The organism is Streptomonospora nanhaiensis (assembly GCF_013410565.1).
In the GTDB taxonomy this organism is placed as follows: domain Bacteria; phylum Actinomycetota; class Actinomycetes; order Streptosporangiales; family Streptosporangiaceae; genus Streptomonospora; species Streptomonospora nanhaiensis.
This window is the reverse complement of sequence record NZ_JACCFO010000001.1, coordinates 2,284,134-2,341,804: the sequence shown is the minus strand read 5'-3', so window position 1 is coordinate 2,341,804 and position 57,671 is coordinate 2,284,134. Positions and strand designations below refer to the sequence as shown.

Below are 57,671 nucleotides of genomic sequence, written 5' to 3'. Positions count from 1 at the left end.
CGTCCAGGTCGACGAACCCGCCCTGCCCGCGGTGCTGACCGGGGCCGTGCCCAGCGCCAGCGGGTACCGGCGGCTGCCCGCGCCCGACCGCGTCACCGTCGAGGCGCGGCTGCGCGACCTCTTCGCCGCGGTGGCCGACGCCGCCGCCGTCCCCATGGCCCACTGCTGCGCCGCCGGGGTGCCGGTGGACCTGCTGCGCCGCTCGGGCGCCCGCGCGGTGAGCCTGGACGCCACCCTGCTCGACCCCGCCCAGGACGAGCACATCGGCGCCGCCGTCGAGGACGGCGTGGGTCTTTTTACGGGTGTCGTGCCGAGTGCCGGAGGCGTTCTGTCGGACCCAGCCGATAACGTCGATCCTGTACGTGAGCTGTGGAATCGGATCGGCTTCGCCCCCGAGCTCCTCACCCGCGCGGTGGTCGTCACGCCCACCTGCGGACTGGGGCGGGCCGCCCCCGACCACGCGCGCGCCGCACTCCGCGCCTGCCGCGAGGGGGCGCGGGTGCTGCGCGAGGAACCACGGCGCCAGCGTTAGCGACTTTGGAAAGGACGCCCAGGGTGAGCGCTGAACAGCCCGCAGCCGCCGACGAGGTCCCCGCCGAGGTGCGCGAGCGCCACACGTTCCTGTGCCAGGAGCTGGACGACCACAGCTACCGGTACTACATGGGCAACCCGATCATCTCCGACGCCGAGTACGACACCCTCATGCGCGAGCTGGTCGGCATCGAGGAGCGCCACCCCGTCCTGGTCACCCAGGACTCCCCGTCCCAGAAGGTCGGCGCGCCCATCAGCGTCGACTTCGCGGCCGTGGAGCACCTGGAGCGCCTGCAGAGCCTCGACAACGCCTTCGCCCCCGAGGAGCTGGACGCCTGGGTGCACCGGGTGGAGTCCGAGGCCCCCGTCGACGCCTACCTGTGCGAGCTGAAGATCGACGGCCTGGCCGTCGACCTCGTCTACGAGAAGGGCCGCCTGGTCCGCGCGGCCACGCGCGGCGACGGCCGCGTCGGCGAGGACATCACGCTCAACGTCCGCACCATCGACACCGTCCCCGTGCGCCTGGACGAGTCCGTCCGCCCCGCGCCCGAACTCCTGGAGGTCCGCGGCGAGGTCTTCCTGCCCGGCGAGGCGTTCGAGGCCCTCAACGCCCGCCTGGCCGACGACGGCAAGCCGCCCTTCGCCAACCCCCGCAACGCCGCCGCCGGCTCGCTGCGGCAGAAGGACCCCCGCGTCACCGCCACCCGGCCGCTGAGCATGCTGGTGCACGGCGTGGGCGCGCACCGGGGCGTGGAGTTCACCCACCAGTCCCACGTCTACGACCTCCTGCGCGACTGGGGCCTGCCGGTCAGCGACCGCTACCGCGTGGTCCCCGACGTCGACAAGGTCCGCGAGTACATCCGGCACTACGCCGAGCACCGCCACGACCCCGCCTACGAGATCGACGGCGTGGTCGTCAAGGTCGACGACGTCGCGCTCCAGCGCAGACTCGGCTCCACCAGCCGCGCCCCGCGCTGGGCCATCGCCTACAAGTACCCGCCCGAGGAGGTCACCACCAAGCTGGTCGACATCCGCGTCAACGTCGGCCGCACCGGCCGGGTGACCCCCTACGGCGTCATGGAGCCGGTGCGCGTGGCCGGCTCCGAGGTCGAGTTCGCCACCCTGCACAACGCCCAGGAGGTCGCGCGCAAGGGCGTCCTCATCGGCGACACCGTCGTGCTGCGCAAGGCCGGCGACGTCATCCCCGAGATCGTCGGCCCGGTGGTGGAGCGCCGCGACGGCTCCGAGCGCGCGTTCGTCATGCCCGAGACCTGCCCCGAGTGCGGCACCGCGCTCGGCCGGCAGAAGGAGGCCGACGTCGACCTCCGCTGCCCCAACCACCGCGACTGCCCCGGCCAGCGCCGCGAGCGGCTGTTCTACATCGCCAGCCGCAAGGCCCTCGACATCGAGGAGCTGGGCTATGTCGCCGCCACCGCGCTGACCCAGCCGCTGCACCCGGCCACCCCGCCGCTGCGCGACGAGGGCGACCTCTTCGACCTCACCATGGACCAGCTGCTGCCGATCAAGTCGCTGGTCCTCGACCCCGACACCTCCGAGCCCAAGCGCGACCCCAAGACCGGCGAACCCAAGGTCGTCACCTTCTTCGCCAACCAGAACGGCGAACCCAAGAAGACCGCCGAGAACCTGCTGCAGGAGCTGGAGCAGGCCAAGCAGCGCCCGCTGTGGCGGGTGCTGGTGGCGCTGTCCATCCGCCACGTCGGCCCGCGCGCCGCCGAGGACCTCGCCCGCCACTTCCGCTCCATCGAGGCCATCGGCGCCGCCACCGAGGAGGAGTTGGCCGCGGTCAACGGCGTGGGGCCCACCATCGCCGCCTCCATCAAGGAGTGGTTCTCCGTCGACTGGCACCGCGAGATCGTCCGCAAGTGGCGGGCGGCCGGGGTGCGCATGGAGGAGGCGGGCGCCGGCGGCCCGCGCCCGCTCGACGGCGTCACCGTGGTGGTCACCGGATCGCTGTCGTCGTTCAGCCGCGACGAGGCCACCGAGGCCGTCGCCGAGCGCGGCGGGCGGGTCACCGGCTCGGTCTCGAAGAAGACCGGTTTCGTGGTCGTGGGCGACAACCCCGGGTCCAAGTACGACAAGGCCGTGCAGGCCGGAGTGCCGATTCTGGACGAGGACGGGTTCCGCGTGCTGCTGGAGCAAGGGCCGGAAGCGGCCACCGAGCGGCGGCTCGCCGCGGAATAGGGGTGCTCAGAGGCGGTTCCGCGGGGCGCCGCCGACCGTGCCACCGAATGTTGTTCGCGCAGGCAGTAGCGTCTACGATGCGCGATCACTAGGCTACCTGTCGCAGTATTTCAGGTCGAATCGGGCGATCGACCCAGGTGATGCACGCTTCACCGAAAGTCCCCGTTCGGCGACACCTGGTGATGAAGCGTCGTAAGCTGAAACGGTAGTCGGTCGGTCGTCCGTGCCTGCGCGGACCCATCCACGCCGGTCTTGGGGGTGACCGCAACAGTGAACGTCAACGACCGCCCTGCCGCAGGCGCCGGCCCCTTCACGGCGGTCACCCGAACCGGGCGGGGCACCCTGAAACCCCCAGAGGACGTCTATGTTGGATCCCACTAACACCCGGGACCTCGGGCCCCGGGTCGGGACGCCGCTGTGGCTCTACCTCGCCGGCATCACCGTGGCCGGGGGCGCGCTCCTCGGCGTCACGCTCTTCGTCTACGGCCTGGACCGGCTGCAGGTCCTCGGCGCCTCGCCGCTGATCTGGCTCATGCTGTGCATGGTCGTCATCGGCGAACTCCGGCCGATCGCCTCGCCCCGCACGGCCGCCGACAACGGCGCGCCCACCTCGCTGCCGTTCTCCTTCGCGCTGCTGCTGTCTTTCGGCCTGCCCGTGGCCGGCCTGGTGCAGGCCGTGGCCACCGCCATCGCGGGCGTGGCCCGCGGCCACGCCCCCCACCGCGTGCTGTTCAACATCGCCCAGTACGCCCTCAGCTTCGGGGCGGCCGACGCCGTGCTGCGCCTGGTCGCCCCCGGCAGCGCGGTCCACCCCTGGGTGGCCAAGGGCCCCGACCTCGCCGCGGTCGCCGCCGCCGGGGCCGTCTACTACGTGTGCAACCTCGTGCTGGTGGAGTCCGCGGTCGCCATGCACGAGCGCGCCCCCCTGGGCGCGGTGCTGCGCAAGGACCTCGGCCAGCGGCTGTTCGTCCACGGGGTGCTGCTCAGCCTGGCCCCGCTGGTGTCGGTGGCCATGGTCCACGAGGTCTGGCTGGTGCCGCTGTTCTTCTTCCCCCTTGCCGCGCTCTACACCAGCGCCACCCTGTCGATGAAGCGCGAGCACCAGGCCAACCACGACGAGCTGACCGGCCTGGCCAACCGCAAGCTGCTCATCCTGCGCACCCAGGAGGCGCTCAGCGAGGCCCAGCTGCGCAAGCACCGCGTGGGCCTGCTCCTGCTCGACCTCGACCGGTTCAAGGAGGTCAACGACACCCTGGGCCACCCCACCGGCGACCGCCTCCTGCAGACCGTGGCCCGCCGCCTCACCCACAGCGTGCGCCCCGGCGACCTCGTGGCCCGCCTGGGCGGCGACGAGTTCGCCGTGCTGCTGCCCCAGGTCCGCGACCCCGCCTCGGCCCGCGAGGTCGCCACCCGGCTGCGGGTGTCCCTGGCCGAGCCCATGCGCCTGGACGGCATGGACTTCGACCTGGAGGCCAGCGTGGGCATCGCCCTCTACCCCAACCACGCCCCCGACTTCGAACTCCTCATGCAGCGCGCCGACGTCGCCATGTACGTCGCCAAGGAGCACCGCACCGGCGTGGAGCTGTACGAGCAGCACAAGGACCGCAACTCCACCGCCCGGCTCAGCCTGTTCGGCGAGCTGCGCCGCGCCCTGGTCGAGGACGAGCTGGAGATGTTCTACCAGCCCAAGGTCCGCCTGGCCGACCACCGCACCGTGGGCCTTGAGGCGCTGGTGCGCTGGCGCCACCCCCAGCGCGGCGTGCTGCCCCCCGAGGACTTCGTGCCGCTGGTGGAGCAGTCCTACCTGATGCGCAGCTTCACCCACGAGGTGCTGGAGCGCACCCTGCCGCAGGTCGCGCGCTGGTGGGCCCAGGGCATCGAGCTGCCCGTGGCCGTGAACCTCTCGGCCCGCGAACTCCTCGACCCCACCTTGCCCGACATCGTGGCCGCCGCGCTGCGCCGCCACGGGGTGGCGCCCCAGGCCATCCGCCTGGACATCAGCGAGCGGGTCATGGTGGCCGAGGCCGACGCGGTCACCCCCACCATCCTGGCCCTGGCCGACCTCGGGATCGCCCTGGCCCTGGACGACTTCGGCACCGGCTACTTCACCCTGGCCCGGCTGGGCGGCCTGCCCGTCGAGGAGATCAAGATCGACGAGTCGTTCGTGCGGCGCAGCCTCGCCGACCCCGACGGCCACCTGATCGTGCGCTCGGCCGTCGACCTCGTGGGCACCCTGGGCATGCGCGCCGTGGCCGAGGGCGTGGAGTCCGAGCGGGTGGCCGAGGACATGCGCGCCATGGGCTGCTACGCCGCGCAGGGCCGCCACTTCGCCTCGCCCCTGGAGGCCCACCAGGTCGCCCCCTGGCTCGCCGAGCACGGCGGCCCCTACAGCGCCCTGGGCGGGGCCTCCGGCGAGCCCACCGAGCACAGCCGCACGCTCTAGGGCCCGCCCGGCCGCGCGCCCCAGCCGCCGTCCGCGCGGCAATAGGATTGAGCTGTCCGAATCCGCCGAGCCGCCGCACGCGCGGCACCGCCGCACGCGGCGGGCGCCTCGGCGGGGCGGGCACGTCCGATTCCGCCGAAGAAACGGTTGCCATTCATGTCCGCCATCACCCGCGATGAGGTCGCGCACCTCGCCCGGTTGTCGCGGCTGGCGCTGCACGAGGACGAGCTGGACCAGCTCGCCGCCCAGCTCGACGAGATCATCTCGGCTGTGGCCAAGGTGCAGGAGGTCGCCAAGGGCGACATCCCGCCCACCTCGCACGCCCTTCCGCTGACCAACGTCTACCGCCCCGACGAGACGCACCAGGGGCTCACCCCCGACCAGGCGCTGGCGGGCGCGCCCGCGGTGGAGGACCAGCGCTTCCGCGTGCCGCAGATCCTGGGGGAGGAAGAGTGACCGCCAGCGAGCTCGTGCGGATGAGCGCGGCCGAACTCGGCGCGGCCGTCCGCTCCGGCCAGACCTCCGCCGAAGAGGCCGCCGGCGCCTACCTCGACCGGATCGCCGAGGTCGACGGCCAGGTCAACGCCTTCCTGCACGTCGACCGCGAGACCACCCTGGAGCAGGCCCGCGCGGTCGACGCCCGGCTGGCCGCCGGCGAGGACCCCGGTCCGCTCGCGGGCGTGCCCGTGGCGCACAAGGACGTCTTCACCACCGCCGACATGCCCACCACCGCGGCTTCCAGGATCCTGGAGGGCTGGCGCCCGCCCTACGACGCCACCGTCACCGCGCGGCTGCGCGGGGCCGGGATGGTGGTGCTGGGCAAGACCAACATGGACGAGTTCGCCATGGGCTCCTCCACGGAGAACTCCGCCTACGGCGTCACCCGCAACCCGTGGGACCTCGGCCGCATCCCCGGCGGGTCCTCCGGCGGCTCCTCGGCGGCCGTCGCCGCCTTCGAGGCCCCGCTGGCCACCGGCACCGACACCGGCGGGTCCATCCGCCAGCCGGCGGCGGTGTGCGGCCTGGTGGGCGCCAAGCCGACCTACGGCGGGTCCTCCCGCTACGGCGTGATCGCCTTCGCGTCCTCACTGGACACCCCCGGCCCGATGGCCCGCACCGTGCTCGACGCCGCGCTGATGCACGAGGCGTTCTCCGGCCACGACCCCCGCGACTCCACCTCGGTCGACGCGCCCGTGCCGCCGGTGGTCGAGGCGGCCCGGCGCGCCGACGTCGAGGGCCTGCGCGTCGGCGTCGTCAAGGAGCTGGGCGGCGAGGGCTACCAGCCCGGCGTGCTGCGCCGGTTCACCGAGGCGGTGGAGCTGCTGGAGTCGCTGGGCGCCAAGGTCGTCGAGGTCTCCTGCCCCAGCTTCGACGCCGCGCTGGCCGCCTACTACCTCATCGCGCCCAGCGAGTGCTCCTCCAACCTCGCCCGCTTCGACGCGATGCGCTACGGCCTGCGCGTGGGCGACGACGGCACCCGCAGCGCCGAGGAGGTCATGTCGCTGACCCGCGCCGAGGGCTTCGGCCCCGAGGTCAAGCGGCGGATCATCCTGGGCACCTACGCGCTGTCCAGCGGCTACTACGACGCCTACTACGGCTCGGCCCAGCAGGTGCGCACGCTGATCAAGCGCGACTTCGACGCCGCCTTCGAGAACGTCGACGTGCTCGTCTCGCCGACCACGCCCACAACGGCGTTCCCGCTGGGCGAGCGCACCGGCGACCCGATGGCGATGTACCTGGCCGACCTGTGCACCATCCCGGCCAACCTGGCGGGCACCCCCGCGCTGTCGGTGCCCTGCGGCCTGGCCGACGAGGACAACCTGCCGGTGGGCCTGCAGATCATGGCGCCGGCGCTGGCCGACGACCGCACCTACCGCGTGGCGGCGGCCGTCGAGGCGGCGCTGACCGACCGCCGCGGCGGCCCGCTGCTGGCGGGCAGCGCCTTCGCGGTCTAGCGGCCGGCCCGCCGACCGCGCCGCGCGCACGAGGAACGGGCGCCCGGCCCCTCCAACCGGGGGGCCGGGCGCCCGTTGCCGTGTGCGCGCCCTTCAACGGGGGCCCGCGAAAGCAGAGGGCCCGCCGCCGCGTGGTGCGGCGGCGGGCCCTCACCCGCTGTCCGGTCCCGAAGGCTCGGGACTACTCAGCCGAGGAGACCTACTCGGCGGAGTCGGCGGCGGAGCTGCGGCGCTTGCGGCTCAGGTACATGGCCGCACCACCGGTGCCCAGAGCGGCGACGGCCGCGGCGACCAGACCGCCGATGGCGGCACCGGTCACGGGCAGACCGCCCTCGTCCTCGTCCTCCGGCGGAGCCTGGTCGTCAGGGGTCTCGCTGGGGGAGGGGCTGGGGGTCTCGCTGGGCGAGGGGCTCGGGCTGTCGCTCGGGCTCGGGCTGGGGGTCTCGCTGGGCGAGGGGCTCGGGCTGGGCTGGGTGCCCTCGGTCCAGTTGACGGTGACACCGCTCTCGACGCTGACCTCGCCCTTCTCGGCGGTGATCAGGGTCTGGGTCGGGGTGTCGCCGGTGCCGCGGAACAGGCGGCCGGCGTGCACCGTGGTGGAGACCGACGCGGTGACCGTGGCGGAGCCGGGCTCGGTGCCCTCGGGTACCGCGACACCGAACTTGCCGCCGTTGGCGACGCTCTCGACCGGCTCGCCGGTCTCCAGGTCGACCAGTTCGACGCCCTCGGGGCCCTCAAGGGTCAGCGGGACGGCGTCGGCGGTGGTCTCGACGGTGAACTCGCCGATGGTCTCGCCGGCGGTGCCCTCGGCGGAGGCCGGGGCGATGTTCAGCGAGATGTTCGGCTCGGAGGTCGAGGGCTCGTCCTTGGCGTTCTCGACCAGGTAGTCGTAGAGCGCCTTGACGTTGGCGTCGTTGTCGTCCTTCAGGTCGATGCCGTTGCTGAAGTGCCAGATGGCGGCCTGGGTACCGGCCAGGGCCTGCTGCTTCTGCAGCCCGGCCACGCCGCTCTGCTCGGCGAGCGTCGCGACGTCGACCTGGGGGTAGGAGTTCTGCAGGATCCAGTGGACCTTGGCCGGCTCGGCGAACTCGCCCTGGCCGGGGTAGGTCTCCCAGTCGTCCTCCTGGTACTCCGCCTTGCGGATGTTGGTCTCGAAGTCGATGCAGTAGGTCTTGAGGACCGTGCCGTCTTCGAGCACCAGGTCGAACAGGGTCGTGCTGACGCTGCCGTCGGTGGTGTTGACCTTGAGGCCCTGCTCGCCGCCGCCCTTGTAGTGCCCGATCGCACCCTCCGCGTAGGCGGGCATGGTCGAGACGCCGAAAGCCAGGGCCGCGGCAGCGGCGGTGGCCGCGACCTTGGTGATCACACCGGTGCGGCGCGGGGCAGAGTGGGGGTGAATCGTTATGGTCAAATCGAGTCCCGGTGCAATTAGGGGAAACCGGACATTGCTGTTTTCCCAGTTCACGGGATGAAACAGCCATCGGCCGACCAGGGGGCCGTGCGTCCAGGGACGCGGTTTCTGGTGCGGTGTTCGGCCGAAAGTGAATCTGACGCCTTGGGGGCGTGGTGCACGGATCGCCGATGACGGTAGCGGGGGGCCGCGTCGGCGAGTGCTCAACGACCGCACCGCCAGATACTAGCGACCCAATTCCGGGCTTCCAACCTGCTTCGCCAAATTCACACGAATCTGTTCTGTACTGTCCGTTATCCGGAACGGAGTGAACGCTGTCCGTTACGGCGCGCAGTGTGTCGACGCCAGGGGCGCGGAGAACGGCGGTACGGCCGATGACAGGCCCAAATTCACGCCGCACCGGTTTCAGTGGCGGGCCGAAGGGGAATTCGGGGCCTCCCGCGCCGCCCGGCCCGGGCGGACACCGGGTGGCACACCGCCCCTCCACGGCGGCGCGGATCACAGGTCGCGGCGGCGCCGCCCCAGGTAGAGCGCTGTCGCGCCCACCGCCACCAAAGCCAGCCCCACGATCACGATCGTCCCCAGCCACGTCCCGGTGTGGGCCAGCCGCTCCCGCGGCCGGCGGTCCTCGGCGACCACCATCGGCGTCTCGGAGTCCGACGGTGAGGGCGCGGCCTGCGCGGGCGCCGTGGAGGGGGGTGCCGAGGACGGGGCCGGGTCCGCCTCGGGCGCGGGGGAGGCCGGCGCGTCCGGCGCCTCGGGCTCCGGGGGCGCCCAGTCGACCTTCACCGACGCCGTCGCCCCCGCCATCGCGCTGCCGGCCGCAACCAGCGGCTGCGTGCTCACTCCGTAGCGGCCCACGAACAGCCGGCCCGGCGCCACCACGGCGTCGGACACCCCCGCGTACACCGTGGCCACGCCCGCGCCCGCCGTCTCCGGCAGCCGCAGGAAGAATCGGTCGCCGTCGCCCAGCCGCGCCACCTCGGTGCCGTCGGCGTCGGTCAGCCGCCCCTCGGGGGCGCCGCGCACCCACACCGACACCGGGCCCAGCGCCGAGGTGTGCACGGTCAGCGGTCCGATGGGCTCGGCGGGGTCGGCGCTCTCCACCCGCGCGGGGGTGACCCGCAGGCCGGGCTCGGGGGCGGGCCGCGCGGTCTCCTCGGCGCCGGCCACCAGGTGCTCGTAGAGCCGCACGACCGGACCGGCGTTCCCGCCGTTCCCGTTGCCGTTCGCGCCGCCGTTGCCGCGCCCGCCCCGGCCCAACTCCAGCCCGTTGGTGAAGTGCCAGATCGCGGCCTGGGTTCCGGCGATGGCCTGCGCCTCGGTCAGCGCCCGCGCGCCGCTCTCGGCGCGCAGCCGCTCCAGGCCCACATGGGGATAGGAGTGCTCGGCGATCCAGCCCACCGCGCCGGCGGCGTCGCCGGCGCCGGCCGGGGCCGCGGGGTCGTCCCAGGCCGCCTCGACGTAGGCGGCCTCGGGCCGCACGCTCGTGCTGACGTCGGCGCAGTAGGCGGCCACCTCGGCGCCCTCGCCCACCGCCAGCCGGTACAGCGTGGTCTCGGCGGCCTCGCCGCCTGCCAGCAGCACGGTGGCGCCGGGGGTGGAGTCGGGGGCGACCCGCGAGATGTCGTCGGCGGCGGCCGGGGCACCCGCCCCGACGGCCACGGCAAGGGCCGCGGCGGCCGCGGCGGCGGCCCGCCGCAGGGTGCGGAACATGGCTGAAGGCACACTCCCCCCGGAAAGGCGCGGGACGGATCGGGGGTCAAGGGCGGACCGGGAACCGGCCTGCTCGGACGGCCTTCAGCGTAACCTCGGCGGGCCCCGGCGGCGGGCCGCGCCGCCCGAGCCGACGTCGAATCGTGCGCATGCCGTGACATGGCGCGTATCCCCCGTGACCGCCCGGCCGGGGCGGCCGCCGCCCGCGGCCGGACGTCCCCGGCGCGCGCCCGACATCGGTAGGCTCGGAGGGTAGGCCGCGACCTGCCGATCGGCGGTCGGGGCCGTGCGCCCGGCCCCCGCCTCGCGTGAACCGCGGGCGCGGTCTTTTCGGACGATCCCGCCGGGGCGCACCGGCGGTCCTCCTCGGATACGGAAACGGGTTGTGCGGCGATGGTTGGCGCGGTAACGAATGGCCCTGCCACGAGCGGTGTTGGTCCGGCCCCCGTGGCCTTCGACGACGCCATGCGCTCCTATGAGCCGGTGCTCGGGCTGGAGACGCACGTCGAACTGGGCACCGCCTCCAAGATGTTCTGCTCCTGCGCCACGGCGTTCGGCGCTCCGCCCAACACCCAGGTCTGCCCCGTGTGCCTGGCGCTGCCCGGCTCGCTGCCGGTGGTCAACGGCACGGCGGTGGAGAGCGCGATCCGGCTGGGGCTGGCGCTGAACTGCTCGGTGGCGTCGTGGTGCCGCTTCGCGCGGAAGAACTACTTCTACCCCGACATGCCGAAGAACTACCAGATCTCCCAGTACGACGAGCCGCTGTGCTCCGACGGCTACCTCGACGTCACCGTCGACACGCCCGAGGGCCCGCGCGAGTTCCGGGTCGAGATCGAGCGCGTGCACATGGAGGAGGACACCGGCAAGACCGCCCACGTGGGCGGGGCCACCGGCCGCATCCACGGCGCCGAGTACTCCATCGTCGACTACAACCGCGCCGGCATCCCGCTGCTGGAGATCGTCACCAAGCCCATCGAGCACACCGGCGAGCTGGCCCCGCAGGTGGCCCGCGCCTACGTCGCCGAGCTGCGCGACCTCGTGCGCTCCCTGGGCATCTCCGACGTCCGCATGGAGCAGGGCTCGCTGCGCTGCGACGTCAACGTCTCGCTGATGCCGCGCGGCGCCGACGAGTGGGGCACCCGCAGCGAGACCAAGAACGTCAACTCCCTGCGCTCCGTCGAGCGCGCCGTGCGCTCGGAGATCGAGCGGCAGGCCGGCGTCCTCAACGCCGGGCAGCGCGTGGTGCAGGAGACCCGCCACTTCCAGGAGAACACCGGCACCTCGGTGTCGGGCCGCAGCAAGGAGGAGGCGCAGGACTACCGCTACTTCCCCGACCCCGACCTGGTGCCGGTCGCCCCCAGCGCCGAGTGGGTCGAGGAGCTGCGCGCCACCCTGCCCGAACTGCCCGCCGCCAAGCGCGCCCGCATCAAGGCCGAGTGGTCGCTCTCCGACGAGGAGCTGCGCGACCTGATCAACGCCGACGCCGTCGACCTGGTCGCCGCCACCGTCGAGGCCGGCGCGCCGCCGGCCGACGCCCGCAAGTGGTGGCTCAACGAGCTGTCGCGCCGCGCCACCGAGACCGAGGTCGAACTGGCCGACCTGCCCATCACGCCCGAGCAGGTGGCCCGCGTGGCCGCCCTCGTGGCCGAGGGCGCGCTGACCAACAAGCTGGCCCGCCAGGTGGTCGAGGGCGTGCTCAACGGCGAGGGCGACCCCGACGCCGTGGTCGAGGCCCGCGGCCTGAAGGTCGTCAGCGACGACTCCGCGCTGGGCGCCGCCGTGGACGAGGCCATCGCCAACGACCCCGACGCCGCCGACAAGGTCCGCAACGGGAAGGTGGCCGCCGCGGGCGCCCTGGTGGGCGCCGTCATGCGGGCCACCAAGGGCCAGGCCGACGCCGGCCGCGCCCGCGCGCTGATCCTGGAGCGCCTCGGCGCCCAGTGACCCGCGCGGCGGGGTCCGCGTTTCCGGCCCGCCGCGCCGGGTCCCGGAAATGTCGGCGGGCTCGGGCACCATGGGTGCGGGCACCCGGTGTGCGGCGGCGGCCACGGCGGCCGTGCCGCGCACGCGGTGCCGGCGGCCGACCGAAATCCGCCGACCGGGCCGAACGGCCCCGGCCGAAACCCAAGCGGGGCGTGGCCGGGGCGGTCGCGGGCCGGGCGGCGCGCGCCGGTGCGGCCGTCCTGGGGACGGCCGCGGGTGTGTCCGAGAACAGCGGCGGGAGGTGGTGCCGCACCGCCGCACCCGCCCCGCACGCGGCCGCCGACGTCCGGGCGGGCGGGCCCCGACGCGCCGCGGGGCCGGCCCGGAGCCGGGTTCGGCGGGGGCCGCGCCGGGAGGGGCGCGCGCCGGGGCGGGACCGGGCGGCCGGTGCGCCGCGCACGGCGTGACGAAGTCGAGCGGTGCCGCTCGGCCGAGGAGGGGGCAGCATGGCAGTGGCGAACGACCTGGTCAGCGGCTGGGATTCGGCGAAGGGCACGCAGGGTGACCACATCGTCGCCGTGTCTCTGCTGCATCTCTATCTCCGCGTGACATTGGCTGACTAGCCTTGATCACGCGGAACCGGTGACATGCCTACGACGATCCGGCGGCCACGCCCCGGTCCGGGAGCCGCCGCCTCTGCGGCACCTCGGGGGCCGGTCCCACGCCCGGCGCCGAACAGCCGGACACACGCACGCGCCTCCCGGTGCCCTGGGCGCCTGGCCCCGCCGAAGCGGCCCGGCCCCGGAGCCGGACCAGACCGTCGCGCCCGCCGCGCGGGAGGAGGAGCCGCCCCATGACCGCAACGCCCGCCACCACGACGGCCGGCCCGCGGACGGCCCCCGACACCCCGCCGCCCGGACCGGCGCCGCGGACCCGCCGCACCGGCCCGTGCCGCCGGCCCGCCCGCGCCGCCGCGCCCGGCCGCCCGGCACCGGCCACCTCACCCAGCACCGCCCTCGGTGCGGACCCGGCTCGCTGAAACCGCACCGGGCCCCGCCGGGCACACATCCCGGAAGGAGGCGGGTGCCGCAACTCCGGCCAGCGCCGGAGCGGTCGCGCCCAACCATCGATGATCACGGTCGCCGCGGCGGTACGCGCCGCCCGCCCGGCCAACCCGCGTCCCGGAGGGTGGCGATGAAGCACGATTCCCGCATCTGGCTCGGGGGCGTCGTCGCCTTCGCGGTGGTCTACGCGCTGGGGACACTGGTCGACTTCCGCGCCGGTTCGCTCACCGCCTGGCTCGGCTCCTGGCCGCCGGCCTTCGCCGCCGCCGCGGCCGCCGCCTCCCTGCTCTACGCCGCCCGCCGGCGCGCCGCCACCACCGCCGACAACGAGGCCAACGCCGAGGGCGCCGACGGCGCCGCCGCGCTGCGCTTCCTCGGCCTGGCGGCGGCGGCCTGGAGCGCGGGCGCGTTCGTCTACGCCGTCACCGGCCTGCTCACCACCAACGCCGCGGTCTCGCTCACCTTCGGCGACCTGTTCTCGCTGGTGGCCCTGCCGCTGTTCGTGCTGGGCTTCACCCGGTTCGCGCCGCTGCCCAGCGGGCTGCGCCCGGGGATCCGGCACGTCACCGACAGCTACGTGGGCGCGGCCGCCCTGTTCTCGATCGTGTGGCTGCTGCTGTTCGCGCCGCTCTACAGCGAACTCGGCGAGGGCGCGGAGTTCCTGGCCTTCGCGCTGGTCTACCCGGTGGCCGACATCGCGGTGCTGTGCCTGCTGGCGCCCCTGGTGTTCACCTCGCCGCACAGCACCCGGCGCGCGGTGCTGCTGGCCATCGGCGCGTTCGTCATCATCTGCGGCGCCGACCTGATCGGTGCCGTCACCCGGCTCACCGGCGTGCTCCCGGCCGGCGGCATCGAGTACCCGGTGCGGCTGCTGGGGTTCGCGCTGCTGGCCAGCCTGCCCTGGCTCATCCGCGACCGCGCCGGCGCCCGCCCGCGCCGCATCACCGGGCGCGGGCTGTACCGCTTCGCCCCCGAGATCGCCGCCTGCGGCGCGCTCTTCGCCGCGGCGGTGGTGCTGACCATCGGCGGGCTTCGGGTCGACGGCGTGGCCCCGGTGCTGCCGCTGGCGGCCGGTTCGGCGGTCATCGTGCTGCTGGTGCGCGTCAGCGGCCTGCTGGAGGAGAACGCCACGCTCTCGCGCATGGTGCACACCCGCGAGCAGCACTTCCACGAACTGGCCCGCAACAGCGGCGACGTCATCCTCATCCTCGACTTCGACGGCCGCGTATTCTACGTCAGCCCCGGCGCCGCCGAGGCGTTCGGCTACCGGCTCGACGACCTGATCAGCGAGCCCGTCACGGCGATCGTGCACCCCGAGGACCTCCCGCGGGTGAGCGCCGCGGTGTCGGCGTTCACCGGCGGCGGCAGCGAGGGCATCCACCTGCGGGTGCGCGTGCGCGCCGGCGACGGCACCTGGCGCCACACCGAGTCCACCGCCTCGCTGTACGAGCAGCCGGGCGAGCCCGACCGCCTGCTGGTCACCACGCGCGACATCAGCGCCCAGGTGGCGCTGGAGGACCAGGTCAACCACCTGACCTTCCACGACGGCATCACCGGCCTGCCCAACCGCGCCTACCTGGAGGAGCGTGCCCGCGAGGTGCTGGCGCGCCGGCAGCGGCTGCTCGACTCCGGCGCCACCGCCGAGGTCGCCGCGATCTTCCTGGACCTGGACGGCTTCACCGCCGTCAACGACTCCGCCGGGCACACCTTCGGCGACTACCTGCTGGCCCAGGCGGGCCGGCGGCTGCGCGCCACCACCGACTCCGGGGTCACCCTGGCCCGCTGGGGCAGCGACGAGTTCGCCGTCCTCATCGAGGACAGCGCGCACGCCCAGCGGATCGTGGACCTCGCCGAGCGGCTGGCCCGCGTCATCAGCGCCGAGCCCTTCCAGGTGGCCGACCGCGAGGTCGTGCTCTCGGCCAGCGTGGGCGTGGCCTTCGCCGAGCAGGGCATGGACGCCGGCGAGCTGCTGCGCAACGCCGACATGGCCATGGCGCGGGCCAAGGAGTCCGGCGGCGGCGGGCGGATGGAGATCTACGCCGCCCACATGCACGCCATGGTGGTGGGCCGGCTGGAGCTGCAGACCCAGCTGCGCCAGGCCCTGGCCGGCGGCGAGTTCCTGCTGGAGTACCAGCCGGTGGTCGACCTGCAGAGCTCGCAGGTCACCGCTGTGGAGGCGCTGGTGCGCTGGGAGCACGGCGACACCCGGGTGATGCCCGAGGGGTTCATCGGCGCCGCCGAGGAGTCCGGGCTGATCATCCCGCTGGGGGAGTGGATCCTGCGCGAGGCGTGCGAGAAGGTCGCGCTGTGGCGGGCCTCGGACTGGGACATCGCACTGTCGGTGAACCTGTCGGTCAAGCAGATCCTGGCCCCCCGGTTCGTCGAGACCGTGGCCGGTGTGCTCGCCGACAGCGGCCTGCCCGCCGAGGTGCTGACCATGGAGGTCGACGAGGAGGTCCTGCTGGAGGACCAGGGCGAGGCCGTGGAGCGCCTGGCCCAGCTGCGCCGCCTGGGCGTGCGGCTGGCCATCGACGACTTCGGCATGGACTACGCGTCGCTGGCGCACCTGCGGGAGCTGCGGGTCGACACCATCAAGATCGACCCGTCGTTCATCCGCGACCTCGGCTCCGACGGCACCGTGACCCTGCTGACCCACACCATCATCCGGCTCGGCCAGGACCTGGGGGTCCAGGTGGTGGCCGAGGGCATCGAGCACACCGCGCAGCTGGAGCAGCTGCGCTCCATGGGCTGCGGCTACGGCCAGGGCTTCCTGGTGGCCAGGCCGATGGTCGCCGAGGGCGTCGAGGCGCTCGTCGGCGGCGAACTGGGGATCCCGCTGTAGGCGGCCGGGCGCCGGCCCGCCGTGCCGGAGGCGTCTTCGGGGCCGTGCGGCCCCGGGGCGCCGCCGCGCGGTGCCCGCGGCGGTGCGCCCGGCGCCCCGCACACGCTGTCACCTGCGGGTTTCCCAGTGTGGCGGCCGTTCCGGCGCGGCCATCGGCGCGCTTCTGTGACCTGGGTCGCAATCGCATTCTGAACTTTTCGTCTCGCTATATGAGACAAACCGCCGTTTCGGTTGACGCGCCGCCCGCGCCTCGGTCATCGTTGGTTCCGTGCAGAGCAACTTCCTCATTCTCGTACTTGGTCGGCGCGCAGCCAGCTGACCAAGCATCCGTGCTGCGCGCTCCCTCCAACCGCACCCGCGGTGGGGGGTTTTTTGTTGCCAAGCGCAGTTGCCAGGCACACCCGACGACGAGCCCTCCGAAGGATCTTGTGATGACCGAGCAGATGACCGGAGCCCAATCGCTCATCAGGTCACTGGAGCATGCCGGTGTCGACGTGGTGTTCGGGATCCCCGGCGGGGCGATCCTGCCCGCCTACGACCCCCTCTACGACTCGGTGAACGTGCGGCACATCCTCATGCGGCACGAGCAGGGAGCGGGCCACGCGGCCGAAGGCTACGCCTACGCCACCGGGCGCCCCGGCGTCTGCATGGCCACCAGCGGCCCCGGCGCCACCAACCTGGTGACCCCCATCGCCGACGCCCACATGGACTCGGTGCCCCTGGTCGCCATCACCGGCCAGGTCGCCACGCCCCTCATCGGCACCGACGGCTTCCAGGAAGCCGACATCTGCGGCATAACGATGCCCATCACCAAGCACAACTACCTCGTCAAGCGCGCCGAGGACATCCCGCGGACCATCGCCGAGGCCTTCCACATCGCCTCCTCCGGCCGCCCCGGACCCGTCCTCGTCGACATCGCCAAGGACGCGCTCCAGGCCGCCGTCGACTTCGAGTGGCCCCAGCGCCTGGACATGCCCGGCTACCGCCCGGTCACCAAGCCGCACGGCAAGCAGGTGCGCGAGGCCGCCCGGATGATCGCCGAGTCCCGCCGGCCCGTCCTCTACGTCGGCGGCGGCGTCCTGCGCGCCGGCGCCGCCCAGGAGCTGCGGGTCCTGGCCGAGCTGACCGGCCTGCCCGTGGTCACCACCCTGATGGCCCGCGGCGTCTTCCCCGACAGCCACCCCCAGCACCTGGGCATGCCCGGCATGCACGGCAGTGTGGCCGCCGTGGGCGCGCTGCAGAAGGCCGACCTCATCGTCGCCCTGGGCGCCCGCTTCGACGACCGGGTCACCGGCAAGCTCGACAGCTTCGCCCCCGGCGCCAAGATCGTCCACGCCGACATCGACCCCGCCGAGATCTCCAAGAACCGGCACGCCGACGTCCCCATCGTCGGCGACTGCCGCGAGGTCATCGCCGACCTCGTCGTGGCCGTCCGCAACGACCAGGCCGCCGGCCGCCAGGGCGACTACGCCGCCTGGTGGGCCCAGCTGGACCGGCTGCGCGAGGTCTACCCGCTGGGGTATGAGGACCCCGACGACGGCACGCTCTCGCCCCAGCACGTCATCCGCCGCCTGGGCGAGATCGTCGGCCCCGACGCCCACTACGTCGCCGGCGTCGGCCAGCACCAGATGTGGGCCGCCCAGTTCATCGGCCACGAGAAGCCGGGCTCCTTCATCAACTCCGGCGGCCTGGGCACCATGGGGTTCTCGGTGCCCGCCGCGCTGGGCGCCAAGGTCGGCGCGCCCGAGCGCACGGTGTGGTCCATCGACGGCGACGGCTGCTTCCAGATGACCAACCAGGAGCTCGCCACCTGCGCGATCGAGGGCATCCCCATCAAGGTCGCCATCGTCAACAACGGCAACCTCGGCATGGTCCGCCAGTGGCAGACCCTGTTCTACGAGGGCCGCTACTCCAACACCGACCTGCAGACCGCCCCGCGCGACAAGAAGGTGCGCATCCCCGACTTCGTCCGCCTGGCCGAGGCGTACGGTTGTGTCGGGCTGCGCTGCGAGCGCGCCGAGGACATCGACGCCACCGTCGAGAAGGCCATGGCGGTCGACGACGCGCCGGTCGTGGTCGACTTCACCGTCCACCAGGACGCCATGGTCTGGCCCATGGTCGGCCCCGGCATCAGCAACGACAACATCCAGTACGCGCGCGACATGGCGCCCGACTGGGACGACGAGGACTGAGTGGAAGAGCGAGAATCCCCATGACCCAGCACACCCTGTCGGTCCTCGTGGAAGACACCCCCGGTATCCTCGCCCGGACATCGGCGCTGTTCTCGCGGCGCGGGTTCAACATCCACTCGCTCAGCGTCAGCACCACCGAGTACGAGGGCCTGTCCCGCATGACGATCGTGGTCAACTGCGACCGCCACCCTTTGGAGCAGGTGACCAAGCAGCTCAACAAGCTCGTGAACGTCATCAAGATCGTCGAGATGGACAACGACGCCTCGGTCCGCAGGGAACTCCTGCTGGCCAAGGTCAAGGCCGACGCCGGCAACCGGGCCGCCGTCATCCAGACGGCCGAGCTGTTCCGCGCCAACATCGTCGACGTCGGGCCCGACGTGGTGGTCGTCGAGGCCACCGGTCGGCCCGAGAAGCTCGACGCGCTGGTGCGCAACCTCGAACCGTTCGGCATCAAGGAACTGGTGAAGTCCGGCCTCGTCGCCCTGGGCCGCGGCCCCAGGTCGATCACCGACCGCTCACTGCGCGCGGTAGAGCGCAGCGCGTGAGCCCCGCCCGGCCCGGCCGGCGCCCATGAGGCCCGGCCGCCGGGCGCGACCCGCACACCCCGGTGCCGACTCCCGGCCGCGCGCCGCCCCCCGGCGCGGCGGCACCGACCACACACGCCAACCACACACAAGGAGCAAGCCGAAGTGGCAGCAGAGATGTACTACGACGACGCCGCCGACCTGAGCGTCATCCAGGGGCGCAAGGTCGCCGTGATCGGTTACGGCAGCCAGGGGCACGCGCACGCGCTGTCGCTGCGGGACTCCGGCGTGGACGTGCGCGTCGGCCTCGCCGAGGGCTCGGCCAGCCGCGCTAAGGCCGAGGAGGCGGGCCTGCGGGTGGTCACCCCCGCCGAGGCCGCCCAGGAGGCCGACCTCATCATGGTGCTGGTCCCCGACCACATCCACCGCGACCTCTACGCCAACGAGATCGCGCCCCACCTCAAGGACGGCGACGCGCTGTTCTTCGGCCACGGGTTCAGCATCCGCTACGACCTGGTGCAGCCGCCGGCCAACGTCGACGTCGCCATGGTCGCCCCCAAGGGCCCCGGCCACCTGGTGCGCCGCCAGTTCGAGGAGGGCCGCGGCGTGCCGGTCCTGGTCGCCGTGGAGCAGGACGCCTCCGGGTCGGCCTGGGAGCTGGCGCTGTCCTACGCCAAGGGCATCGGCGGCACCCGCGCGGGCGCGCTGAAGACCACCTTCAAGGAGGAGACCGAGACCGACCTGTTCGGCGAGCAGACCGTCCTGTGCGGCGGTCTGGCCGAGCTGATCAAGGCCGGGTTCTCCACCCTCACCGAGGCCGGCTACCAGCCCGAGGTCGCCTACTTCGAGTGCCTGCACGAGGTCAAGCTGATCGTCGACCTCATGTACGAGGGCGGCATCTCAAAGATGAACTGGTCGGTGTCGGACAACGCCGAGTACGGCGGCTACACCCGCGGTCCGCGCATCGTCACCGAGGAGACCCGCGAGGAGATGCGCCGGGTGCTGGCGGAGATCCAGGACGGCTCCTACGCGCGCGAGCTGGTGGCCGAGTTCGACGCCGGGCGGCCGAACTTCCTCAAGCGCCGTGAGGCCGAGCAGAACGAGCCGATCGAGAAGGTGGGCGCCGAGCTGCGCCCGCTGATGAGCTGGCTGCAGGGCTAGGCGCCTTGCGGCGGGCGGGCCGGCGCGCGCCGGCCCGCCCGCCGCGCCGTCCGGCCGTCCACCCGCACGGCCGGGCGGCCCCGCGCGGACGGGCCTTCTCCCCGGGTCAGGTGGACCCCTTTCCGCGTGGGATCCCCACCGGCGCACTAGACTTTTCGTGGCCGTCACAACCCGAACTCAGCCCAACGCGCCCCGCGCGTGGGGACAAGGACCAGCCGCGAACGCGCGGCCACGCCGCAACCCGTCAAAGGAACCAGCTGTGCCTAAGCCCTCCGTTCTCGTCGCGGAAGAACTCTCCCCCGCCGGTCTCGCCCTGCTGGAGGGCGACTTCGAGGTCCGCCACGCCAACGGCGCCGACCGCGCCGAGCTGCTGCCGGCCCTCGCCGACGTCGACGCCCTGATCGTGCGCAGCGCCACGCGGGTCGACGCCGAGGCGCTGGCCGCCGCGCCGCGGCTGAAGGTGGTGGCCCGGGCCGGCGTGGGTCTGGACAACGTTGACGTCGAGGCGGCCACCAAGGCCGGCGTGCTCGTGGTCAACGCCCCGACCTCCAACATCGTCAGCGCCGCCGAGCAGGCCATCAACCTCCTGCTGGCCTCGGCCCGCAACACCGCGCCCGCGCACAACGCCCTGATCAACGGCGAGTGGAAGCGCTCCAAGTACACCGGCGTCGAGATCTACGACAAGACGGTCGGGATCGTCGGCCTGGGCCGCATCGGCGCCCTGGTGGCCCAGCGGCTCTCGGCCTTCGGCACCCACATCATCGCCTACGACCCCTTCGTGCAGCCGGCCCGCGCCGCGCAGATCGGCGTCGAGATGGTCACCCTCGACGAACTGCTGGAGCGCAGCGACTTCATCACCATCCACCTGCCCAAGAACAAGGACACCGTCGGGCTCATCGGCGACGAGGCGCTGGCCAAGGTCAAGCCGCACGTGCGCATCATCAACGCCGCGCGCGGCGGCATCCTCGACGAGGCCGCGCTCTACCGCGCGCTCAAGGAGGGCCGGGTCGGCGGCGCGGGCATCGACGTGTGGGCCAAGGAGCCCTGCACCGACAGCCCGCTGTTTGAGTTCGAGAACGTGGTCGTGGCCCCGCACCTGGGCGCCAGCACCGCCGAGGCCCAGGAGAAGGCCGGCACGCAGGTGGCGCGCTCGGTCAAGCTCGCGCTGTCGGGCGAGTTCGTGCCCGACGCCGTCAACGTCCAGGGCGGCGCGGTCGCCGAGGACGTCAAGCCGGGCCTGCCCCTCACCGAGAAGCTGGGCCGCATCTTCACCGCGCTGGCGCGCGGGGTGGCCGACCGCATCGACATCGAGGTCCGCGGCGAGATCGCGGCCCACGACGTCAAGGTGATCGAGCTGGCGGCCCTCAAGGGCGTGTTCGGCGACGTGGTCGAAGAGGCCGTGACCTTCGTCAACGCCCCGCTGCTGGCCAAGGAGCGCGGCGTCGAGGTCAACCTGGTCACCAGCGACGACCACTCCGACTGGCGCAACCTCATCACCGTGCGCGGCCTGATGCCCGACGGCCAGCGGGTGTCGGTCTCGGGCACGCTGACCGGCCCCCGCCAGGCCGAGAAGCTGGTCGAGATCAACGGCTACAGCATGGAGATCCCGATCAGCGCGCACATGGCGTTCCTGTCCTACGACGACCGCCCCGGCATCGTCGGCACGGTCGGCGCGCTGCTGGGCGAGGCCGGGATCAACATCGCGGGCATGCAGGTCAGCCGCGACGCCGCCGGCGGCACCGCGCTGATCACGCTCACCGTCGACTCCGCGATCCCCGAGGCCACGCTGGAGTCCATCGCCACCGAGATCCGCGCGGAGCGGTCCCGCCAGGTCGATCTCGACTAGCCCCGCCGACCGCTCCCTCGGGGCGCGGCGCGGACGCCGGACAGCGGCCGGGGGCCGCCCGCACGAGCGGGCGGCCCCCGCCGGCGTCGGGCCCGCGCCGCGCGTGTCCGCCCGGCGGGACACTGGCCGGATACTCGGACGTCCGATAGTCTGGGTTCCTAGGAGTTGGGCGCGCGGTGACCACGCCGGTCCACACCGGCATCGGACCTCCACCGCCGCCCGCACGGCCCGGCCCGCCCCATACCTCGCGGCCGGACCTCCCGGCACCACCACTCGCCGGGTTCGGCGCGTGCTCCGCCTGCGCCCCCTGGGGCCGGCGGCGCCCCGCGCCGTTCCATCCAGCGCATCCACCGGCGTACCCCGGCATGTCCGGGCGCCCGCGCGGCGCGACCCGCCGCCCCTCGCGCCCGCCGTCCGGCGGCGCCCTTCGGCTGCGCGCGTGCCCGCGAGGCGAGGAGGACACCGTGTACGACACCACCACCGCTCCCGACACCGCCGACGAGGCCACCGAGGCCGTCCAGGTCGCTCTCGACCGCCGCGACAACGGCGGCCCGGCGGGGCGCTAGTCTTGTCTCACTGACCGTTTCCCCAGGTCTCACCATCTGAGACGACCCAGGCCGCGCGGAGTCCCCGCGCGGCCGGACCCCGCCGTGAGGCCGCACCGGAAACCCCGACGAGACGAGCAGATTAGAGGCTGGGCTGGTAATGGCTGCGCGCACCGTGAAGTTGGCCGTCATCCCCGGCGACGGGATCGGCCCCGAGGTGGTGGCCGAGGGCCTCAAGGTCCTCTCCGCCGTCGCCTCCGGGCACGACCTCGCCTTCGACACCACCGAGTACGAGCTGGGCGCCCGCCGGTGGCACGCCACCGGCGAGACCCTGCCCGACTCCGTCGAGGCGGAGCTGCGGGGGCACGAGGCCGTCTTCCTCGGCGCGGTGGGCGACCCCAGCGTGCCCAGCGGCGTGCTGGAGCGCGGCCTGCTGCTGCGGCTGCGGTTCGCGTTCTCCCACTACGTCAACCTGCGCCCGGTCCGCCTCTACCCCGGCGTCACCACCCCGCTCGCCGACGTCGCGCCCGAGGACATCGACATGCTCGTGGTGCGCGAGGGCACCGAGGGCCCTTACGCCGGCATGGGCGGGGTGCTGCGCAAGGGCACCCCCCACGAGATCGCCACCCAGGACAGCGTCAACACCCGCTTCGGCGTGGAGCGCGTCGTGCGCTACGCCTTCGCCGCGGCCGCGCGCCGCCCGCGCCGCAAACTCACGCTGGTGCACAAGGACAACGTGCTCAGCTACGCCGGCGAGCTGTGGCAGCGCGTCGTGCGCGAGGTGGGCGCGGAGTTCCCCGAGGTCTCCGTCGACTACCTGCACGTCGACGCCGCCACCATGTTTTTCGTGTCCCAGCCGCAGCGCTTCGACGTCGTGGTCACCGACAACCTGTTCGGCGACATCATCACCGACCTCGGCGCGGCGATCGCCGGCGGCATCGGGCTGGCCGCCAGCGGCAACATCAACCCCGAGAACGACTTCCCCAGCATGTTCGAGCCGGTGCACGGCTCGGCCCCCGACATCGCCGGCCAGGGCAAGGCCGACCCCACGGCCACCGTCCTGTCCTCGGCGATCATGCTCGACCACCTCGGGCTGAGCGGGGCCGCGCGCGCCATCGAGCGCGCCGTGGCCGAGGACCTGCTGGCCCGCGCGAAGGACGGCCTCAGCGAGCGCTCCACCGCCCAGATCGGCGACGCCATCGCCGAGCGAGTAGCCGGGCAGGGCTGACGCCGCCGACCGGCGCCTCAGCCCTGCTGGTCGCAAATCGGCGCGGCTGAGGCGGACACACGGATCTCCAGGTGCAGCGGGCGTGCCGATTCACGGCGCGCCCGCTGCGCGCTGCGCGCCCCCGCGCGGCGGCCCTCCGGCCGCCCGCAACGGTGGGTGTGCGGCGGTATGGCCGCGGGTGCGTTGTTTCCGTCACACTGGAAGCCGGGTCGGCGCTGCCGGCCCGATGTACGGAGAGGACCTGACCCATGAACAACGGCACCACCACAAGCGGGTTGACGTTCGACGTCCAGCTCTCGGCTCAGCGGAGGACCCCGCAGGAGCGCGCGCAGCTGCTGGACAACCCCGGGTTCGGCAACGTGTTCACCGACCACATGGTCACCATCGCCTATGAGGAGGGCAAGGGCTGGTACGACGCCCGTCTGGAGCCCTACGGCCCCCTCACCCTCGACCCCGCCACGGCGGCCCTGCACTACGCCCAGGAGATCTTCGAGGGCCTGAAGGCCTACCGCCACCCCGGCGGCGAGGTCGCCTGCTTCCGGCCCGACGCCAACGCCGCGCGGTTCAACCGCAGCGCGCGGCGCATGGCAATGCCCGAACTGCCCGAGGAGCTGTTCCTCGGCGCCATCGAGACCCTGCTGGCCGCCGACGCCGACTGGATCCCCACCCAGCCCAACAGCAGCCTCTACCTGCGCCCGTTCATGTTCGCCACCGACGTCGGCCTCGGCGTCAACAACCCCTCGCGCAGCTACCGGTTCGTCCTGATCGCCTCTCCGTCCGGCCCCTACTTCTCCGGGGGCGTCAAGCCCGTCACCGTGTGGCTGAGCGAGGACTACACCCGCGCCGCACCCGGGGGCACCGGCGAGGCCAAGTTCGCGGGCAACTACGCCGCCAGCTTCCTCGCCCAGGCCCAGGCCGTCGACCAGGGCTGCGACCAGGTGGTGTGGCTCGACGCCGTCGAGCACCGCTGGGTCGAGGAGATGGGCGGCATGAACCTGTTCTTCGTCTTCGGCTCCGGCGACGAGGCCCGCCTGCTCACCCCCGCGCTCACCGGCACCCTGCTGCCCGGCATCACCCGCGACTCCCTGCTCACGCTCGCGCCCGAGCTGGGGTTCGCCACCGAGGAGGGCCGCCTGTCCACCGACGAGTGGCGGCGCGCGGCCGAGTCCGGCGAGCTGACCGAGGTGTTCGCGTGCGGCACCGCGGCCGTCGTCACCCCCGTGGGCCGCGTCAAGAGCCGCACCGGGGAGTTCACCATGGGCGACGGCGGCCCCGGCCCCGTCACCATGGGCCTGCGCGAGGAGCTGGTGGCGCTGCAGTACGGCACCCGCCCCGACACCCACGGCTGGGTGCGCACCTTCGGCTGACACGCGGGGGCGGGCGCGCCGGGGCCCCGGCGCGCCCGCGGTCGGCGTCTCACGCAGTGAGACTTCTGCCCGGCGGACCCGGATCGGCGCCCCGGCATGTGGCAGACTGGCCTACGTGCCGTCTCAGGTCATCATTATCGTGAGGCGCGCTGGCTGAAACCGGACCTCGCCAGCGCGCTGACCTCTCGTGTCCACGAGGGGTCTTTTTTGTTGGCGGCGGGGCCCGCACCACGAGAGCACACCGATCCGCGGGAGTTCGAGAACCCATGCCTGACGACAGTTTCCACGTCTTCGACACCACGCTGCGCGACGGGGCCCAGCGCGAGGGCATCAACCTCACCGTCGCCGACAAGCTGGCCATCGCCAAGCTCCTCGACGAGTTCGGGGTGGCGTTCATCGAGGGCGGCTGGCCGGGGGCGAACCCCAAGGACACCGAGTTCTTCCAGCGCGCCGCCGCCGAGCTGGACCTGCGCCACGCGCGGCTGTCGGCCTTCGGCTCCACCCGGCGGGCGGGGGTGCGCGCCGAGGAGGACCCCCAGGTCCTGGCGCTGCGCGACTCCGGCGCGCCGGTGGTCACCCTGGTGGCCAAGAGCGACATCCGGCACGTGGAGCGGGCGCTGCGCACCACCGGCGAGGAGAACCTGGCGATGGTCGCCGACACCGTCGCCTTCCTGCGCGGCAGCGGCCGGCGGGTGTTCCTCGACTGCGAGCACTTCTTCGACGGCTACCGGCACGACCCCGCCTATGCGCTGAGCGTGGTGCGCGCCGCCGCCGAGGCGGGCGCCGACGTGGTCGTGCTGTGCGACACCAACGGCGGCATGCTGCCCGCCGACATCACCCGCGTCGTGACCGAGGTCCGCGAGGCCACGGGCGCGCGGCTGGGCATCCACGCCCAGGACGACTCCGGCTGCGCGGTGGCCAACACGCTGGCGGCCGTGGACGCCGGCGCCACGCACGTGCAGTGCACGGCCAACGGCTACGGGGAGCGCGTGGGCAACGCCAACCTCTTCTCGGTGGTGGCGGCCCTGGAGCTCAAGCAGGGCCGCGACGTCCTGCCCGAGGGCTGCCTCAGCCAGATGACGCGGGTGTCGCAGGCCATCGCCGAGATCGTCAACATCGCGCCCAGCACCCACCAGCCCTACGTCGGGGTGTCGGCGTTCGCCCACAAGGCCGGCCTGCACGCCTCGGCGATCAAGGTCGACCCCGACCTCTACCAGCACCTGGACCCGGTGCTGGTGGGCAACGACATGCGCATGCTGGTGTCGGACATGGCCGGGCGCGCCTCGATCGAGCTGAAGGCCAAGGAGCTGGGTCTGGACCTGTCCGGAGACCGCGAGCTGGCGGGCCGCGTGGTCGAGCGGGTCAAGAGCATGGAGCTGGCGGGCTACAGCTTCGAGGCGGCCGACGCGTCGCTGGAGCTGCTGCTGCGCGAGGAGCTGGGCCGGCCGGTGCGCTACTTCGACACCGAGTCCTGGCGGGTCATCGCCGAGCGGCGCGCGGTGGGGCGCGCGGACGAGTCGGCCGTCAGCGAGGCCACGGTCAAGCTGCACGTCAAGGGCGAGCGGGTGATCGCCACCGGCGAGGGCAACGGCCCGGTCAACGCGCTGGACCGGGCGCTGCGCTCGGCCATGGAGGGCGTCTACACCGCCCTGGGCGGGCTGGAGCTGACCGACTACAAGGTCCGCATCCTGGAGGGGGCCTCGGGCACCGCCGCGGTCACCCGGATCCTGGTGACCTTCAGCGACGGCCGGGGGGAGTGGACCACGGTGGGCGTGGGCGAGAACGTCATCGAGGCGTCCTGGATCGCTTTGGAGCAGGCCGTCACCTACGGTCTGCTGCGGCAGGGCTACCCGCAGGACTGATCACGCGGGCCTGCCGGGCGCCGCGCGACCGCGCGGCGCCCGGCAAACCGCCGGGGCCGGGCGGGGCCGGGCGGACGCTCAGGGGTGCACCCACCCGTTGGGCTCGCAGCCCTGGAGGCCGAACGTCTGCTGCTGCATCACCGGCGCGGGCTCCCCGCGGCCGGGGCAGTTCACGTGGCCGTGGCCCAGCGCGTGGCCGACCTCGTGGTTGATGACGTAGACGCGGTAGGTCTCCAGGTCGCCGTCGAAGTGCTCGACCCCCGACACCCACCGGTTCTGGTTGATGATCGCCCGCCCGCCGGTGGTGCAGGAGACCCGGCCCAGCGTCTGCAGCGGCGCGCACATGCGGTCCACGGTCTCGGGCGCGGCCAGGGCCACCCGGAAGTCCACCGGCCCGGAGTCCACGCGCTGCACGGACATCGCGTCCTCGCCGCGCCAGCTGCGCTCGTCGGCGAGGATCTGCTCCACGGCCGCGGCGAAGTCCTCCGGCTCGCCGGGCAGGCCCTTCTCGACCTCCACGATGTAGCGGGTCAGCGGCCCCTCGCCGGCGGGCTCGCTTTGGCCGGGCACCACCTCCAGGTCGCCGCTGCCGGAGGTCACCTCCTCCTCCACCGAGCGCAGCAGGGCGGGCAGCCCGGCTGCTTCGCCGTCGCCGTCGCCGCCCTCGCGGCCGCCCTCGGGCCGGTCCTCCTCGGCGGTGTCGCCCCCGCCGTCGCGCCCGGCCGCCCCGGGCCCATCGCCCCCGCCGTCCGTGCCGCCGTCCGCGTCGCCGCCGCCGGGGCCCTCGGCCTGGGGCGCGGCGGCGTCGGCGGAGCCCGGCCGGTCGCCTCCGGCGCCGTCGGCGCCGGCGGGCGGCGGACTCGCCGTGGCGCCGGCGGCGCCGGAGGCGAGGTCGGGCGCCTGCCGGTCCAGGACGAGCAGCCCGGTGCCGGCCGCGATGACGGCGAGCCCCAGCACCAGTTCCAGGACGTAGGTGCGCCGCCGCCGGGCGCGGCGGGCGCGTGCGGCGGCGGGGGATGGATGCGACAAGCCGGCGGCCTCTCCTGGCTCGGATGGTCGGGAACGCCCACAGCATCGCAGAAACGGAACGCATCCGGTGCACCTTCTCGGGTGTCCGAAACGTGCGTGCCGTCACGGGCCGTCCCGATCCGGGCCACCCGGTCGGCCGGGCCGCCCCGGCCCGCGGCCGCGGCGGGCCGGGGCGGGGCGGCCCGCCCCCGCACCGGCTCGGTACGCTGGTCGGCGGAGCACCACCGGCTATGAACAGGCAGGCTGCAGACGTGCGCATCGCAAGATTCTCCGTGAACGACGAGGTGGCCTACGGCCTGGTCGACACCGACCAGGACAGCGGCCAGGACTACGTCTCCCGGATCAGCGGGCACCCCCTGATGGGCCAGTTCCAGCTCACCGGCGAGCGCGCCAAGGTCGAGGACGTCCGGCTGCTCTCGCCGGTGCTGCCCAGCAAGGTCGTGTGCATCGGCAAGAACTACGCCGACCACGTCGCCGAGATGAGCGGTATCACCGGTCCCAGCACCGAGGAGCCCGTGGTCTTCCTCAAGCCCTCGACCTCGGTGGCCGGGCCCGGCGACCCGGTGTTCTACCCGCCGGTCTCCCAGCGCGTGGACTTCGAGGGCGAGCTGGCGATCGTGATCGCCCGCCCCTGCCGCGAGGTCCCCCGCGAGCGCGCCAAGGACGTGATCTTCGGCTACACGGTGGCCAACGACGTCACGGCCCGCGACCTCCAGCAGACCGACAAGCAGTGGACCCGCGCCAAGGGCTTCGACTCCTTCTGCCCGATCGGCCCCTGGATCGAGACCGGGCTGTCGCTGGAGGAGGCCGGCGACCTCCGCCTCACCACCACGGTCGACGGCGAGGTCCGCCAGGACGGCCGCACCTCGCAGTTCATCCACGACATCCCCGCGGTGATCTCCTACGTCACCTCGTTCATGACCCTGCTGCCCGGCGACGTCCTGCTCACCGGCACCCCGGCCGGCGTCGGACCCGTCCAGACCGGCCAGGAGATGACCGTGACGGTCGAGAAGGTCGGCTCCCTGACCAACCGCGTCGTGCCCCGCGACTGAGCCGCCGCGCCCCGGCCCGGCCCCGCGCGCGCCGGGACCGGCCCGCGGCGTGCGCCGATAGGCTTGGGCGTGTGACTGAGACTCCGATCCGCGTGCGCTTCGCGCCGTCTCCCACTGGCATGTTCCACGTCGGCGGCGCGCGGTCCGCGCTCTTCAACTGGGCACTGGCCCTCCAGCAGGCCGACGGCAGGTTCGTGCTGCGCATCGAGGACACCGACGCGGCGCGCAACCGGCCGGAGTGGACGGACGGCATCATCCGCGCGCTGGCGTGGCTGGGGATCAGCGCCGACGACCCCCACTTCGAGGGGCCGTACTTCCAGTCGGCCTACGCCGGCAAGCACCGCGAGACCGCCGAGCGGCTCTACAAGGACGGCCGGGCCTACTACTGCGACTGCACCCGCGAGCAGGTGCAGGAGCGGCGCGGCAACCCCCACCTGGGCTACGACGGCTTCTGCCGCGACCGCGGGCTGGAGCCCGGCCCGGGACGGGCGCTGCGGTTCCGCGTGCCCGAGGGCGGGCCGACCGTGGTGGACGACCGCGTCCGCGGCCGGGTGGAGTTCGAGCACAGCGCCATCGAGGACTTCGTGATCGCCCGCGCCGACGGCTCGCCGCTGTTCGTGCTGGCCAACGTGGTCGACGACGTCGAGATGGGCGTCAACACCGTCGTGCGGGGCGAGGAGCACCTGTCCAACACCCCCAAGCAGCAGCTGCTGTGGGAGGCGCTGGGGCGCACCGCGCCGGTGTGGGCGCACCTGCCGGTGATCGTCAACGAGAAGCGGCAGAAGCTCTCCAAGCGCCGCGACAAGGTCGCCCTGGAGTCCTACCAGGACGAGGGGTTCCTGGCCGAGGCCATGGTGAACTACCTCATGCTGCTGGGGTGGGGCCCCGGCGAGGACCGCGAGATCATGCCCTTCGCCGACATGGTCCCGCTGTTCCGGCTGGAGGACGTCAACAGCTCCAGCGCCTTCTTCGACGAGAAGAAACTGCGCGCGTTCAACGGCGAGTACATCCGGGCGCTGGACCCTGCGGAGTTCGTCGAGCGCTGCCGCCCCTGGCTGACCGGCGAGTCCGCGCCCTGGCCCGCCGACCACTTCGACGAGGCGGCCTTCCGGGCCGTGGCGCCGCTGGCGCAGAGCCGGGTGGCCGTGCTCGGCGAGATCGTGCCCAACGTCGACTTCCTGTTCCTGGACGAGCCCGCCGAGGACGACAGGAGCTGGGCCAAGGCCATGAAGCCCGACACCGCCGTGCCCATGCTTGAGGCCGCCCTGGAGCGGCTGGCCGACCCCGCCCTGGAGTGGGCGGCCGAGCCGCTGAAGGCCGAGGTCGAGGCCGCCGGCGCGGGGCTGGGGCTGAAGCTGGGCAAGGCGCAGGCACCGGTGCGCGTGGCCGTCACCGGGCGCACGGTGGGCCTGCCGCTGTTCGAGTCGCTGGAGGTGCTGGGGCGCGAGCGCACCCTGGGCCGGCTGCGCGCGGCCCTGGAGCGGCTGCGCGCCGAGGCGGCCGGCGCGGAGGACGCCGCTCAGGCGTGAGCGGGGCGCGGCGGGCGGCGCCGTGCGCCGCCCGCGCGGGGCTCTCGGGCCCCCGGCGGGTGTCCGCCGGGTTATCGGTTCGCGAGCACTCCGGATGTCCGCTAAAGTAATGCCTGCGCCGAGGGGGAGCGGGACCGGCGATCGGAACTCTCCGGCTCCCACCGAACGCACTGGGGTATGGTGTAATCGGCAGCACGACTGATTCTGGTTCAGTTAGTCTAGGTTCGAGTCCTGGTACCCCAGCCACGGCCTCCGGTCACGGCGGCCGGTACGAGTCGGTCACCGGCTCGATCGCCCAGGCGATCACATCAGGCCCCCGTCGTCTAGTGGCCTAGGACGCCGCCCTCTCAAGGCGGTAACGGCGGTTCGAATCCGCTCGGGGGTACGCAGCAGGGACAATGCCAGGTGAAGAGGCTTCCGCTTCGCGCGGGGGCTTTTTTGCTGGGTCGCCGGGGCGGTCACCAGCCGCCCCGGCGCTCCCGGTTCCGCCGCGATCGCGGCCGGATCACCCGATTCGGTCCGATAGGGTGGACCCACTGCACACGCCCCCGTCGTCTAGTGGCCTAGGACGCCGCCCTCTCAAGGCGGTAACGGCGGTTCGAATCCGCTCGGGGGTACCACACCGACACACGCGCAGGCCCTCATCCGCACCGATGAGGGCCTTTGCCGTTACCGGGCGCCGGGTCCCTTCCCGGTGCGCGCCGGCGCGGCGCCGAACCGCGCCGCCGACACGTCCTCCTGCGCCAGTCGGCGCAGCGCCGACAGCGACTGCTCCATCAGCGCCGACAGGCTGATCGCGTGGAGCAGCGCCTCCTCGCGCGGCGCCTCGGGGTCGATGCACGCCACGTCCAGCTCCGCCGCCTGGTGCGCCGCCGACGCGTACCCCCGAAGCATCTCGGGGGTCGCCGGGCGGCCCAGCGCCTGCATGGCCGCCAGCGCCCGCGTCAGCTGGACGCGCGCGGGGGAGTCCGGCGTGACGCGCCAGTCCAGCTCCGCCAGGAGTGCGTCGGTCTGCTCGGCCGCGCGGTCCCACGCGGGGTCGCCGGGGTGGGACTCGGGCGTGGCGCTCATCGCGAAGATCGCGGTGCCCAGGACCGTGTGGAGGTCGAGGTCGGGGTTGTCCACCGCGGCCAGCACGGCGCGGATGCGGGCCAGCGGGACCTCGGCCACCTCGACCAGGGCGCGCACCAGCCGGAGCCGCTGGAGGTGGGCCTCGGAGTAGTCGGCCTGCGTGGTGGAGACCGCCGCGCCCTTGGGCAGCAGGTCCTCCCGCAGGTAGTACTTGATGGTCGCCACGGGCACCCCGCTGCGCCTGCTCAGCTCCGATATCCGCATCCGAGAGAACCCCCTTGCCTTCCTCTGTTGGAGAGTACTACTCTCCAACGTTAGAGAGTTCAACTATCCAATGGGGTGCGCGGCGCGACCGTCCAGGAGCCGGCCGCGGCGTAAGTCCGCACCCTCCGGCCGGCGCGGCCGGACCGGCGACGTAGAGGACCGAGCACCATGCCCCAGACTCAGGTGCGCCGCACCACCACCGAGCCCCGCGAGAGCCTGACCGTCTTCCTGCTCGGCGTGCGGGTCAACGCGCTGCTGCGACCCCGCCGCTGGATGTGGATCAACCGCGCCTTCCTGGCGATGAGCTCCGAACTCCGGGCCGACCCCGCTCTGGGCCTGCTGCACGAGCGCGTGCTGCCCTCCGCGCGCGGCGTGACCGCCGTGCAGTACTGGGAGAGCACCCGGGCCCTGATGGACTACGCCCGCCGGGCCACGCACAGCGCCGCCTGGCAGCGCTACCTGCGCGAGGGCGGCGCGGGGGCCGGGGTGTGGCACGAGACCTACGAGATCGGCGCCCCGCAGTCCGAGCGCGCCGAGCAGGGGGCCGGCTACGAGGCCGTCTACCTCAACATGCCCGACCACGGCCTGGGCCGGGCGCTGGGCACGGTTCCGGTCGACCGGAGCACGCGCCGCGCCCTGGACCGCCTGGCCCGCCGCCGCACGCGCGGCGGCACCGGCGCCGGGGCGGCCGCGGCGGCACCGGACGCGCGATGAGGACCGCCCTGCTCACCGCCGCCCAGGCGCTGGTGTGGGCGGCGGCCCCCGTCCTGCTCGTGCAGGGCCGGCGGGTGCGCCGCACCGCCCTCACCCTGCCGCCGGCCCGGGGCACCCGCGGCACCGCCCCCGGCACCGGCGCGGCGGAGGGCGCCGCCGGGCCGGAGCCCCTGTGCCTGCTGGTGCTGGGCGACTCCTCGGCCGCCGGTGTGGGGGTGGACTCCCTGGCCGACGGCGTGCCCGGCCGGGTCGCCGCCGAACTGGCCGCCGCCACCGGGCGGGCCGTGGAGTGGCGCGCCGCCGCCCGCTCGGGGGCCGACTCCGCGCGGGTGGCCGGCGCGCTCCTGCCCGCCGCGGCGCGGGAGGCCGGCGCCGCCTGGCGGCCCGACCTCGTCCTGGTGGTGGTCGGGGTCAACGACATCACCCGGATGACCTCCGGTCGCGCCTTCGCCCGCAACGCCGCCGCCATCGCCGGCGGCGTGCGCGCCCGCTGGCCGCGCGCCGCCACGGCGTTCAGCGCGCTGCCTCCGCTGGAGAGGTTCCCGGCACTGCCCTGGCCGTTGCGCCCGCTGCTGGGCCTGCGCTCGCGCTACCTCGACGCCCGGCTGCGGGCGGTGCTGGCGCGGCTTCCGGGCGCCGACCACGCGGCCTTCCCGCGCTCCGCCCTGAGCGGCCCGGAGCTGTTCTCCGCCGACGGGTTCCACCCCGGCGCGGAGGGCTACCGCCGCTGGGCCGGCCACCTGGCCGCCAGGTTGCGGAATTCGCTCGACACCTCCGGCCGCGCGACCGATTCTGTCACCAGGCCGCTCTAGTGTTCCGGTGGGTGCGGACGGCACGCCACCGGAGCGGGTGGCGGACCGTCCCATCGGTGGCCGCCCGCCAGGACGGGGCGGGCGGCCCCTCCACCGCCTCTCCGCCCGCCGCCACGTTCGGCCGCGCCCCGCAGCGGGCATGCCCCCACCCATGGACCGATCCCAGCCCAGGCGTCCCCCCGCGCGCTTTCTGACCTGCGTACTCGCGATCACCGCCGTGCTCGCGGCGGGGTGCGGCGGCGGCGCGCCCGGCGGATCCGGTCCCGAGCGCACAGCCGGCGACACCCCCGGCGGCGGTGCCGCCGACGCCACCGGCCGCCTGGTCCCGCCCGGCGAGCCCGAAACCGTGGCCGGCGGCCTGGAGGTCCCGTGGGGGATCGCCGTGCTGCCCTCCGGCGGGGCGCTGGCCACCGAGCGCGGCTCCGGCCGCATCGTGCGTGTCGACGACGACGGCGGCGTCAGCGAGGTCGGCACGGTCGCGGGGGTGCGCCCCCGGGGCGAGGGCGGCCTGCTGGGCATCGCGCTGGACCCCTACGGCTCGCGGCCCGAGAAGGTCTACGTCTACTACACCGCCCGTTCCGACAACCGCATCGCGCGCATCGACCTGGAGTGGGGCGAGGACGGCCGCCTCGCGCTGGGGGAGTCGCGCGTACTGGTCGACGGCATCCCCGCCGCCGACCACCACAACGGCGGCCAGTTGGCGTTCGGCCCCGACGGCCTGCTCTACGCGGCCACGGGCGACGCCGGGCGCGCCGAGCGGGCCCAGGACACCGGCGACCTGGGCGGCAAGATCCTGCGCATGACGCCCGACGGCCGCCCCGCCGACGGCAACCCGTTCGACAACCTCGTCTACAGCTACGGCCACCGCAACGTGCAGGGCCTGGCCTGGGGGCCCGAGGACGTGCTGTTCGCAACGGAGTTCGGCCAGGACACCTACGACGAGGTCAACGTGATCGAGGCCGGCGGCAACTACGGCTGGCCCGAGGTCGAGGGCGTGGGCGGCCCCGACGCCCCCGACGACCTGGTGGACCCCGTGGTCACCTGGACCACCGAGGAGTCCTCGCCCAGTGGGGCGGCCGTGGCCGCCGGATCGCTGTGGGTGGCGGCGCTGCGCGGCGAGCGGCTGTGGCGCATGCCGCTCACCGGCCGCGCGGACGATCCGCTCGGCGAGCCCGAGGCGCTGTTCGCGGGCGACTACGGCCGGCTGCGGTCGGTGGTTCCGGCTCCGGGCGGAGACGGCCTGTGGCTGGGCACCAGCAACCGCGACGGCCGGGGCTTCCCGGCCGCCGACGACGACCGCGTGCTGCGGGTGCCGCTGGAGGAGGGCGGCGGCTGAGCGCGGCGCGGCCGGCCGCGCCTACACCGCCGCGGGGTCCTGGGCGTGCAGCGCCTCGTTGATCTTCTCGGCGGCCGAGGTGACCGCCTGGGCGTGCAGCCGCCCCGGCGTGCGGGTGAGCCGCTCGATGGGGCCCGACACCGAGATGGCGGCGATCACCCGGCCGCCGGGCCCGGCGATCGGCGCCGACACCGAGGCCACGCCCTGTTCGCGCTCGCCGACGCTCTGGGCCCAGCGGCGGCGGCGCACCGACTGCAGCGCGGTCTCGCTGAAGCGGGCGGCGGCCAGCAGCCGCCGCACCCGCGCGGGGTCCTCCCAGGCCAGCAGCACCTGGGCGGCCGAACCGGCGGTCATGGGCAGCTCGCTGCCCACCGGAACGGTGTCGCGCAGCCCGCTGGTGCGCTCGGCGGCGGCCACGCACACGCGGGAGTCGCCCTGGCGGCGGTAGAGCTGGGCGCTCTCGCCGGTGAGGTCGCGCAGCTGGGTGAGCACCGGGGTGGCGATGGCCAGCAGCCGGTCCTCGCCGGTGGCGATGGACAGCTCGCCCAGCCGGGGGCCCAGGACGAACCGGCCCTGGCTGTCGCGCGTGACCATGCGGTGGCGCTCCAGGGCGACGGCCAGGCGGTGGGCGGTGGGACGGGCCAGGCCGGTGATGCGCACGAGCTGGGCGAGGGTGGCGGGCCCCGACTCCAGGGCGTCGAGGACCGACATCGTCTTGTCGAGCACACCGACGCCGCTGGATGAGCTAGAGTTGTCCATGGCTTGATATTGCCGTCTCGCTATTTGGAATGCAAGTCGTCCGGCCCGCGCGCCCCGCGGCGCTCACCAGGCCGGGCGCGCGTGGTCGCCGCGGCGGGGGCCGATCACGGGCACGGCGGCGAGCAGCCTTCCCATGCAGTTTCACAAGACGCGAGGAGACGTGGCACATGGCTCGCACGATGGCCGAGAAGGTCTGGGAGGAGCACGTCGTCCGGCGTGCCGATGGCGAACCCGACCTGCTCTACATCGACCTGCACCTCGTCCACGAGGTCACCAGTCCGCAGGCGTTCGAGGGGCTCCGGCTGGCCGGCCGGCCCGTGCGCCGCCCGGACCTGACCATCGCGACCGAGGACCACAACGTCCCCACGGAGAACATCCTCGGCCCCATCGCCGACAAGGTCTCGCGCACCCAGATCGAGACCCTGCGCAAGAACGCCTCCGACTTCGGCGTGCGGCTGTTCCCCATGGGCGACATCGACCAGGGCATCGTCCACGTGGTGGGCCCGCAGCTCGGCCTGACCCAGCCGGGCATGACCGTCGTCTGCGGCGACAGCCACACCAGCACCCACGGCGCGTTCGGCGCGCTGGCGTTCGGGATCGGCACCAGCCAGGTCGAGCACGTGCTGGCCACCCAGACGCTGCCGATGGCGCCGTTCAAGACCATGGCGGTCACCGTCAACGGCTCGCTGCCCGAGGGCGTGACCGCCAAGGACATCATCCTGGCCGTCATCGCCCGCATCGGCACCGGCGGCGGCCAGGGCTACGTCATCGAGTACCGCGGCCAGGCCATCCGGGAGCTGTCCATGGAGGCCCGGATGACGATCTGCAACATGTCGATCGAGGCCGGCGCCCGCGCGGGCATGATCGCGCCCGACGACACCACTTTCGACTACATCAAGGGCCGCCCGCACGCGCCCCAGGGCGCCGACTGGGACGCCGCGGTGGCGCACTGGCGGAGCCTGCGCACCGACGACGACGCGGTCTTCGACACCGAGGTCGTGCTCGACGCCGCCGAGCTGAGCCCGTTCGTCACCTGGGGCACCAACCCCGGCCAGGGCGCGCCGCTGGACTCCGCGGTGCCCGACCCGGCGTCGTTCACCGACCCCACCGAGCGCGCCGCCGCCGAGAAGGCGCTGGCCTACATGGACCTGGCGCCCGGCACGCCGCTGCGCGAGGTCCGGGTCGACACCGTGTTCCTGGGCTCGTGCACCAACGGCCGCATCGAGGACCTGCGCGCCGCCGCCGAGATCATCAAGGGCCGCAAGGTGGCCGACAACGTCCGCATGCTGGTGGTACCCGGCTCCATGCGGGTCAAGGAGCAGGCCAACGCCGAGGGCCTGGGCGAGATCTTCACCGCCGCGGGCGCCGAGTGGCGCGAGGCGGGCTGCTCGATGTGCCTGGGCATGAACCCCGACCAGCTCAAGCCGGGCGAGCGCAGCGCCTCCACCTCCAACCGCAACTTCGAGGGCCGCCAGGGCAAGGGCGGGCGCACCCACCTGGTGTCGCCGCTGGTCGCCGCCGCCACCGCCGTGCGCGGCACCCTGTCCTCGCCCGCCGACCTGTAGCCCGCGCCGCACGCAGACACAAGGGACTGATAGCCGACATGGAGAAGTTCACCGTCCACACCGGCAGCGCCGTGCCGCTGCGCTACAGCAACGTGGACACCGACCAGATCATCCCCGCCGTCTACCTCAAGCGGGTGGCCCGCACCGGGTTCGAGGACGGCCTGTTCGCGGCCTGGCGCGCCAACGACCCCGAGTTCGTGCTGAACAAGCCGGAGTTCGCCGGCGGCAGCGTGCTGGTGGCCGGCCCGGACTTCGGCACCGGGTCCTCGCGCGAGCACGCGGTCTGGGCGCTCCAGGACTACGGGTTCAAGGCCGTGATCGCGCCGCGGTTCGGCGACATCTTCCGCGGCAACTCGCTCAAGGGCGGGCTGCTGACGGTCGTGGTGCCCCAGGACGTGGTCGAGCGGCTGTGGGACGCGGTCGAGGCCGATCCCGCCACCCAGGTGACCGTGGACCTGGTCGAGCGCGAGGTGCGGGCGCCGGGGATCGTGCAGCCGTTCGAACTGGACGACTACACACGGTGGCGGCTGATGGAGGGGCTGGACGACATCGCCCTCACGCTGCGCCACACCGACGACATCGACGCCTACGAGAAGCGGCGCCACGCATGGCTTCCGGTCACCCAGTAGAACCGGATTCCGCAGAATTTTACCTTGACTTGGCGCGGCGGCTGCGGGAAGCGCACCGCCGCGCCAACGCACTGCCCGACGGTGTCCGGATTCCGGTTATACGTAGGCTTTTGACGGTCACAGAGGCGGTCAAAAGGGATCCAGTGCGCGCCTCCGCTCGGCTCGACGCGATGCTCCAGGAGCTTGCTCAGCAGGCCGAAGACCCCCCGACACGCTGAATTCACGGGCGTTTGTGTTTGTGTCGGAGGCCGGGTGTCCCCTAATTTCGTGCGAGCAAGGGGGAACCGGAGGAACCAATGAACAAGCGTGACCTGATCGACGCCATCTCTGAACGTATGGGCGACCGAAAGACCGCCACCGAAGCCGTGAACGCGGTGCTGGAGACGATCCAGAAGACCGTGGCCTCGGGCGACAAGGTCGCCATCACGGGCTTCGGCGTCTTCGAGAAGTCCGAGCGCGCCGCTCGCGAGGCCCGCAACCCCGCCACCGGGGCGACCATCAACGTCCCGGCGAGCTTCGTTCCGAAGTTCCGCCCGGGGGCCGACTTCAAGGCCCTGGTGAACGGCGAGAAGAAGTAGTCCCGCGGCGGCGCACGCCGCCCGCGCGTCGGCGCCCGGGTCCCCCGAGAGGACCCGGGCGCCGCGGCGTGTCACGGGGCGCCCGCCCCGGGCCGTCCGCGCCCCCGCCGCCCCGCGCGGCGGTCACCGCGGGCGCGCGCCCGCCTCAGCGGGCGGCGCGCGCCAGCAGCTTGGCCGTGTACGGTCCCACACCCAGCGCGGCGGCCTCGCGCAGGTCCTCGGGGGTGTCGACGTCGCGGCGCACGCTGGGCGCGGCGGTGCCGTCGAGTTCGACCGCCCCGGCCGCGCGGTGCCGCCGCCGCGAGGCGCCCTCGAACGCCGGGGCGAATGCCGCCCCGGGCCGAGCCGCGTACAGCGTGGTGCCGATCCCGGGGGCGTCGGGCAGGAACGACACCGGGTGCGCGGCCGCGGCGTCCAGTACCCGCTCCAGTTCGCCGGCCCGCAGCGCGGGCAGGTCGGCCGACAGTGCGGCCCGGCCCCGGTGCGGGAACTCCCGCAGCGCCAGCGCGGCGCCGTGCACCAGCGCCGGGTTGAGCCCGGTGCCCGGTTCGCCGCCCACCACGCGCGCGCCCAGTTCGGCCAGCGCCCGCGCGGCGCGGTCGTCGTCGGTGACCACGAACACCGCCCCCACGCGCGGGCAGGAGACCGCCGCCATCACCGTGTCGCAGGCCACGGCCAGCGCGAGGTCGGCGCGGGCCAGCCCGCGCAACTCGGCCGCCCCCGCCAGGCGCGACTTGGCCGCGCCCAGGCGCTTCACCGGGACCACCAGCGACCAGCGCCGGTCATCATCCAACGGCGGCATCGCGCCCCTCCTCGACTCGCCGGACCGCCTGCTCCCCGGGCCCGCCCCCGCCCGCCAGGCTATGCCGTCCGGCCCCGGCGCGCGCGGGCGCGAGGGCGTGCGGGCATGGGGCGGCGCCGCTGGGGGACACTGGTGCCACGGCACCCGGGGCACCGCCGCCCCCAAGGCCCCGGCGGGCGGGGGCCGCGAACGCCTAAATCGGGTCGGACATGGGCAATCGCCCCGTCCGCCTAGACTGGACCGGCCGCATGCGGCCACCCGACGGACACGGCGCGGCGAAGCGGTGCGCGCCGGCGGTCCGGTGCGCCACATCGGCGACGCAGGTCGAAACGGAGGAGCCCGTGGCTAAGCAGCGCGAAGTGCAATGGGTCAAGACGGTCGTGGCCGCCATCGTCCGCCCCGTCCTCGGCCTGGTCACCCGGCCCGAGTGGCAGGGCACCGAGAACGTCCCCCGCGAGGGCGGGGTGATCATCGCCGCCAACCACCTGTCGATGGCCGACCCGCTGACCATCGCCCACTACCTCTACATCGGCGCGCGCCGCTGGCCCACCTTCACCGCCAAGGAGGGGGTGTTCCGCATCCCGCTGGTGGGCGCGGTGGCCCGCAGCACCGGCCAGATCCCGGTCAAGCGCGGAAGCACCGACGCCGTCAAGGCCCTGCACGCGGCCGAGCTGGCGCTGACCCGCGACAACGCCTCGGTGATCTTCTACCCCGAGGGCACCTGCACCCGCGACCCCGACCTGTGGCCGATGACCGCCCGCACCGGAGTGGCGCGGCTGGCGCTGAGCACCGGGGTGCCGGTCGTCCCGCTGGCCCACTGGGGCGAGCAGCACCTGCTGCGCTACGGCACCGCCAAGCTGCGGCCGTTCCCGCGCAAGCGGGTGCAGATGATCGCCGGACCGCCGGTGGACCTGTCGGCCTACCGCGACAAGCCGATGACGGCCACGGTCCTCAAGGAGGCCACCGCCGAGATCATGCGCGCCATCACCGAGCTGCAGGCCGGGCTGCGCGGCGAGGTCCCGCCCGCCGAGCCCTACGACATGCGCCGCGCGCGCCAGGGCGACGCGCAGGACGCGCAGGGCGGCTCCGACGCCGCCGGCGCCGCGCCGGCCGCCCCCGAGGCGCCCGAGGTCGCCGCGGCCGAGTCCGCCGCACCGGCCCCCGCGGACCCGGTTCCGGCCGAGCCCGCCGCCGACACGCCGGCCGCCGACGGCGCCCTCGACGGCACGGCCAACGGCGAGGGGACGACCCGCCGGTGAGCGCTGACACGCCGCGGGAGCACGCCACCAAGGTCGCGGTCATGGGCAGCGGCTCCTGGGGGACCGCCTTCGCCAACGTGGTCGCCGACGCCGGCGCCGCCGAGGTGGTCCTGTGCGGGCGGCGCGCCGCCGTGGCCGACGCGGTCAACGCGCGCCACGAGAACCCCGACTACTTCCCGGGCATCCCGCTCAACCCGGCGCTGACCGCCACCACCGACCCCGCCAAGGCGCTGCACGGCGCCGATTTCGTGGTGCTGGCCGTGCCCTCGCAGACACTGCGCGGCAACCTGTCGGCCTGGCGCGCCCACATCGCCCCCTCGGCGGTGGTCGTCAGCCTGATGAAGGGCATCGAGTTGGGCACCTCGCTGCGCATGAGCGAGGTCATCACCGAGGTCCTGGCCGTGCCGGCCGAGCAGGTGGCGGTGGTCTCGGGCCCCAACCTGGCCCGCGAGATCGCCCAGCGCCAGCCGGCCACCGCCGTCATGGCCTGCCCGCACGAGCCCACCGCCGTGCGGCTCCAGCACATCTGCAAGTCCGCCTACTTCCGCCCCTACACCGCCACCGACCTGGTCGGGGTGGAGTTGGGCGGCGCGGTGAAGAACGTCATCGCGCTGGCCGTGGGCGTGGCCGTGGGCATGGGCTTCGGCGACAACGCCAAGGCGTCTTTGATCACCCGCGGCCTGGCCGAGACCGTGCGCCTGGCGGTGACCCTGGGCGCCGACGAGCACACCCTGGCCGGCCTGGCCGGCATGGGCGACCTGGTGGCCACGTGCAGCTCGCCGCTGTCGCGCAACCGCACCTTCGGCGAGAAGCTCGGCCAGGGCATGACCCTGGAGGAGGTCGTCGCCGAGACCCGGCAGACCGCCGAGGGGGTCAAGTCCTCGGAGTCGGTGCTGGCCCTGGCCCGCGCCGCCGGGGTCGAGATGCCCATCACCGAGGCCGTGGTCGCGATGATGCACCACGGCCTCCCCCCGGCCGAGGCGCTCGCGGCGTTCATGTCGCGCAGCGCCAAGCCGGAGCGCTACGGGGTGTAGCCCGCGCGCCCGCGCCGCAGCGGTGCGGGCGCCCAGCCGGGCGGTCGGGGGGACCGTCGCGGCACGACCAGCCGAAACGGAAGACACGCCACCATGCACGAGCAGGGCCGCCACAGCGGACACGGCCGCACCGGCCGGGAGCGGAGCCGGCGGGACGCCGGGGACCGGCCGGGGGAGAACACCCGCGCCGTGCGGCTGCCCACCGGGCCGCCCCCCACCGAGCGGCCGCTGCGCACGCCGGTGTACCGCACCACCACCTTCGAGTTCGCGACCTCGCGGGACTACGCCGACGTGCTCGCCGGCACCGTGCCCGGCTACTCCTACTCGCGCATCGACAACCCCACCGCCGACGCCTTCGCGCGGGCGGCGGCCGCCATGGAGGCCGGCGGCAGCGGGCGCGAGGTGCGCGGCGAGGCGTTCGCCTCGGGCATGGGCGCCATCAGCAGCGTGCTGCTGGGGCTGACCAGGGCAGGTGCCCACGTGGTCGCCTCGCACTCCATCTACGGCAACACCTACTCGCTGCTGGACGGCCTGCTGCGGCGCTTCGGGGTGGCCGTCGACTTCGTCGACATCACCGACCTGGACGCGGTGCGCGCCGCGGTGCGGCCCGAGACCGCCGTGGTGTTCACCGAGACCCTGTCCAACCCCACGATGACGGTGGCCGACCTGCCCGCTCTGGCCGCCGTCGCCGGCGACGCGGGCGCCGCCCTGGTGGTCGACTCCACGTTCGCCTCGCCCGCGGTGTGCCGGCCGCTGGAGCACGGCGCCGACATCGTGGTGCACTCGGCCACTAAGTACATCGGCGGGCACAGCGACGCCACCGGCGGTGTGGCCGTGGGCGGGCCCGAGGTGATGGCCGCGGTGCGCTCGGCGCGGGTCGACCTCGGGCCCTGCCTGGCCCCCGACGAGGCGTTCCTGCTGCACCGCGGGCTGGAGACGCTCCCGCTGCGCATGGCCCGCCAGTGCGCCACCGCCGCGGAGTTCGCCGCGGCCGTGGCCGCCCACCCCGCCGTGGAGAGCGTGGCCCACCCCAGCCTGCCCGACCACCCCGGCCACGCGCTCGCGGCCCGGCTGTTCGACCCCGACCGGTTCGGCGCGGTGGTCACCGTTACCCCGCGCGGCGGGCGGGAGGCCGGCATGGCGCTGGCCGACGGCGTGCGCACCGCGATGGTGGCGGCCTCGCTGGGCGGCACGCACACGCTGGTGGGCCACGTCGGCTCCACCACCCACCGGCAGATGAGCGACGACGCCCTGGAGAAGGCGGGGATCGGGCCGGGCGCGGTGCGCTTCTCCATCGGGCTGGAGGATCCGCGGGACCTGATCGGCGACGCGCTGGCGGCGTTGGACCGCTGCGGCGCCGACCAGACCGCAAGATGAGACGGGGCCGTCGGCCCATCGGACGTTCGGACGCCCGCCAACCGGGCACCAGGACACGACCGTGGAACGAACGGCCGCAACCGGGATCAACCGGTTCCTGTTGGTTGATAGGGCGAGATAGGGTCGGGCAGCATGGCCGAGCAGCGTAAAATCCGGGTCGCCGTCGTCTTCGGCGGACGCAGCACCGAGCACGAGATCTCCTGCGTGACCGCGGGCGGCGTCATCTCGGCGATCGACACCGACCGGTACGAGATCGTGCCCATCGGGATCACCCGCCAGGGCGAGTGGACCCTGTCCTCGGCCGAACTGGAGCAGCTGGCCATCGTCGACGGCCGGCTGCCCGAGGTCGACGGCTCCGGCCCGCGCCTGGCCGTGCCCTTCAGCGGCGCCGCCGACCTCATGGTGCTGGCCGACGGCCAGGCGCCGCGCCCGCTGGGCGGCATCGACGTCGTCCTGCCGCTGCTGCACGGCCCGCTGGGCGAGGACGGCACCGTCCAGGGCCTCTTCGAGATGATGGACGTCCGCTACGCGGGCGCCGGGGTCTTCGCCAGCGCCGCCTCCATGGACAAGGTCTTCATGAAGGCCCTGTTCACCGGGCACGGGATCCCCACCGGCCGCTACGTCGCCGTGCCCGACCGCGCCTGGCGCGGCGAGCGCAAGCGGGTGCTGGACGACATCGCCGAACTGGGCGCCACCCTGTTCGTCAAGCCCGCCCGCGGCGGCAGCAGCATGGGCATCACCAAGGTGTCCGACGCCGCCGACACCGACGCCGTGGTCGCCGCGATCGAGTCCGCGCGCGAGCACGACCCCAAGGTGATCGTCGAGGCGGCGGTGCCCGGCCGCGAGATCGAGTGCGGCGTGCTGGAGTCGCTCGACGGCGGCGCGCCCGACACCTCGCTGCCCGCCGAGATCCACGTGGCCGAGGGCTTCGACTTCTACGACTTCCAGGCCAAGTACCTGTCCACCAGCACCCTGTCGATCCCCGCCGACCTGCCCGCCGAGGTGGTCGCCGAGATCCGCCGCGAGGCCGCGCGCACGTTCGAGGCGCTGGGCTGCGAGGGGCTGGCGCGGGTGGACTTCTTCTACGGCGACGACGGCCGGGTCTACGTCAACGAGATCAACACCCTGCCCGGGTTCACCCCGTCCTCGGCGTTCCCGCAGATGTGGGCGGCCAGCGGGGTGGACTACCCGGCGCTGGTCGACCGCATCATCCAGACGGGCCTGCGCCGGGCGCCCGGCCTGCGCTGAGGCCGGGCGCCCGGCCTCCCGCGCGTGAGAAAAGGGCGGGAAGGCGGTGCCCCGACGCACGTCCGCCTTCCCGCCCCGGTCGATCCCGCCGGCCGGACCCTGCCGCCCCCGGCCGGGGGATCGTGGGGAGTGGTCTGGTGGGCTACCCGGTCACGCCGTGGCGCACGACGAGCCGTCCAGCCGGAACGCCTCGGGAACCTGGGCCGGGCCCGTGGAGGAGGCGTTGAACCCGAAGGTCACCGAACCGCCGGCGGGGACGTTGCCGTTCCAGGCGGCGTTGGTGGCCATGACGTGGTCGCCGTGCTGCTGGAACTCCGCCGACCAGCCGTTGGAGACCGTGGCGCCGTCGGTGAACTCCCAGTCGACCGTCCAGCCGCTGATGGCGGCGTCGCCGTCGTTGGTCAGCTTCACGTTGGCGGTGTAGCCGCCCGACCACTGGTTGGCGACGGTGAAGTCGACCGTGCACTCGCCGCTGGTCTCGTTGGCCGAGCCCGTGGTGACGCTGACGGTGGACGACGCGGGCGAGGTGTTCCCGGCGGCGTCGAGGGCGACCACGTAGAACGCGTAGTCGGTCTCGGGGGTGAGCCCGGTGACCGTGGCCTCGGTGCGCGTGCTGGTGGCCACCACCTCGTCGGTGGCGGCGTCGCGGACCTCGTAGCGGGTCACCCCGCGGTTGTCCCTGGCCGCGCCCCACATCAGGTCGACGCTGTCGCCGGTGACCTCGTGGGCCATGGGCGCGCCGGGGGCGGTGGGCGCCTCGGTGTCGGGCTCGGTGGTGCCGCCGCCGGTGAAGTTGACGTCGGCGCAGTTGTAGAACGCCTCGGGGCTGTCGGAGCGCTGCCAGATCGAGTAGATGATGTGCCGGCCGCTCTTGTCGGGCAGCGCGGCGTTCCAGGTGTACTCGGCGCCGTCGGGTCCCGAGCCGTTGATCGGCGGGTTGGTGACCTGGTCGAACGGCACAGGTTCGAGGTCGTCCCAGCCCAGCGGCTCGTCGGGGTTCCAGCCGTCCTTGGTGATGTACTGGTACCAGGTGCCGGGGTGCGGCGCCCAGGCGTTGTAGCGGAAGGTGATCTGCTGGCCCGCGCGCACGTCGGTGGCCGGCCACTCGGTGCCCGGGGCGTTGAACGCGTCGAACTGGCTGGTGGGGCCGCACAGCTTGCCGTCGGGGATGATCTCGCGGTGCCGGCCGCCCGCGTTGCTGATGAGGTTGCCGAACCAGTTCCAGAACGGGTAGCTGTTGGCGGCCAGCGCGTCCTGGCACATGGGGTTCTGCGGGTCCAGCGAGCCGCCGTTGCCGTTGTCGATGCCGTCGCGGTAGCAGGCGTAGGTGCGCGTGGCGGGGTAGGTGAGGCCGCCGTGGGCCTCGGCGGGCTCGGGCGGCAGGGCCACCGCGAACCCGGCGGCCAGGACGGCGGCGCCGCCCATCAGGGCCGTCAGTCGGGCGAGGTTCACCTGTGCACTCCTCATTGTCACGTTCCCGGCCGCGGGGGCGCGGCCGTGGGGGATGGGGTGGGGGATGGTGCATGAGGAAGGAGATCGAGAAGGCGGGGATGGGGATGGTGAGGGGGATGGACAGGACGGGGGTTGTGTCCGGAGGGGAGCGACCGCGGAGCCTGCTGGGAGCGCTCCCATATCTGGGAGCGCTCCCAGAGAGGCGTCCGCAGAAGCTCCTTTAGCGTGGCGTGCGCCACACGATAGTGCAACGGGCGGTAAGTAAGTCGTGGCGGAACGGTTAGCTCGGGGCGCGGCGGCGAGCGCGGGGCGGCCGCCGCGCCGGCGGTTCAGCCGCGCGGGTGGCCGGGTCCCGGAGGCGGGCCGTAGGGGCCCTGCGGCGGGGCGGAGGGGCCGGGCGGCATGCCCGGGTGGGTCGGCGGCGCGTAGCCGTGGGGCGCCTGCGGCGGTGCGGGCGGGGCGGGCGGCAGCAGTTGCCGCGCCAGGACGGTGCCGCCGGCCGTGACGACGGGGAACGCCAGCACCGCGACGAACGGGACGGCCAGCAGCAGGTAGCTGGGGATGCCGAAGCCCCACACCAGGAACCGGCGGCGGCGCATGGCCTCGCGGCGGTCGCGCACCCGCAGCAGCCGCCGCCGCTCGAACGGTGTGCCCAGGAGTTCGATGGTGAGCAGCCAGCCGCCGATCATGCCCGAGACCACCGGCACGACCGTCTGGCCCACGACCGGGATGAACCCGGCGAGAAACATCGGAATGGAGATCAGCGCCGAGACCAGGATGAGGCCCAGCGACTGGCGCACCGCTCGGACGATCGTACGGGTGATGGAGTCGTCGAAGGACGGCGGCGCGTCGCCCAGGTAGTCGTCGACGCTCTCGGCGATCTTGTCGTAGAGCGGGAACCCCAGGGCCAGCGTGAGGCCGGTGAAGGCGACCACCATGAGCATGACCGCGGCGGCGATCAGGACGATCCCGGCCGCCACGCGCAGGGTGGTGGCCCAGCCCTCCGACCAGCCGTCGGCGAACGGCGTGAGCCAGGCGGTGAGGTCGGTGATGTTGGTGACCAGCGCGACGAACCCGACCACGAACAGCACCGAGGTGACCAGGGGCGGGATGGCGCCGAACACGAACAGGCGGGGATGGCGGACGATGATGCCCAGGCCCTGGAACAGGATGCCGACGCCGGCGAAGAGATCGCGGAGGGGAGTGCTCACGACGGTCGAGAATAGTGTGTCGGCGGTCGGCCCGCACCTCGCGGCCGTTCACCCGGCGCGCTGGCGGACCAGCGCCGCCCGGGCGCTGCGCGCGGCGGCGCGGATGCGGTGGTCGGGGTGGTGCTGGGCGAACCAGGCGAGCACGAACGGGCTCTCGGGGTGCCCGCAGCCGGCGGCGGTGTCGAAGACGCCGGGCAGTTCTGGTTCGCTGACGCTCAAGTAGGACCCCTCGTCGTCGTTGCCGTAGGTGCCCAGGCGCAGGCTGGCCGCGAGGCCGTCCAGCAGCGGGGCGAGGTGGTCGTCGGGGCCGAGCGCGTCCTGCTTGGCGAACCCGGCGTCGAACAGCCAGGCGCGGGCCCGGGCGCCGAACCGGGGGTCGGTCCGCAGCGCCTCGTAGTAGGGGCGGGCCTCCAGGGCGTGGGCGGCGGTGGCGGCGCGCGCCACGGAGCGGTGCACGCAGTCGTCGCTGCGGCGGTAGAGCGCCACGAGCGCGCGCATCGCCTCCGGTGCCCCGCGCGCGGCGATCCAGCGGCGCAGCTCGTCCTCGCCGGAGGGGGCGCCGGAGGCGGCCCGGTCCACGACCACCTCGGCGTCCTCGGCCATCAGCTCGGCGAGCGGGCGCGGCCGCACCCCGCCCGCGCACAGCAGCGCGTACCACAGCCACCGCCCCACGCCGGTGAGGACGGCGTGCGGGCCGCCCGCTGCCTGGGCCTCGGCCACGGCGCCCAGCGCGGTCAGCTCGGCGAGCGCCTCGGCGGCGCGGGCGGCGAGGTCGGCGGCCGGGCGGGGCTCGGCGGCGCGCACCTCGGCGGACGCGGCGGCCATGTGCGCCGCGACCGGCACCGGCGCGCCGAGGTCGCGGCCCACGCACAGGGCGGTGAGCACGGCGCCGATCAGCGGCTCGGCCGCGCGCGGGCCGACGTCGGCGGCGATGCGGCGGCGCAGGTCGGTGAAGCGGGCCCACCACAGGTCCAGCGCGGAGGCGACGCCCCGGGTGCCGGAGGCGCCGGCCACGGCCGGGGCGGCGAGCACGCCCTCGGTGAACTCCTCGGGGCGGGGCAGCGGCACGGCGGGGAGGGTGCCGCCCAGGCGCCCCCAGCCGGCGGCGGGCGCGGCGGGTGCGAGGCGGGCGCCGGCGCGGGCGGCGGCGAACGCCGCGAAGGTGAGTCCGGGCGCCGCGCGCCGGGCCGCGCCGCGCGGCGGGGCGGCGAGGGCGCGGTCGCCGATACCGGGGCGGGCGGCGGCCGCGGGGGCGGCCGGTGCCGAACCGCAGCGGTAGTCGGGCCGGCGCGGCGGGGGAGCGGTCGAGTGGGCGGCCGCGTAGGCGGCCAGGAACCGGTCCAGCGGCACCGACCGGGGATCGCTCCACCCCCGCGCGGCGAGGAAGGTCCACCAGGTGGTGAGCGCGCGGGGCACGGCGGCGGTCTCGGCGGGCGAGAGGTCCTCGCGGGTGGTGAGCCAGTGCCGCAGGGCGGGGGCGTCGGCGGCCGACCACCGCGCCACGAGGCCGTCGCCGCCAGCCCGGGGCTCGCCGAGCTTGTAGCGGACGACGGCGCCGAGGACCCGCGTGGCCACGGGCGCGCCGGCGGCGCGCGCCCACGCGGCGGCCGAACGCGGCAGCAGCTCGCGGTACCGGTCGAGCGTGTCCTCGTCGGCATTGCTGAACACCAGGCGCATGACCACTCCACGTTGTTCCCAGACCGGCCGGGGCGGACCGGACGAACAGCGCCGTCCGGACATGTCGGGATGGCCGAGGCCGCCCGGACCGACCCGTCCGCCGCCGCCTCACCCCTAGTGTGGCAGCCGCCGCCTCGCGTACACAGGTCCGCGCACACCGGCGGCCCGGCGCCGCACCTGCGTTGGCCACCCCGCCTGACCTGGGTCGATGAAAGGCGGTTGGTGCGACGCTACAGGCAGCGGCCCCTTTTCCGCCGGAGTACCGCCCCTCCGCCCGCCGAACCCGGACCGCTGAGGTCGTCCGCCCCCCGGCCACCCGAAACCCCTTCGGAGCCCGGCCCGATATGACGCTGCCCACACCGCCCGCCCAGCCCGCCCGGCGCGGGCGCACACGGACGGCGCCTCGGTGTGCCGGGCGGTGGCGGCGCCCGCAGCGGAGGAGAGGCGCGCCGCCAGGGTGTGAGGCGGGTGGTCGGGGTGGGCGGGCGGTCCCCGGTGGTGTGCGGGGGACGGGGTGCGCAAGGGCGGTGGCGGACTCCGACTCGGGAAGGAGGGAGCGCGCGCGGGAACCCCGGCCGGCCGCCCCGGTTTGAGGGCGGGGTTTCACCCGCCGCGCGTGGGCGACGGAATCGGCGGCGACGAGGGCGGCAAAGGCGGGCGCGGCGCGGGTGGGCGGCCATCGTCCTTCGGGCGATCGCCGGGTCGGCCCGCGATCGGCTGGGACCGTTTCGCTCGGCATCGGTGACGACCTGTCCCGGTGTGGGAACGCGGAGATCCCGCCGACCACGCGCCCAGTCGCGATGCGAGCGGCGACCGGGCTCCGCGCCCCGCGCCCCGCCGCGTCCACCCGAGGATCGGGCGCGGGGTTTTCCACAGGCGTCGGGTTGGCGTTGCCGCACGTGGGCGGGGCGGGCTTGGCTGGACGCATGCCGGACTCCACGGACGCCTCCACCGTCCACTTCCTCGCCGCGGCCCAGCACGGGGTCGTCTCGCGTGCCCAGGCGCTCGACTGCGGGCTGACCGACTCCGCCATCCGCCGGCTGGTCGCGCGGCGGCGCTGGCGGCGGCTGCGGCCGCGGGTCTTCTACGTCCAGCCCGGCGGCGATCCCCCCGCTGGCGGCGCGGGTCATGGCGGTGCAGCTGGCCTACGGTCCCCGGGCCGTGGCGGTGGGGCCCACCGCCGCGCGGCTGTGGCGCTTCAGCGGGCTGCCGCCCGCCCCCGGCGGCGACCGCCTCCACGTGGTCCTGCTCGGCGGCGGCGCGCCCCGGGGCACGGGCGTGCGGGCCTACACCTGGCGGCTGCCGCCCAGCGAGGTCACCGTGTGCCGCGGCATCCGGCTCACCACTCCCGGGCGCACCCTGCGCGACACCGTCATGCTGGTCGACCGCCACACCGCCGTCAGCGTCATCGACTCCGCGCTGCAGGCGGGCGCCGTCAGCGCGGAGGAGCTGCCCGACCTGTGCGCCGCCAACGCCCGCCGCCCCGGCGCGGCGCGCACCCGGGCGTGGTGGGCGCTGGCCGACCCCCGCGCGCAGAGCAGTCTGGAGACCCGGCTGAGGCTGGTGTGCCACGACGCCGGGATCCCGCCCGAGGACCTCCAGTACCCCGTCTACCGGTCCGACGGCACGCTGGCGGGCCGCGCCGACCTCGCCTGGCCCAGCCGGGGCGTGGTGGTCGAGGCCGACGGCCGCGGCCCCCACAGCCTTCCGGCGGCGCTGTTCACCGACCGCGGCCGGCAGAACCGCATCCTCACCGCCCCCGGGCGGCTCACCCTGCTCCGGTTCACCTGGAGCGACCTCCAGCGGCCCAAGGACATCGTGGCGATGATCCGCCAGGCCGGCCGCGACCCCGCGCCCGGGCCGGCCCCGCCTACACCTCGGTCGCGGCGGCCACCACCACGCAGATCCGTACGGACTCGCCCGACACCCGCAGCACGTAGCGGAAGGTCTCGGCCTCCAGCTCCCCGCCGCCCTCGTCGGTGTAGGACCACGCCACGTCGACCGACAGCAGCGACCGGGTCAGCCACTCGGCGGCCCGCACACGCGGCACGGCGTGGGCCACCCCGCGCCGGCGGTACTGCTCGGCCGCGCCCGCGAAGGCGTCCTTGACCTCGTTGGGGGCGGCGATCGCGATGCTCTGGGCGTCGCCGGCCACATAGGAGGGATAGGAGTACGCGGCCGCCACCCCGTTGAGGTCGCCCCCGGCCAGCGCCCGGCCGTAGGCGGCGAAGAACTCCTGCACAGCGGTCTCGTCCGGCATGGCGCCCCCGTCGGTCCGTGGTCGGCCCGGCCGCGCCCGCGCCGGCCGGTGCCGCGCGCAGCGCGCCGCCGGACCCCTCCGCGCGGCGCGGCCGGGTGGTTGTTCTGCCCGCTGACCAGTAGAAACCGGCGGCGCCCCCGTCCGCCGCACGACGCGCCGCCGTGCGGCCGGCCGCCGCGGCACCGGGCGCCACCGCCCGCCGGCGGTGGCGCGCGGGCGGCCCTACAGCGGCAGGAACGGGCTCGGGGCGCCGTGCCAGCTGACGTAGAGGCGTTCGCGGGCCCGGGTGCACGCCACGTAGAGCAGCGACCGCTGGGCGTCGAGTTCGGCGCGGCGCTGGTTCTCGTCCAGGGCGGGGTCGGTGAGGTGGTCGGTCTGCGGAAGGGCGTCGGCGGTGGCGGCGAACACCGCGATCGCGCGGAACTCCAGCCCCTTGACCCCGTGCATGGTGGTCACGCGCACCGCGTGGGCGGTGTCGGTGACCGAGTGCTCGCGCGGGTTGAAGATGGCGGCCGGCAGCGCGCGCGCCCGCAGGTGGGCGGCCACGGAGTCGCGCAGCTTGTTGGTGCGCGCCGTCACGCAGATGTCGGCGGGCTCGATCCCCTCGGCCAGCCAGCCGCGCACCCGCTCGGCCAGCGCGTCCAGCTCGGTGGGTTCGTCGGGCGCGCCGTACAGCTCGGGCGGCGGGCCGCTGAGCACGCAGCGGGTGGATCCGCCCGGCTCGATCGCGGCGGAGTCGCCCAGTTCCAGGACCGGCTGCCCGCGCAGGATGCCGTCGGCCCAGGTGAGGATCTGCTCGGTGGTGCGGTAGTTGACCCGCAGCGGATAGGACCGGCCCACGATCTCGATGCCCAACTGCTTGAAGGAGACCGTGTTGTCGTAGATGCGCTGGCGGTTGTCGCCGGCGATGAACAGGTCGTTGGGGCCGGGCGGCACGGCAGCGCGCAGGGTGCGCCACTGGGCGGGGTGGAGGTCCTGGGCCTCGTCGACCACGACGTTGGTGTAGGGGAGTTCGGCGCGTTCGCTGAGAATCCGGGCGGCCTCGGCGTGGAGGTCCTCGGCGGGCAGTTTGCGGCTGGTGCGCATCATGGCCCGGACGCTGCTGACCGCGTGCCAGACCCGGCGGCGCTGGTCGGCGTTGAGCGGGGTGGTGCGGCCGGCGCGGGCGTCGGGGTCGAGGTAGCCCTCCAGGGTGGTGATCCCGCGCGCGGTGATCACGTGCCGGTACTCCGAGAACAGGAAGTCGACGGGCCAGGGCAGCCGGTGCTGCCGGGCGTAGTTGGCGAACACGCCGCGGGTGTCGGTGCGCAGCCGGATGTCGGGGTGGACCTCCTTGACCACGTCGAGCGCGAGCTTGTCGGTGGTGACCACGTCGACGTCCTCGACGAGTTCGGGCGGGATCAGCAGCGCGAGGTTGCGCTTGAGGGACTCCACCAGGGCGTTGGTGAAGCTGGTGAGCAGCACCCGCCCGCCGAGGGGCAGGTGCTCGGCCAGATACTTGACGCGGTGCAGCGCCACCACGGTCTTGCCGGTGCCCGGTCCGCCCGACACCTTGGCGGGGCCGTTGAAACGCGGGCGGTAGGCGAGGTCGCGCTGCTTGGGGTGCAGGAAGACCCGCCAGGCGTTGAACTCGCCGGCCAGGACGTCCTCGATCTCCTGGTTGTCGTTGACGACGATGACGCGCTCGCGGGTGTGCCGGATGGCGGTGTCGTAGTCGTCGGCGGCGACCGCGCCCACGACGGGGCGGCGCGGCACAACGACCTCGTCGCGCACGCGCTGCACCGAGTGGCCGTCGGCCAGGGCGCGCAGCACCTCGAACTGGTCCTGGGGAAGGGCGGGCGCCCAGTCGTGGAGTTCGCGGGCGGTGGTGAGGGTGCGGCAGAAGTCGCGGATCTCGGGGTCGATGCCCAGGCGCTGGAGGTCGTGGTCGCTGACGTGATCGAAGAGCGGGGGAGCGGCCGGCGCGGCGGGCGGCGCGGCGGCGGGCGCGGTGGCGCCGGCGCCGGAGGGCGCGGCGGGAGCGGTGCGGGCGGGGCCGGGGGCGCGCGCGGGCGCGCCGGGGGAGCCGGTCGGCACCGGGGCGGCGCGGGCGGCGGGCCCGGCCGCGTGGGCGGGGGCGCGTTCGGCGGCCTGCCCCAGCGCGGTGGCGTCGCGGCGTTCGAGCGTGCCCATGACGGGGTTGACGTCGTGGCGCTGGTCGGTGGCCCAGTCCTCGGCGGTGTCGCGCGGCAGCAGGTGGACCAGGAGGAAGGTCTCGCCGGACTCGGGCGCCAGCATCACGCCGGTCCAGGAGTCGCTGATGCGGAACGTGCGGATGCGGGGGTCCTGGCCCTTGGGCAGGGAGCGGATGCGGAGGTCGGGGTGCGCGAGGAGGGCGTCGAGCGAGAGTTCGCGGAATTTGCGCGTGGCGGCGAGCAGCCGCTCACGCGTGGGCTTGTCGAGCTTGTCGTACTGCGGAAGACATGTCGCGTCGATCGCCAACTGCGGCATGGGCCTCCTTCGCGGCGTATTCAGAGCGGGAATCCCGCACTTAACTGCCTTTCCCCGCAGTTGTATCCGACGCTTGTGACATTACAGCCGCAAATGGCCGGCTTTTTCGCCTCCGGCGCTGGTTTTCCGCGCCGGAGGGGGTGCGCGGGTCTGCCGCGGAACCCGCCGCCGCCTGCGGTCGGCCGGGCGGCGGACGGGCCGCGACGAGAAGGGGATACCCCCGCGCCGCCCGCCGGAATCAGCACATGCCGCCACTCGCGCACGAGCGCGGCGCGGGCGGCGCGCGTACCGGCGGGAAAGTCCGCCGGGGACGTGCCGGGCGGGCAATGCCGAACCGGACCCGCAATACCGCCGCCGAACAGGGCCGCCGGACGGGCCGGCCGCCTCGGGCAAAGCGCGTCCGGCGAAAGCCGCGCCCGGGAAAGGCGCGGCGCGTCGGGCGGGGGCGCGCCCCGCCCGGATCGCACGTCCGGGACGTGACGGTGAGTGCCGTGATCGGCACCTTCGGTAGTAGTGTGGGGTGGGTGCCGCCCGAGTTCGTCGGGGCGGCCGCACGCGGGCTTTCGCCGCGGCCGTGGGCCGCGGCGCCGAGGGGGACCCTGATGCCGGCCCTGGTGACGATCGCTCTCACCGTCGTCTTCGCGTCGCTGGCCATGCTCGGCCGCACCCTCGCGCACTACCTGCGCACCGGGCGGCTGTCCGTCCGCTTCGCGCCCACGCCCGACGCCCCCCGGCGGGTCCAGGTCGGCGCGTGGTCGGCCGTCGTCGGCGGGGGGTTCCTGGCCGGGATCGCCGCGCCCGCCGCCGAACTCCTCGGACCGCGCGTGCCCGCCGCGCTCGCCCCCGCCGACCTTGCGGCCCTGCGCGCGGCCGGGCTGGTGCTGGCCGTGGCCGCGCTGGCGGCCACGCTCGCCGCCCAGACCGCCATGGGCGCCTCCTGGCGCATCGACGTCGACCCCGACGACCGCACCGCCCTGGTCACCGGCGGGCCCTTCGCCCTGGTCCGCAACCCGGTCTACACCGCCGGGCTGTGCTGGACCGCCGGGATCGCCCTGTCCTGCCCCGGAGCGCTGTCCGCCCTGGGCGCCCTCACCGTCCTGGCGGGCGTGCAGGTGCAGGTGCGCCGGGTCGAGGAGCCCTATCTCGCCCGCGCGCACGGCGCCGCCTACACCGCCTACGCCGCGCGCGTGGGCCGGTTCCTGCCCGGTGTGGGCCGGCTGCGGTCCGGCGCCGCCGACGGCCCGCCGCCCGCCGTCAGGGGCCGGTGACCCACCGCCGCATGGCGGGCCCGGGCGGCACCGAACGCGGCGCGATCCGCGGCGGGGGCCGGCCCACCCGGCGGGCGCGGGATCAGCGCCGGGCGCACGGCCGGCGCCGTGGCAGCGGATGAGGCCAAGCCGCAGCCGGTCCACGGTCCGGTCGCGCGCGGGGTGAGGGTTCGGCGCGCGGCGCCGGGCAGCCGGCCTCGGGGCTCACCCGCAGGACCCGAACTCCATGGGCCGCACCTCGACGGGCAGGGTGGTGGCGCGCGCCAGCCGGCGTCCCCACTCCAGGGCCGCGTCCAGGTCGGGCGCCTGGATCACGGTGAACCCGCCCACGTGCTCCCCGCCCTCGATGTAAGGGCCGTCGGTCGTCAGCGCCTCGTCGCCCCGGGCCCGCACGACCGTGGCGGTCTCCGGCGGGGTGAGGCCGCCGGCGAACACGCGCGCGCCCGCCTCGCGCATGGCCGCGTTCACGGCCTCGACCTCGCGCATGATCGGCTCCAGCACCTCGGGCCCGGGAGTGCCGCCTGCGGGCTGGTAGATGCTGAGCAGGTACTGCTTCACGGTGGTCCTCCTCCACATGCGGCCGGCGTCGTCCGGCCCCTCCACCCCTACCCGGACGCCGCCGCCCCGATCGGCACCGCCGCGCCCACGGCGGCCCGCCGACGGCCGGGCCGAGGGGGCCGGGCGAGCCGCTAGGGTCGGGTGGCGAAGCGGGCCGGGGCGGCCGGTCCGATCCGGGAAGGCGGTCTGGGGCGGACATGGGACCAAAGGCGTGGGCGGGTGTGGGCGCGGCGGTGGCCGCGGCGGCCCTGGGGCCGACCGTATGGAGCTACGCCGCCAGCGCGGGGCGCCGCACGCGCGCCGACCGGGCGCCCGAGTGCCCGGTGGCCATCGTCCTCGGCGCGGGCGCCACCCCCAACGGCCCCTCCGCCCTGCTCGCGGCCCGGCTGGCCCTCGCGGCACGGCTGTACCACGACGGCCGCGTGCGCGTGCTGCTCGTCTCGGGCGACAACCGCGCCCGCTCCCACCACGAGACCGACACCATGGCCGCCCGGCTGGTCCACCTCGGCGTGCCCGCGGACGCGATCGTGGCCGACCCGCACGGCTACCGCACCTACGACACCGCCGTGCGCGCCCGCCGCGTGTTCGGCGTCGACCGCGCCGTCGTCGTCACCCAGGCGTTCCACGTGCCGCGCACGGTGGCGCTGTGCCGCGCCGCCGGAGTCGACGCCTACGGCGTGGGCGACCCCAGCCTGCTGCGCCGTCCGCGCGCCACCGCGCTGGGCTACCGGCGCGAGATCGGCGCCAACGCCAAGGGGCTGCTGGACACCCTGCGCCGCGCACCGGCCACCGTCGAGGAGCCGCCGCGCGACGACCTGCGGACCGCGCTGTCCTGACCCGCCCGGCGCGTGCGGCGCGCGAACCGGGCCGCACGCCGCGGCCGGGCCCCGGTGCGGGGCGCGCCCCGCACCGCGGGTGTCACCGGGCCGGCTCGCCGTCCCGGCCGAACCCGGCGGCGTAGCGGCGCTGCCACGGCGTCTCCACCGCGCGGCGGGCGTACAGCGCGCGGACGTAGGCCACCGCCTGGTCGCCGGGCACCCCGTCGAGAACGGCCAGGCAGGCCAGCGCGGTGCCGGTCCGGCCGACCCCGCCGCCGCAGGCGACCTCCACGCGCTCGTGCCCGGCCCGCTCCCACGCCTCGCGCAGGGCCTCGCGGGCGGCGGAGCGGTCGGAGGGGAGCCCGAAGTCGGGCCAGCGCACCCAGCGCGCCTCCCACTCCACCGGCGGCGGCCGGCGGCCCAGCAGGTGCAGCGCGAAGTCCGGCGGCGGACCGGGCGGCAGGGGGCGGCGCAGACCGCGCCCGCGGACGAGCCGGCCCGAGGGCAGCCGCAGCACACCGGGGGCGTCGGGGTCCCAGGCGGAGGTCATGGCGGGAGCCTAGCGCCGGCGCGCCGGGCGGTGCGCAGCGCCCCGCACCGAGCCGGAAGCGGCGCCGGGCCCGGTGCCCCGAGGGAGCCGTCCACAGGGCGCGCGGCCGAGTTGGCCGCGGCGGGTGCGGCACCGAAATAATGCGGCTATGGACGAGACCACGGGCTCCGGCCCTCTGCACGCAGTAGACGACACCGACTGGAGCGCGCTGGCGCCCGGCGGGCACGCGATCCCCGGCCTGCTGCACGACATCGCGGGCGGTGAGGGCGCCCAGCGCGGGGTCGACGACGCGGTTCCGGAGCTGTTCGACCTCATCCGCTTCCCCGGGCCCGGCTACCTCGCGGCGCCGCGCGTCGCCCACCACCTGATCTCCATCGCCTGCCACCCCGGCACCCCTGCGGCGTGGCGGTCCCGGCCGCTGAGCCTGCTGCTCGAACTCCTCGCGCCCACCGCCGCGGTGCTGCTGCCCGAGCCCCGCGACCCCTCCCAGTGGCGCGACGAGGTCGCCTGGGCCGCAGGCACCGACCTTGAGAAGGTCCGCGACCAGTACCGCGCCTGGTTCGACGACGCGTCCGACGAACAGCGGCTGCGGCACATGGCCGCGCGCATCGACACCGTCGCCCGCGACCAGGGCGTCGCCCTGCTCCAGGCCGAGCGCGAGGTCCACGACACCGTGCGCGAGCGCGTCCCCGACCTCCTGCGCCTGCTCGACGGCGGCGACAACCGCCGGGGCATCGACTCCCCGGCCGAGTGGGCCTGCTACATCCTGGCGTTCGTGCCCGAGGCCGCCGCTGAGGTCTACCCCGCGCTGCTGCGCGGAGTGGGCACCCCCGCCGACCTCCCGGGCGGCTCCTCCCGCGACCTGCTGTCGGCGGAGCTGTTCGCGCTGGGCATGCTGGCCCCGCCCGACGACCCCGAGGTCACGGTCGCGCTGGCCCACGTCATGGCGTCGGGCCACCTGTACAACGCCTTCGCGGCGGCCGTCGCGCTCGTGCAGATCCACGGCGAGCGGGCACCGCGGGAGGCGCTCACCCGCATCGGCCGGGGCGGGCGCACCAACGTCGGCTACCGCGGCCTCTTCGGCGACTCCTGGCCGCACTGCGGCGAGCTCGCGCCCGCGGTCCTGGGCTTCCTCGCGCTCGGCCGGGCCGGGCGGCGCTCGGTGGAGCAGCGCATCGGCATGCTCCCGGACGTGCTCGCCGGCGCCGAGGGCGCGGGCCGCGCGGCCGTCGTCGGCGCCGCGCTGGAGATGGTGCTGGGGCCGCGCACGGCGGCGCCCGACCACCCCCTGGAGCCCGACACCGACCTCGACCAGGACACCCTGAAGGTCCTGTGGTCGATCGCCGACATCCCGGCCGCGGCCTGGACCGAGTCCGCCGTGGGCGACACCGTGCAGGCGTGGGGCCTGCCCGAGGACCGCACCGGGTTCCGGGTCTTCGCGGGGGTCGACGACGCCGCCGAAACCGACGCCCCCGACCCCGCGGGTTCCGGGACCGGCGACCCGGCCGCGTCCGCCC

Annotated in this window: 44 protein-coding genes, 3 tRNA genes and 1 pseudogene (2 of these 48 cut by a window edge); 34 read left to right on the top strand and 14 right to left on the bottom strand. The window is 74.5% G+C overall.

Annotation, left to right across the window (positions count from 1 at the left end):
- From HNR12_RS10050 to gatA, 5 genes are all read left to right on the top strand, one after another.
- Positions 1–532, top strand: partial view of a methionine synthase gene (locus tag HNR12_RS10050; protein WP_179767239.1) — the 3' portion only. It extends 494 nt beyond the left edge of the window; only the last 532 of its 1,026 coding nucleotides appear in the window; its start codon lies beyond the left edge, outside the window; its stop codon occupies positions 530–532.
- Positions 533–555: 23 nt separating this feature from the next.
- Positions 556–2,733 (top strand): NAD-dependent DNA ligase LigA, encoded by a 2,178-nt coding sequence (gene ligA / locus HNR12_RS10045; RefSeq protein ID WP_179767238.1) that lies wholly within the window; start codon positions 556–558, stop codon positions 2,731–2,733.
- A 364-nt stretch (positions 2,734–3,097) separates the two neighbouring features.
- Positions 3,098–5,176 (top strand): putative bifunctional diguanylate cyclase/phosphodiesterase, encoded by a 2,079-nt coding sequence (locus tag HNR12_RS10040; RefSeq protein WP_179767237.1) that lies wholly within the window; start codon positions 3,098–3,100, stop codon positions 5,174–5,176.
- A gap of 156 nt (positions 5,177–5,332) precedes the next feature.
- The gene (gene gatC / locus HNR12_RS10035) at positions 5,333–5,632 is read left to right on the top strand and encodes an Asp-tRNA(Asn)/Glu-tRNA(Gln) amidotransferase subunit GatC (RefSeq protein ID WP_179767236.1); all 300 of its coding nucleotides are present in this window, start codon (positions 5,333–5,335) and stop codon (positions 5,630–5,632) included.
- Positions 5,633–5,652: 20 nt separating this feature from the next.
- Positions 5,653–7,131 carry an Asp-tRNA(Asn)/Glu-tRNA(Gln) amidotransferase subunit GatA gene (gene gatA, locus HNR12_RS10030; protein WP_179770522.1) on the top strand — a complete coding sequence of 493 codons (1,479 nt, stop codon included), beginning with the start codon at positions 5,653–5,655 and terminating at the stop codon, positions 7,129–7,131.
- Between the two features lie 199 nt (positions 7,132–7,330).
- Here gatA and HNR12_RS10025 read toward each other — a convergent pair whose 3' ends face one another.
- Entirely contained in the window at positions 7,331–8,542 is a 1,212-nt protein-coding gene (locus HNR12_RS10025) for a thioester domain-containing protein (protein ID WP_372454517.1), read from the bottom strand.
- Between the two features lie 498 nt (positions 8,543–9,040).
- Positions 9,041–10,258 carry a thioester domain-containing protein gene (locus HNR12_RS10020; RefSeq protein ID WP_179767235.1) on the bottom strand — a complete coding sequence of 406 codons (1,218 nt, stop codon included), beginning with the start codon at positions 10,256–10,258 and terminating at the stop codon, positions 9,041–9,043.
- A 393-nt stretch (positions 10,259–10,651) separates the two neighbouring features.
- Between HNR12_RS10020 and gatB the strand changes: the two genes are divergently transcribed.
- From gatB to cimA, 9 genes are all read left to right on the top strand, one after another.
- Positions 10,652–12,202, top strand: a complete 1,551-nt coding sequence (gatB, locus tag HNR12_RS10015; protein WP_179767234.1) for an Asp-tRNA(Asn)/Glu-tRNA(Gln) amidotransferase subunit GatB — start codon at positions 10,652–10,654, stop codon at positions 12,200–12,202.
- A 1,173-nt stretch (positions 12,203–13,375) separates the two neighbouring features.
- Positions 13,376–16,087, top strand: coding sequence for a putative bifunctional diguanylate cyclase/phosphodiesterase (locus HNR12_RS10010; RefSeq protein ID WP_179767233.1), 2,712 nt, complete (start codon positions 13,376–13,378; stop codon positions 16,085–16,087).
- Between the two features lie 209 nt (positions 16,088–16,296).
- On the top strand, positions 16,297–18,279 hold the full coding sequence (locus HNR12_RS10005) for an acetolactate synthase large subunit (protein WP_274614041.1): 1,983 nt from the start codon (positions 16,297–16,299) through the stop codon (positions 18,277–18,279).
- Between the two features lie 20 nt (positions 18,280–18,299).
- Positions 18,300–18,824 (top strand): acetolactate synthase small subunit, encoded by a 525-nt coding sequence (gene ilvN, locus HNR12_RS10000; RefSeq protein WP_179767231.1) that lies wholly within the window; start codon positions 18,300–18,302, stop codon positions 18,822–18,824.
- A 144-nt stretch (positions 18,825–18,968) separates the two neighbouring features.
- Positions 18,969–19,964, top strand: a complete 996-nt coding sequence (ilvC, locus tag HNR12_RS09995; RefSeq protein ID WP_179767230.1) for a ketol-acid reductoisomerase — start codon at positions 18,969–18,971, stop codon at positions 19,962–19,964.
- A 259-nt stretch (positions 19,965–20,223) separates the two neighbouring features.
- Positions 20,224–21,810: a phosphoglycerate dehydrogenase gene (gene serA, locus HNR12_RS09990; RefSeq protein ID WP_179767229.1), complete on the top strand. Its 1,587-nt coding sequence runs from the start codon at positions 20,224–20,226 to the stop codon at positions 21,808–21,810.
- A gap of 705 nt (positions 21,811–22,515) precedes the next feature.
- Entirely contained in the window at positions 22,516–23,583 is a 1,068-nt protein-coding gene (locus HNR12_RS09985) for a 3-isopropylmalate dehydrogenase (RefSeq protein ID WP_179767228.1), read from the top strand.
- Positions 23,584–23,831: 248 nt separating this feature from the next.
- A complete protein-coding gene (locus tag HNR12_RS09980) occupies positions 23,832–24,950 on the top strand; it encodes a branched-chain amino acid aminotransferase (protein ID WP_179767227.1) in 1,119 nt (372 codons plus the stop codon).
- Between the two features lie 266 nt (positions 24,951–25,216).
- A complete protein-coding gene (cimA, locus tag HNR12_RS09975) occupies positions 25,217–26,812 on the top strand; it encodes a citramalate synthase (protein WP_179767226.1) in 1,596 nt (531 codons plus the stop codon).
- 78 nt (positions 26,813–26,890) lie between these two features.
- On the opposite strand, the gene HNR12_RS09970 is transcribed toward cimA, so the two are convergent.
- A complete protein-coding gene (locus HNR12_RS09970; RefSeq protein WP_246425046.1) occupies positions 26,891–27,841 on the bottom strand; it encodes a DUF3152 domain-containing protein in 951 nt (316 codons plus the stop codon).
- 251 nt (positions 27,842–28,092) lie between these two features.
- On the opposite strand from HNR12_RS09970, the gene HNR12_RS09965 reads away from it, so the two are divergent.
- The 5 genes from HNR12_RS09965 to HNR12_RS09945 all read left to right on the top strand — a co-directional run bounded on the left by HNR12_RS09965 (position 28,093) and on the right by HNR12_RS09945 (position 31,042).
- Positions 28,093–28,893, top strand: coding sequence for a fumarylacetoacetate hydrolase family protein (locus tag HNR12_RS09965; protein WP_179767225.1), 801 nt, complete (start codon positions 28,093–28,095; stop codon positions 28,891–28,893).
- A gap of 71 nt (positions 28,894–28,964) precedes the next feature.
- Positions 28,965–30,422 carry a glutamate--tRNA ligase gene (gene gltX / locus HNR12_RS09960; RefSeq protein ID WP_179767224.1) on the top strand — a complete coding sequence of 486 codons (1,458 nt, stop codon included), beginning with the start codon at positions 28,965–28,967 and terminating at the stop codon, positions 30,420–30,422.
- A gap of 171 nt (positions 30,423–30,593) precedes the next feature.
- A tRNA-Gln gene (locus tag HNR12_RS09955) sits at positions 30,594–30,668 on the top strand.
- A 66-nt stretch (positions 30,669–30,734) separates the two neighbouring features.
- Positions 30,735–30,807: transfer RNA gene (locus tag HNR12_RS09950), tRNA-Glu, on the top strand.
- Between the two features lie 159 nt (positions 30,808–30,966).
- A tRNA-Glu gene (locus tag HNR12_RS09945) sits at positions 30,967–31,042 on the top strand.
- A gap of 49 nt (positions 31,043–31,091) precedes the next feature.
- On the opposite strand, the gene HNR12_RS09940 is transcribed toward HNR12_RS09945, so the two are convergent.
- A complete protein-coding gene (locus HNR12_RS09940; RefSeq protein ID WP_179767223.1) occupies positions 31,092–31,757 on the bottom strand; it encodes a MerR family transcriptional regulator in 666 nt (221 codons plus the stop codon).
- 168 nt (positions 31,758–31,925) lie between these two features.
- Between HNR12_RS09940 and HNR12_RS09935 the strand changes: the two genes are divergently transcribed.
- The 3 genes from HNR12_RS09935 (at position 31,926) to HNR12_RS09925 (ending at position 34,619) form a co-directional block, all read left to right on the top strand.
- Positions 31,926–32,471 (top strand): monooxygenase family protein, encoded by a 546-nt coding sequence (locus tag HNR12_RS09935; protein WP_179767222.1) that lies wholly within the window; start codon positions 31,926–31,928, stop codon positions 32,469–32,471.
- Complete coding sequence (locus HNR12_RS09930; protein WP_179767221.1) at positions 32,468–33,283, top strand: SGNH/GDSL hydrolase family protein; 816 nt, start codon at positions 32,468–32,470, stop codon at positions 33,281–33,283. Before HNR12_RS09935 ends, HNR12_RS09930 begins: the two co-directional genes overlap by 4 nt.
- Before the next feature lie 151 nt (positions 33,284–33,434).
- Positions 33,435–34,619, top strand: a complete 1,185-nt coding sequence (locus HNR12_RS09925; protein WP_179767220.1) for a PQQ-dependent sugar dehydrogenase — start codon at positions 33,435–33,437, stop codon at positions 34,617–34,619.
- 21 nt (positions 34,620–34,640) lie between these two features.
- Here HNR12_RS09925 and HNR12_RS09920 read toward each other — a convergent pair whose 3' ends face one another.
- On the bottom strand, positions 34,641–35,330 hold the full coding sequence (locus HNR12_RS09920) for an IclR family transcriptional regulator (RefSeq protein ID WP_274614033.1): 690 nt from the start codon (positions 35,328–35,330) through the stop codon (positions 34,641–34,643).
- A 215-nt stretch (positions 35,331–35,545) separates the two neighbouring features.
- On the opposite strand from HNR12_RS09920, the gene leuC reads away from it, so the two are divergent.
- From leuC to HNR12_RS09905, 4 genes are all read left to right on the top strand, one after another.
- Positions 35,546–36,943, top strand: coding sequence for a 3-isopropylmalate dehydratase large subunit (leuC, locus tag HNR12_RS09915; RefSeq protein WP_179767218.1), 1,398 nt, complete (start codon positions 35,546–35,548; stop codon positions 36,941–36,943).
- A 38-nt stretch (positions 36,944–36,981) separates the two neighbouring features.
- Entirely contained in the window at positions 36,982–37,572 is a 591-nt protein-coding gene (gene leuD, locus HNR12_RS09910) for a 3-isopropylmalate dehydratase small subunit (RefSeq protein WP_179767217.1), read from the top strand.
- Positions 37,551–37,790, top strand: a complete 240-nt coding sequence (locus tag HNR12_RS29890) for an SCO5555 family protein (protein ID WP_449337973.1) — start codon at positions 37,551–37,553, stop codon at positions 37,788–37,790. Before leuD ends, HNR12_RS29890 begins: the two co-directional genes overlap by 22 nt.
- 78 nt (positions 37,791–37,868) lie before the next feature.
- Positions 37,869–38,150 (top strand): HU family DNA-binding protein, encoded by a 282-nt coding sequence (locus HNR12_RS09905; protein WP_179767216.1) that lies wholly within the window; start codon positions 37,869–37,871, stop codon positions 38,148–38,150.
- 145 nt (positions 38,151–38,295) lie between these two features.
- Here HNR12_RS09905 and cofC read toward each other — a convergent pair whose 3' ends face one another.
- Positions 38,296–38,952: a 2-phospho-L-lactate guanylyltransferase gene (gene cofC / locus HNR12_RS09900; protein WP_179767215.1), complete on the bottom strand. Its 657-nt coding sequence runs from the start codon at positions 38,950–38,952 to the stop codon at positions 38,296–38,298.
- A gap of 341 nt (positions 38,953–39,293) precedes the next feature.
- Between cofC and HNR12_RS09895 the strand changes: the two genes are divergently transcribed.
- The 4 genes from HNR12_RS09895 (at position 39,294) to HNR12_RS09880 (ending at position 43,870) form a co-directional block, all read left to right on the top strand.
- Positions 39,294–40,211 (top strand): lysophospholipid acyltransferase family protein, encoded by a 918-nt coding sequence (locus HNR12_RS09895; protein ID WP_179767214.1) that lies wholly within the window; start codon positions 39,294–39,296, stop codon positions 40,209–40,211.
- A complete protein-coding gene (locus HNR12_RS09890; RefSeq protein ID WP_308118923.1) occupies positions 40,208–41,245 on the top strand; it encodes an NAD(P)H-dependent glycerol-3-phosphate dehydrogenase in 1,038 nt (345 codons plus the stop codon). The genes HNR12_RS09895 and HNR12_RS09890 overlap by 4 nt, the downstream gene beginning before the upstream one ends.
- 93 nt (positions 41,246–41,338) lie before the next feature.
- Positions 41,339–42,622 (top strand): trans-sulfuration enzyme family protein, encoded by a 1,284-nt coding sequence (locus HNR12_RS09885; RefSeq protein ID WP_179767213.1) that lies wholly within the window; start codon positions 41,339–41,341, stop codon positions 42,620–42,622.
- 132 nt (positions 42,623–42,754) lie between these two features.
- A complete protein-coding gene (locus HNR12_RS09880) occupies positions 42,755–43,870 on the top strand; it encodes a D-alanine--D-alanine ligase family protein (RefSeq protein ID WP_179767212.1) in 1,116 nt (371 codons plus the stop codon).
- Between the two features lie 150 nt (positions 43,871–44,020).
- Here HNR12_RS09880 and HNR12_RS09875 read toward each other — a convergent pair whose 3' ends face one another.
- The 3 genes from HNR12_RS09875 to HNR12_RS09865 all read right to left on the bottom strand — a co-directional run bounded on the left by HNR12_RS09875 (position 44,021) and on the right by HNR12_RS09865 (position 48,210).
- Positions 44,021–45,322, bottom strand: coding sequence for a lytic polysaccharide monooxygenase (locus tag HNR12_RS09875; protein WP_308118924.1), 1,302 nt, complete (start codon positions 45,320–45,322; stop codon positions 44,021–44,023).
- 329 nt (positions 45,323–45,651) lie between these two features.
- Entirely contained in the window at positions 45,652–46,533 is an 882-nt protein-coding gene (locus HNR12_RS09870; protein WP_179767211.1) for an EI24 domain-containing protein, read from the bottom strand.
- 48 nt (positions 46,534–46,581) lie between these two features.
- On the bottom strand, positions 46,582–48,210 hold the full coding sequence (locus tag HNR12_RS09865) for a hypothetical protein (protein ID WP_179767210.1): 1,629 nt from the start codon (positions 48,208–48,210) through the stop codon (positions 46,582–46,584).
- Between the two features lie 800 nt (positions 48,211–49,010).
- On the opposite strand from HNR12_RS09865, the pseudogene HNR12_RS29745 reads away from it, so the two are divergent.
- A pseudogene (locus HNR12_RS29745) lies at positions 49,011–49,232 on the top strand (hypothetical protein); the annotation flags it as partial.
- 264 nt (positions 49,233–49,496) lie between these two features.
- On the opposite strand, the gene HNR12_RS28375 reads toward HNR12_RS29745, so the two are convergent.
- From HNR12_RS28375 to HNR12_RS09850, 3 genes are all read right to left on the bottom strand, one after another.
- Positions 49,497–49,682 (bottom strand): hypothetical protein, encoded by a 186-nt coding sequence (locus tag HNR12_RS28375; RefSeq protein ID WP_246425045.1) that lies wholly within the window; start codon positions 49,680–49,682, stop codon positions 49,497–49,499.
- Between the two features lie 398 nt (positions 49,683–50,080).
- Positions 50,081–50,470, bottom strand: coding sequence for a DUF6841 family protein (locus HNR12_RS09855; RefSeq protein WP_179767209.1), 390 nt, complete (start codon positions 50,468–50,470; stop codon positions 50,081–50,083).
- A 222-nt stretch (positions 50,471–50,692) separates the two neighbouring features.
- A complete protein-coding gene (locus tag HNR12_RS09850; protein WP_179767208.1) occupies positions 50,693–52,960 on the bottom strand; it encodes a UvrD-helicase domain-containing protein in 2,268 nt (755 codons plus the stop codon).
- 614 nt (positions 52,961–53,574) lie between these two features.
- Between HNR12_RS09850 and HNR12_RS09845 the strand changes: the two genes are divergently transcribed.
- The gene (locus HNR12_RS09845; protein ID WP_308118941.1) at positions 53,575–54,228 is read left to right on the top strand and encodes a methyltransferase family protein; all 654 of its coding nucleotides are present in this window, start codon (positions 53,575–53,577) and stop codon (positions 54,226–54,228) included.
- A gap of 204 nt (positions 54,229–54,432) precedes the next feature.
- On the opposite strand, the gene HNR12_RS09840 is transcribed toward HNR12_RS09845, so the two are convergent.
- A complete protein-coding gene (locus HNR12_RS09840) occupies positions 54,433–54,786 on the bottom strand; it encodes a YciI family protein (protein WP_179767206.1) in 354 nt (117 codons plus the stop codon).
- Between the two features lie 197 nt (positions 54,787–54,983).
- Here HNR12_RS09840 and HNR12_RS09835 point away from each other — a divergent pair, with 197 nt between their 5' ends.
- A complete protein-coding gene (locus HNR12_RS09835; RefSeq protein WP_179767205.1) occupies positions 54,984–55,622 on the top strand; it encodes a SanA/YdcF family protein in 639 nt (212 codons plus the stop codon).
- 82 nt (positions 55,623–55,704) lie between these two features.
- On the opposite strand, the gene HNR12_RS09830 is transcribed toward HNR12_RS09835, so the two are convergent.
- Positions 55,705–56,154 carry a protein-tyrosine phosphatase family protein gene (locus HNR12_RS09830; protein WP_179767204.1) on the bottom strand — a complete coding sequence of 150 codons (450 nt, stop codon included), beginning with the start codon at positions 56,152–56,154 and terminating at the stop codon, positions 55,705–55,707.
- A gap of 148 nt (positions 56,155–56,302) precedes the next feature.
- Here HNR12_RS09830 and HNR12_RS09825 point away from each other — a divergent pair, with 148 nt between their 5' ends.
- Positions 56,303–57,671: the 5' portion of a hypothetical protein gene (locus tag HNR12_RS09825; protein WP_179767203.1), read on the top strand. The gene runs 71 nt beyond the window's last position; only the first 1,369 of its 1,440 coding nucleotides appear in the window; its start codon is at positions 56,303–56,305; its stop codon lies off the right edge, out of view.

Bases quoted from the DNA above. Each gene is read 5' to 3' on its own strand.
- HNR12_RS10040 (WP_179767237.1), top strand. From the start codon at position 3,098: ATGTTGGATCCCACTAACACCCGGGACCTCGGGCCCCGGGTCGGGACG.
- gatC (WP_179767236.1), top strand. From the start codon at position 5,333: ATGTCCGCCATCACCCGCGATGAGGTCGCGCACCTCGCCCGGTTGTCG.
- gatA (WP_179770522.1), top strand. From the start codon at position 5,653: ATGAGCGCGGCCGAACTCGGCGCGGCCGTCCGCTCCGGCCAGACCTCC.
- HNR12_RS10020 (WP_179767235.1), bottom strand. From the start codon at position 10,258: ATGTTCCGCACCCTGCGGCGGGCCGCCGCCGCGGCCGCCGCGGCCCTT.
- gatB (WP_179767234.1), top strand. From the start codon at position 10,652: ATGGTTGGCGCGGTAACGAATGGCCCTGCCACGAGCGGTGTTGGTCCG.
- HNR12_RS10010 (WP_179767233.1), top strand. From the start codon at position 13,376: ATGAAGCACGATTCCCGCATCTGGCTCGGGGGCGTCGTCGCCTTCGCG.
- HNR12_RS10005 (WP_274614041.1), top strand. From the start codon at position 16,297: ATGAGACAAACCGCCGTTTCGGTTGACGCGCCGCCCGCGCCTCGGTCA.
- ilvN (WP_179767231.1), top strand. From the start codon at position 18,300: ATGACCCAGCACACCCTGTCGGTCCTCGTGGAAGACACCCCCGGTATC.
- HNR12_RS09985 (WP_179767228.1), top strand. From the start codon at position 22,516: ATGGCTGCGCGCACCGTGAAGTTGGCCGTCATCCCCGGCGACGGGATC.
- HNR12_RS09980 (WP_179767227.1), top strand. From the start codon at position 23,832: ATGAACAACGGCACCACCACAAGCGGGTTGACGTTCGACGTCCAGCTC.
- cimA (WP_179767226.1), top strand. From the start codon at position 25,217: ATGCCTGACGACAGTTTCCACGTCTTCGACACCACGCTGCGCGACGGG.
- HNR12_RS09940 (WP_179767223.1), bottom strand. From the start codon at position 31,757: ATGCGGATATCGGAGCTGAGCAGGCGCAGCGGGGTGCCCGTGGCGACC.
- HNR12_RS09935 (WP_179767222.1), top strand. From the start codon at position 31,926: ATGCCCCAGACTCAGGTGCGCCGCACCACCACCGAGCCCCGCGAGAGC.
- HNR12_RS09930 (WP_179767221.1), top strand. From the start codon at position 32,468: ATGAGGACCGCCCTGCTCACCGCCGCCCAGGCGCTGGTGTGGGCGGCG.
- HNR12_RS09925 (WP_179767220.1), top strand. From the start codon at position 33,435: ATGGACCGATCCCAGCCCAGGCGTCCCCCCGCGCGCTTTCTGACCTGC.
- HNR12_RS09920 (WP_274614033.1), bottom strand. From the start codon at position 35,330: ATGTCGGTCCTCGACGCCCTGGAGTCGGGGCCCGCCACCCTCGCCCAG.
- leuC (WP_179767218.1), top strand. From the start codon at position 35,546: ATGGCTCGCACGATGGCCGAGAAGGTCTGGGAGGAGCACGTCGTCCGG.
- leuD (WP_179767217.1), top strand. From the start codon at position 36,982: ATGGAGAAGTTCACCGTCCACACCGGCAGCGCCGTGCCGCTGCGCTAC.
- HNR12_RS29890 (WP_449337973.1), top strand. From the start codon at position 37,551: ATGGCTTCCGGTCACCCAGTAGAACCGGATTCCGCAGAATTTTACCTT.
- HNR12_RS09905 (WP_179767216.1), top strand. From the start codon at position 37,869: ATGAACAAGCGTGACCTGATCGACGCCATCTCTGAACGTATGGGCGAC.
- cofC (WP_179767215.1), bottom strand. From the start codon at position 38,952: ATGCCGCCGTTGGATGATGACCGGCGCTGGTCGCTGGTGGTCCCGGTG.
- HNR12_RS09885 (WP_179767213.1), top strand. From the start codon at position 41,339: ATGCACGAGCAGGGCCGCCACAGCGGACACGGCCGCACCGGCCGGGAG.
- HNR12_RS09880 (WP_179767212.1), top strand. From the start codon at position 42,755: ATGGCCGAGCAGCGTAAAATCCGGGTCGCCGTCGTCTTCGGCGGACGC.
- HNR12_RS09865 (WP_179767210.1), bottom strand. From the start codon at position 48,210: ATGCGCCTGGTGTTCAGCAATGCCGACGAGGACACGCTCGACCGGTAC.
- HNR12_RS09855 (WP_179767209.1), bottom strand. From the start codon at position 50,470: ATGCCGGACGAGACCGCTGTGCAGGAGTTCTTCGCCGCCTACGGCCGG.
- HNR12_RS09850 (WP_179767208.1), bottom strand. From the start codon at position 52,960: ATGCCGCAGTTGGCGATCGACGCGACATGTCTTCCGCAGTACGACAAG.
- HNR12_RS09835 (WP_179767205.1), top strand. From the start codon at position 54,984: ATGGGACCAAAGGCGTGGGCGGGTGTGGGCGCGGCGGTGGCCGCGGCG.
- HNR12_RS09830 (WP_179767204.1), bottom strand. From the start codon at position 56,154: ATGACCTCCGCCTGGGACCCCGACGCCCCCGGTGTGCTGCGGCTGCCC.